General features: G+C 64.4%; 57 protein-coding genes (1 of these 57 only partly in view). 40 read left to right on the top strand and 17 right to left on the bottom strand.

Features of this window, described 5'->3' with window-relative positions:
- The first annotated feature begins 66 nt into the window (after positions 1-66).
- From DW352_RS10575 to DW352_RS10530, 10 genes are read left to right on the top strand one after another with little or no spacing between them, the layout of a single operon-like run.
- On the top strand, positions 67-1,197 hold the full coding sequence (locus tag DW352_RS10575; protein WP_115691019.1) for an LVIVD repeat-containing protein: 1,131 nt from the start codon (positions 67-69) through the stop codon (positions 1,195-1,197).
- 14 nt (positions 1,198-1,211) lie between these two features.
- Positions 1,212-1,595 (top strand): RidA family protein, encoded by a 384-nt coding sequence (locus tag DW352_RS10570; protein WP_115691017.1) that lies wholly within the window; start codon positions 1,212-1,214, stop codon positions 1,593-1,595.
- Positions 1,592-2,449: an ABC transporter ATP-binding protein gene (locus DW352_RS10565; protein WP_245434401.1), complete on the top strand. Its 858-nt coding sequence runs from the start codon at positions 1,592-1,594 to the stop codon at positions 2,447-2,449. Before DW352_RS10570 ends, DW352_RS10565 begins: the two co-directional genes overlap by 4 nt.
- Positions 2,446-3,273, top strand: coding sequence for an ABC transporter permease (locus DW352_RS10560; protein WP_115691015.1), 828 nt, complete (start codon positions 2,446-2,448; stop codon positions 3,271-3,273). Before DW352_RS10565 ends, DW352_RS10560 begins: the two co-directional genes overlap by 4 nt.
- 24 nt (positions 3,274-3,297) lie before the next feature.
- Positions 3,298-4,302, top strand: coding sequence for an ABC transporter substrate-binding protein (locus tag DW352_RS10555; protein WP_115691013.1), 1,005 nt, complete (start codon positions 3,298-3,300; stop codon positions 4,300-4,302).
- 31 nt (positions 4,303-4,333) lie between these two features.
- Positions 4,334-4,963 carry a glutathione S-transferase family protein gene (locus tag DW352_RS10550; protein ID WP_115691011.1) on the top strand — a complete coding sequence of 210 codons (630 nt, stop codon included), beginning with the start codon at positions 4,334-4,336 and terminating at the stop codon, positions 4,961-4,963.
- Between the two features lie 22 nt (positions 4,964-4,985).
- Entirely contained in the window at positions 4,986-5,501 is a 516-nt protein-coding gene (locus tag DW352_RS10545) for a TRAP transporter small permease (protein WP_162826899.1), read from the top strand.
- A complete protein-coding gene (locus DW352_RS10540) occupies positions 5,498-6,769 on the top strand; it encodes a TRAP transporter large permease (protein WP_115691007.1) in 1,272 nt (423 codons plus the stop codon). The genes DW352_RS10545 and DW352_RS10540 overlap by 4 nt, the downstream gene beginning before the upstream one ends.
- 18 nt (positions 6,770-6,787) lie before the next feature.
- The gene (locus DW352_RS10535; protein WP_115691005.1) at positions 6,788-7,798 is read left to right on the top strand and encodes a TRAP transporter substrate-binding protein; all 1,011 of its coding nucleotides are present in this window, start codon (positions 6,788-6,790) and stop codon (positions 7,796-7,798) included.
- Between the two features lie 58 nt (positions 7,799-7,856).
- The gene (locus DW352_RS10530) at positions 7,857-9,464 is read left to right on the top strand and encodes a GMC family oxidoreductase (protein ID WP_115691003.1); all 1,608 of its coding nucleotides are present in this window, start codon (positions 7,857-7,859) and stop codon (positions 9,462-9,464) included.
- A 91-nt stretch (positions 9,465-9,555) separates the two neighbouring features.
- Here DW352_RS10530 and leuD read toward each other — a convergent pair whose 3' ends face one another.
- Genes leuD through leuC form a run of 3 tightly spaced genes read right to left on the bottom strand, consistent with a single transcriptional unit; the run spans position 9,556 to position 12,611 of the window.
- The gene (gene leuD / locus DW352_RS10525) at positions 9,556-10,173 is read right to left on the bottom strand and encodes a 3-isopropylmalate dehydratase small subunit (RefSeq protein WP_115691001.1); all 618 of its coding nucleotides are present in this window, start codon (positions 10,171-10,173) and stop codon (positions 9,556-9,558) included.
- 19 nt (positions 10,174-10,192) lie between these two features.
- Entirely contained in the window at positions 10,193-11,173 is a 981-nt protein-coding gene (locus DW352_RS10520) for a tripartite tricarboxylate transporter substrate binding protein (RefSeq protein ID WP_115690999.1), read from the bottom strand.
- Between the two features lie 25 nt (positions 11,174-11,198).
- Complete coding sequence (gene leuC, locus DW352_RS10515; RefSeq protein WP_115690997.1) at positions 11,199-12,611, bottom strand: 3-isopropylmalate dehydratase large subunit; 1,413 nt, start codon at positions 12,609-12,611, stop codon at positions 11,199-11,201.
- A 144-nt stretch (positions 12,612-12,755) separates the two neighbouring features.
- Between leuC and DW352_RS10510 the strand changes: the two genes are divergently transcribed.
- From DW352_RS10510 to DW352_RS10455, 12 genes are all read left to right on the top strand, one after another.
- On the top strand, positions 12,756-13,601 hold the full coding sequence (locus tag DW352_RS10510) for a GntR family transcriptional regulator (RefSeq protein WP_210209961.1): 846 nt from the start codon (positions 12,756-12,758) through the stop codon (positions 13,599-13,601).
- 17 nt (positions 13,602-13,618) lie between these two features.
- On the top strand, positions 13,619-14,827 hold the full coding sequence (locus DW352_RS10505; protein WP_115690995.1) for an ABC transporter substrate-binding protein: 1,209 nt from the start codon (positions 13,619-13,621) through the stop codon (positions 14,825-14,827).
- A gap of 95 nt (positions 14,828-14,922) precedes the next feature.
- Complete coding sequence (locus DW352_RS10500) at positions 14,923-15,795, top strand: branched-chain amino acid ABC transporter permease (RefSeq protein ID WP_115690993.1); 873 nt, start codon at positions 14,923-14,925, stop codon at positions 15,793-15,795.
- A complete protein-coding gene (locus DW352_RS10495) occupies positions 15,792-16,769 on the top strand; it encodes a branched-chain amino acid ABC transporter permease (RefSeq protein ID WP_115690991.1) in 978 nt (325 codons plus the stop codon). The genes DW352_RS10500 and DW352_RS10495 overlap by 4 nt, the downstream gene beginning before the upstream one ends.
- 4 nt (positions 16,770-16,773) lie before the next feature.
- Entirely contained in the window at positions 16,774-17,508 is a 735-nt protein-coding gene (locus DW352_RS10490; protein ID WP_115694354.1) for an ABC transporter ATP-binding protein, read from the top strand.
- Complete coding sequence (locus DW352_RS10485) at positions 17,505-18,218, top strand: ABC transporter ATP-binding protein (protein WP_115690989.1); 714 nt, start codon at positions 17,505-17,507, stop codon at positions 18,216-18,218. The genes DW352_RS10490 and DW352_RS10485 overlap by 4 nt, the downstream gene beginning before the upstream one ends.
- Before the next feature lie 27 nt (positions 18,219-18,245).
- Positions 18,246-19,130 carry an isocitrate lyase/PEP mutase family protein gene (locus tag DW352_RS10480; protein WP_115690987.1) on the top strand — a complete coding sequence of 295 codons (885 nt, stop codon included), beginning with the start codon at positions 18,246-18,248 and terminating at the stop codon, positions 19,128-19,130.
- Positions 19,130-20,869 (top strand): hydantoinase B/oxoprolinase family protein, encoded by a 1,740-nt coding sequence (locus tag DW352_RS10475; protein WP_115690985.1) that lies wholly within the window; start codon positions 19,130-19,132, stop codon positions 20,867-20,869. The genes DW352_RS10480 and DW352_RS10475 overlap by 1 nt, the downstream gene beginning before the upstream one ends.
- Positions 20,870-20,877: 8 nt before the next feature.
- On the top strand, positions 20,878-22,938 hold the full coding sequence (locus DW352_RS10470) for a hydantoinase/oxoprolinase family protein (protein ID WP_115690983.1): 2,061 nt from the start codon (positions 20,878-20,880) through the stop codon (positions 22,936-22,938).
- The gene (locus DW352_RS10465; RefSeq protein ID WP_115690981.1) at positions 22,935-23,528 is read left to right on the top strand and encodes a cysteine hydrolase family protein; all 594 of its coding nucleotides are present in this window, start codon (positions 22,935-22,937) and stop codon (positions 23,526-23,528) included. Before DW352_RS10470 ends, DW352_RS10465 begins: the two co-directional genes overlap by 4 nt.
- Positions 23,525-24,916, top strand: coding sequence for an FAD-dependent oxidoreductase (locus DW352_RS10460; protein WP_115690980.1), 1,392 nt, complete (start codon positions 23,525-23,527; stop codon positions 24,914-24,916). Before DW352_RS10465 ends, DW352_RS10460 begins: the two co-directional genes overlap by 4 nt.
- A 53-nt stretch (positions 24,917-24,969) precedes the next feature.
- Complete coding sequence (locus DW352_RS10455; protein ID WP_115694353.1) at positions 24,970-25,764, top strand: enoyl-CoA hydratase/isomerase family protein; 795 nt, start codon at positions 24,970-24,972, stop codon at positions 25,762-25,764.
- 103 nt (positions 25,765-25,867) lie between these two features.
- Here the strand turns inward: DW352_RS10455 and DW352_RS10450 are convergent, their stop codons facing one another.
- From DW352_RS10450 to DW352_RS10430, 5 genes are all read right to left on the bottom strand, one after another.
- Positions 25,868-26,554 (bottom strand): GntR family transcriptional regulator, encoded by a 687-nt coding sequence (locus DW352_RS10450; protein ID WP_115690978.1) that lies wholly within the window; start codon positions 26,552-26,554, stop codon positions 25,868-25,870.
- A gap of 28 nt (positions 26,555-26,582) precedes the next feature.
- Positions 26,583-28,325: a dipeptide ABC transporter ATP-binding protein gene (locus DW352_RS10445; RefSeq protein ID WP_115690976.1), complete on the bottom strand. Its 1,743-nt coding sequence runs from the start codon at positions 28,323-28,325 to the stop codon at positions 26,583-26,585.
- 205 nt (positions 28,326-28,530) lie between these two features.
- The gene (locus DW352_RS10440) at positions 28,531-29,424 is read right to left on the bottom strand and encodes an ABC transporter permease (protein WP_115690974.1); all 894 of its coding nucleotides are present in this window, start codon (positions 29,422-29,424) and stop codon (positions 28,531-28,533) included.
- On the bottom strand, positions 29,421-30,434 hold the full coding sequence (locus DW352_RS10435; RefSeq protein WP_115690972.1) for an ABC transporter permease: 1,014 nt from the start codon (positions 30,432-30,434) through the stop codon (positions 29,421-29,423). Before DW352_RS10435 ends, DW352_RS10440 begins: the two co-directional genes overlap by 4 nt.
- A gap of 76 nt (positions 30,435-30,510) precedes the next feature.
- A complete protein-coding gene (locus DW352_RS10430; RefSeq protein WP_115690970.1) occupies positions 30,511-32,130 on the bottom strand; it encodes an ABC transporter substrate-binding protein in 1,620 nt (539 codons plus the stop codon).
- Positions 32,131-32,562: 432 nt separating this feature from the next.
- Between DW352_RS10430 and DW352_RS10425 the strand changes: the two genes are divergently transcribed.
- Both DW352_RS10425 and DW352_RS10420 read left to right on the top strand, forming a co-directional pair.
- The gene (locus tag DW352_RS10425) at positions 32,563-33,918 is read left to right on the top strand and encodes an MFS transporter (protein WP_115690968.1); all 1,356 of its coding nucleotides are present in this window, start codon (positions 32,563-32,565) and stop codon (positions 33,916-33,918) included.
- 75 nt (positions 33,919-33,993) lie between these two features.
- Positions 33,994-34,866 carry a hypothetical protein gene (locus DW352_RS10420; protein ID WP_115690966.1) on the top strand — a complete coding sequence of 291 codons (873 nt, stop codon included), beginning with the start codon at positions 33,994-33,996 and terminating at the stop codon, positions 34,864-34,866.
- Between the two features lie 155 nt (positions 34,867-35,021).
- Here DW352_RS10420 and DW352_RS10415 read toward each other — a convergent pair whose 3' ends face one another.
- Both DW352_RS10415 and DW352_RS10410 read right to left on the bottom strand, forming a co-directional pair.
- Complete coding sequence (locus DW352_RS10415; protein WP_115690964.1) at positions 35,022-36,182, bottom strand: LLM class flavin-dependent oxidoreductase; 1,161 nt, start codon at positions 36,180-36,182, stop codon at positions 35,022-35,024.
- A gap of 281 nt (positions 36,183-36,463) precedes the next feature.
- On the bottom strand, positions 36,464-37,084 hold the full coding sequence (locus tag DW352_RS10410) for a glutathione S-transferase family protein (protein ID WP_210209960.1): 621 nt from the start codon (positions 37,082-37,084) through the stop codon (positions 36,464-36,466).
- Between the two features lie 1,019 nt (positions 37,085-38,103).
- Here DW352_RS10410 and DW352_RS10400 point away from each other — a divergent pair.
- Genes DW352_RS10400 through hpxZ form a run of 3 tightly spaced genes read left to right on the top strand, consistent with a single transcriptional unit; the run spans position 38,104 to position 40,088 of the window.
- Positions 38,104-38,286 (top strand): DUF4089 domain-containing protein, encoded by a 183-nt coding sequence (locus DW352_RS10400; RefSeq protein ID WP_115690960.1) that lies wholly within the window; start codon positions 38,104-38,106, stop codon positions 38,284-38,286.
- Position 38,287: 1 nt separating this feature from the next.
- Positions 38,288-39,676, top strand: a complete 1,389-nt coding sequence (locus tag DW352_RS10395) for an AtzE family amidohydrolase (protein WP_115690958.1) — start codon at positions 38,288-38,290, stop codon at positions 39,674-39,676.
- Between the two features lie 22 nt (positions 39,677-39,698).
- A complete protein-coding gene (gene hpxZ / locus DW352_RS10390) occupies positions 39,699-40,088 on the top strand; it encodes an oxalurate catabolism protein HpxZ (protein WP_115690956.1) in 390 nt (129 codons plus the stop codon).
- Positions 40,089-40,314: 226 nt separating this feature from the next.
- Here hpxZ and DW352_RS10385 read toward each other — a convergent pair whose 3' ends face one another.
- A complete protein-coding gene (locus tag DW352_RS10385) occupies positions 40,315-41,286 on the bottom strand; it encodes a Bug family tripartite tricarboxylate transporter substrate binding protein (RefSeq protein ID WP_115690954.1) in 972 nt (323 codons plus the stop codon).
- 16 nt (positions 41,287-41,302) lie between these two features.
- Entirely contained in the window at positions 41,303-41,626 is a 324-nt protein-coding gene (locus tag DW352_RS26760) for a hypothetical protein (protein WP_162826898.1), read from the bottom strand.
- Positions 41,627-41,646: 20 nt separating this feature from the next.
- Between DW352_RS26760 and DW352_RS10380 the strand changes: the two genes are divergently transcribed.
- Genes DW352_RS10380 through DW352_RS10365 form a run of 5 tightly spaced genes read left to right on the top strand, consistent with a single transcriptional unit; the run spans position 41,647 to position 46,055 of the window.
- Positions 41,647-41,958 carry a sulfurtransferase TusA family protein gene (locus DW352_RS10380; RefSeq protein WP_245434400.1) on the top strand — a complete coding sequence of 104 codons (312 nt, stop codon included), beginning with the start codon at positions 41,647-41,649 and terminating at the stop codon, positions 41,956-41,958.
- 55 nt (positions 41,959-42,013) lie between these two features.
- Positions 42,014-42,376 (top strand): DsrE family protein, encoded by a 363-nt coding sequence (locus DW352_RS10375; protein ID WP_115690952.1) that lies wholly within the window; start codon positions 42,014-42,016, stop codon positions 42,374-42,376.
- A 28-nt stretch (positions 42,377-42,404) separates the two neighbouring features.
- The gene (locus tag DW352_RS27320) at positions 42,405-42,941 is read left to right on the top strand and encodes a hypothetical protein (protein WP_245434399.1); all 537 of its coding nucleotides are present in this window, start codon (positions 42,405-42,407) and stop codon (positions 42,939-42,941) included.
- Positions 42,942-42,955: 14 nt separating this feature from the next.
- Positions 42,956-44,551, top strand: coding sequence for a hypothetical protein (locus DW352_RS10370; RefSeq protein ID WP_245434398.1), 1,596 nt, complete (start codon positions 42,956-42,958; stop codon positions 44,549-44,551).
- 4 nt (positions 44,552-44,555) lie between these two features.
- Entirely contained in the window at positions 44,556-46,055 is a 1,500-nt protein-coding gene (locus DW352_RS10365; RefSeq protein ID WP_115690950.1) for a 5-methyltetrahydropteroyltriglutamate--homocysteine methyltransferase, read from the top strand.
- Positions 46,056-46,196: 141 nt separating this feature from the next.
- Here the strand turns inward: DW352_RS10365 and DW352_RS10360 are convergent, their stop codons facing one another.
- Together DW352_RS10360 and DW352_RS10355 are read right to left on the bottom strand one after the other, a co-directional pair.
- A complete protein-coding gene (locus tag DW352_RS10360; RefSeq protein ID WP_115690948.1) occupies positions 46,197-47,390 on the bottom strand; it encodes a M24 family metallopeptidase in 1,194 nt (397 codons plus the stop codon).
- 21 nt (positions 47,391-47,411) lie between these two features.
- On the bottom strand, positions 47,412-48,320 hold the full coding sequence (locus DW352_RS10355; protein WP_425374655.1) for a D-2-hydroxyacid dehydrogenase: 909 nt from the start codon (positions 48,318-48,320) through the stop codon (positions 47,412-47,414).
- A gap of 166 nt (positions 48,321-48,486) precedes the next feature.
- Between DW352_RS10355 and DW352_RS10350 the strand changes: the two genes are divergently transcribed.
- The 4 genes from DW352_RS10350 to DW352_RS10335 all read left to right on the top strand — a co-directional run bounded on the left by DW352_RS10350 (position 48,487) and on the right by DW352_RS10335 (position 50,655).
- Positions 48,487-48,819, top strand: a complete 333-nt coding sequence (locus tag DW352_RS10350) for a hypothetical protein (protein ID WP_115690944.1) — start codon at positions 48,487-48,489, stop codon at positions 48,817-48,819.
- A 78-nt stretch (positions 48,820-48,897) separates the two neighbouring features.
- A complete protein-coding gene (locus tag DW352_RS10345; protein WP_115690942.1) occupies positions 48,898-49,626 on the top strand; it encodes a CoA transferase subunit A in 729 nt (242 codons plus the stop codon).
- A gap of 1 nt (position 49,627) precedes the next feature.
- Positions 49,628-50,278, top strand: a complete 651-nt coding sequence (locus tag DW352_RS10340) for a CoA transferase subunit B (protein WP_115690940.1) — start codon at positions 49,628-49,630, stop codon at positions 50,276-50,278.
- Between the two features lie 44 nt (positions 50,279-50,322).
- Positions 50,323-50,655, top strand: coding sequence for a GCG_CRPN prefix-to-repeats domain-containing protein (locus DW352_RS10335; protein WP_115690938.1), 333 nt, complete (start codon positions 50,323-50,325; stop codon positions 50,653-50,655).
- Positions 50,656-50,859: 204 nt separating this feature from the next.
- On the opposite strand, the gene DW352_RS10330 is transcribed toward DW352_RS10335, so the two are convergent.
- The 3 genes from DW352_RS10330 to hydA are packed head-to-tail and all read right to left on the bottom strand — an operon-like array spanning position 50,860 to position 52,937.
- Positions 50,860-51,201: a HepT-like ribonuclease domain-containing protein gene (locus DW352_RS10330; protein ID WP_115690936.1), complete on the bottom strand. Its 342-nt coding sequence runs from the start codon at positions 51,199-51,201 to the stop codon at positions 50,860-50,862.
- Complete coding sequence (locus tag DW352_RS10325; protein ID WP_115690935.1) at positions 51,191-51,487, bottom strand: nucleotidyltransferase family protein; 297 nt, start codon at positions 51,485-51,487, stop codon at positions 51,191-51,193. Before DW352_RS10325 ends, DW352_RS10330 begins: the two co-directional genes overlap by 11 nt.
- 43 nt (positions 51,488-51,530) lie before the next feature.
- Positions 51,531-52,937, bottom strand: a complete 1,407-nt coding sequence (hydA, locus tag DW352_RS10320) for a dihydropyrimidinase (RefSeq protein ID WP_115690933.1) — start codon at positions 52,935-52,937, stop codon at positions 51,531-51,533.
- Between the two features lie 156 nt (positions 52,938-53,093).
- Here hydA and hpaH point away from each other — a divergent pair, with 156 nt between their 5' ends.
- The 4 genes from hpaH to DW352_RS10300 all read left to right on the top strand — a co-directional run.
- The gene (hpaH, locus tag DW352_RS10315; protein ID WP_115694350.1) at positions 53,094-53,876 is read left to right on the top strand and encodes a 2-oxo-hept-4-ene-1,7-dioate hydratase; all 783 of its coding nucleotides are present in this window, start codon (positions 53,094-53,096) and stop codon (positions 53,874-53,876) included.
- Between the two features lie 125 nt (positions 53,877-54,001).
- A complete protein-coding gene (locus DW352_RS10310; RefSeq protein WP_115690931.1) occupies positions 54,002-54,769 on the top strand; it encodes an HpcH/HpaI aldolase family protein in 768 nt (255 codons plus the stop codon).
- 104 nt (positions 54,770-54,873) lie between these two features.
- On the top strand, positions 54,874-55,878 hold the full coding sequence (locus DW352_RS10305; RefSeq protein WP_115690929.1) for a VOC family protein: 1,005 nt from the start codon (positions 54,874-54,876) through the stop codon (positions 55,876-55,878).
- Positions 55,879-56,054: 176 nt separating this feature from the next.
- A protein-coding gene (locus tag DW352_RS10300; RefSeq protein WP_115690927.1) for an ABC transporter ATP-binding protein crosses the window boundary here: on the top strand, positions 56,055-56,228 show its 5' end (the start). 585 nt of this gene lie beyond the right edge of the window; 174 of the gene's 759 nt are visible here — the first part of the coding sequence; the start codon lies at positions 56,055-56,057; its stop codon lies off the right edge, out of view.

Below are 56,228 nucleotides of genomic sequence, written 5' to 3'. Positions count from 1 at the left end.
GCTCCGGCGCATGCGTGCGCCGGGGCTGTTTCCTTATTGTCCATGATGCAGCGCTGAGTTCTCGACGTGCCGAGTCAATCGAATACCAAGCTCGTATCCCACATCGATTGCCCGGGCGGCGGCCAGGTCTGGGTGGAGGGCACGACCCTCTATGTCGGGCATCAGCGGCCGACCAGCGGCACGACCATCATCGACATCGCCGATCCGCGCCAGCCGAAGGTCATCGCCAAGATCGACGTGCCGGAAGGCTGGCACTCGCACAAGGTGCGCGTCGCCGGCGACATCATGATCGTGAACTACGAGAAGTTCGGCAAATCGAGCGCGAACGACGTCGGTGGCGGCATCAACATCTACGATGTCGCCAATCCGGCGGCGCCGAAGCTGATCACCGAATGGCGCACCGTCGGCGGCGGTGTGCACCGTTTCGATTTTGACGGCCGCTACGCTTACATTTCGCCGACCGTCGAAGGCTACGTCGGCAACATCGTCATGATCTTGGACCTGGCCAATCCGGCAAAACCGGTCGAGGTCGGTCGTTGGTGGATTCCCGGCCAGTGGACCGCCGGCGGCGAAGAATATCCGTGGGACAATTGGGTGCCGCCGCGTTGTCACCATCCGCTGCGTCGCGGCGACCGGCTCTATGTCAGCTACTGGCATCACGGCTTCTTCATCCTCGATATCGCCGATATGTCGACGCCGAAGCTGGTTTCGCACATGAACACCAGCCCGGTTTATCCGCATCCGACGCACACCTGCCTGGTGATCCCGGAGCTGCTGAAGGGCCGTCAGATCATGGTCGTGGCCGACGAAGACGTCGCCAAGCTGTGGCCGGCGGCGCCGTCCTTCGCTTGGACCTATGACATCACCCAGGAGCAGATGCCGCTGCCGATCTCGACCTTCCAGGTGCCGGGACTCGACAAGGACGGCAGCCCGCAGCCGGCGATGACCGGCTGCCATCAGCCGTCGGAGCGCTTCACCGGCTCCATCGTCCCATTTGCCTGGTTCGCGCAGGGCCTGCGCATCGTCGATTACGCCGATCCTTACGCGCCCAAGGAAGTCGGCCATTACACGCCGGATCCGGCGCCGGGCGCCGATCGTCCTTCGTCCAACGACGTGACCACTGACAGCCGCGGGCTGATCTATCTCGTCGACCGCGTCGCCGGCATCGACGTGATCGAAGCCGCCGCGATGTCCTGAAGCAGGAAAAGAGAATGAGCGAGAAGAAAGACGTCTATCCGATCGGCAAGAAGAATCCGAACCTGCCGTTCCATCCGGCGGTGCGCGCGGGCGACTTCATTTTCGTCTCCGGCCAGGTCGCCAAGGACGCCAACGGCAACATGCTGTCGGGCACCATCGAGGAAGAGACCGCCGGCACGATCGAATCGATCAAGCGTATCCTGGCGGAAGAGGGCGCGACGCTTGCCGATGTGGTGCGGGTGACGACCTATCTCGAGGATACGCGCGACTTCGGCCGCTACAACAAGGTTTTCGCCGAGCACTTCAAGGACGCGGTGCTGGCGCGCACGACCGTCGAGGCGCGCGCGGTGATCAACACCAAGATCGAGATGGACGCCATCGCTTACAAGCCAAAATGAATGTGATCGCCATGAATGTCGCCGCCGCGAAAACTGTTCAGCCGGGTACGGCGTCGCCCGCCGCGGCGCCCGCGCACATCGCGGCGCGCGGCCTCGCGGTGGATTTCACCGTGCAGGGGCGCCGTCAGCGCGTTCTCAACGACATTAACATTGCTGTGCCGAAAGGCAGTTTCGTGTCGCTTATCGGTCCGTCCGGTTGCGGCAAGTCGACGCTGCTCAAGGCCATGGCGGGCCTCGTCACGCCGAGCGAAGGCGAGATGCGCGTCGCCGGGCTCGCCCCGCAGGAGGCGGTGAAGGCGCGGCTGATCGGCCTCGTCTTCCAGGAGGCGACCCTGTTGCCTTGGAAGAACGCCATCGAGAACGCGGCCTTCCTGCTGATGACCGCGGACGAGAAGATGAAGCGCAGCGAAGCCTTCGACCGCGCTGGCAAGATGCTGAAGATGGTCGGCCTCGAAGGCTCCGAAAAGAAGATGCCGTCGCAGTTGTCGGGCGGCATGCGCCAGCGCGTGGCGATCGCCCGCGCGCTCGCGCTCGATCCGGAAGTGCTGCTGATGGACGAGCCGTTCGGCGCGCTCGACGCCATCACCCGCGAAGAGATGAGCGAGTGCCTGCTCGACATCTGGGAGCGCACCAACAAGACGATCGTCCTGGTCACGCATTCGATCGACGAGGCGGTGCTGTTGTCGCGCGAAGTGCATGTGATGGGCACGGGGCCGGCGCGTATCATCGAGACGCTGCCGATCACGGTGCCGCATCCGCGCAACGAGGCAAGCTACGCCGATCCCGCGTTCACCGCAGCCGAGAACCGCTTGCGCAGCCTGTTGATTGAGAGCCACCGACGGGGGCGGAAATGACCGATATGACCGCGGACGCTCCGGCGCTGCCCTGGTACGCGCATCCGTTCTGGCGCGGCGTGTACAACAGCCTGCCGGCGCTGGGGCTTTCCGCTGCCGTGCTGATCGTCTGGGAAGCCGTCATCCGTGTGTTCAAGGTGCCGACCTTCGTGCTGCCGGCACCGACGGCCATCATCGAGTCACTGATTGCCAACTGGCGGGCGCTCGCATTCGCCGCGCAGGCCACCGCACTCGAGGTGCTGTTCGGCTTCGTGCTCTCGGCCATCGTCGGCGTGCTGGTGGCGCTGGTCATCGTGCGCTTCGAGCGCTTCGGCCGCGCGCTGTATCCCTTGATCGTGCTGTTCCAAAACGTGCCGAAGGTGGCGCTGGCGCCGATCTTCATCCTCTGGTTCGGCTACGATCTTTCGCCCAAGATCCTGCTGATCGTAGTCATCGCCTTCTTTCCGGTTGCCATCGACATGCTGGCGGGCCTTCAGTCGGTCGAGCCGTCGTTCGTGTCGCTGATGCGCTCGGTCGGCGCGAGCAAGAGCAAGATCATGTTGCGCGTGCGAATTCCGCATTCGCTGCCGCATCTGATGGCGGGTCTGAAAGTGGCTATCACCTTCAGCGTCATCGGCGCCATCGTTGGCGAGTTCGCCGGAGCCAACCAGGGCCTCGGCTACATGATTCAGTTCGCCTCGACCCAGCTCGACACGCCGCTGATCTTCGCGGCCCTGCTGGTCGTCTCGGTGCTCGGTCTCGCCTTCTACTACGTCGTCGAATACGCCGAGCACGTGCTCGTGCCGTGGGCGCCGAAGTTCGATCCGATTCATTCTGCCGGTTAGCTCGAAAAGCAGGAGTGCTTTGACATGAAGGCCCTATCCCTCGCGGCCGCCTTGGCCGTGCTCGTCAGCACCGCGGCATCCGCCGCGGACAAGGTCACCGTGCAGCTCGACTATGTCGTGCGCGGCAACCACGCGATGTTCTTTGTCGCGAAGAAGAAAGGCTACTTCGAGAAGCAGGGCATCGACGTGACCGCGATCCAGCGCGGCACCGGTTCGCCGAACGCCATGCGACTCGTCGGCAACGGCAATGCCGACTTCGGCTTCGGCGATCTGCCGACGCTCGCGGTGGCCCGCTCGCAGGACGTGCCGGTGGTGGCGCTCTCGGCCGTCAACCAGCACAGCCCGCTCGGCATGCTGGCGCTGTCGAAAAGCCACAAGCTGACCAAGCCGCAGGATCTCAAGGGCCTCAATATCGGCGTGCAGCCGTCCGGCTCGACCTATGTGTTCCTGAAGGCGTTCCTCGCCGTCAACAAGATGACGATGGACGACATCAAACAGAGCACCGTGAACCCGCCCTACGAGAACTACCTGCTGCTCGGCCGCGTCGACGCCGTGCCCGGCTACATCGACGCCGAAGTGCCGGAACTCGAGGCCAAGGCCGGCGGCCCCGGCTCGCTGTCGATCATGCAAGGCTCGGACTTCGGCTATGCCGTCTACGGCTCGGGTCTTTTCACCTCGGAGAAGATGATCGCCGAGAAGAGCGACGTGGTACAGCGCTTCGTCAACGCCTACACGCAGGCCTTCGCCGACGTCATCAAGAGCCCGCAGGAAGCGGCCGACATCATCGTCGAAATGAATCCGGAATACGCCTCGAAGAAGGACGTGCTGGTCAAGCAGATCGAAGCCGACGTCGAGCATACCTTCTTCAGCCCCGACACCAAGGCCAACGGTATCGGCTGGATGACGAAAGACGCTTGGGAGAAGACGACCAAGATCCTGCTCGACCAGGGTGCGATGAAGCAGCCCATCAAGGTCGAGGCCGCGTTCGACGACAAGTACCTCAAAGGCGCGAACGCGCTGAAACGCTAATCCAATCGCTTTCTACCGGGAGACTGTAAATATGATCCGCATTTTGGGCCGCGCCACGTCCGGCAACGTGCAGAAGGTGCTCTTCTTTTTGGAAGAGATCGGCATGAAGTATGTGCGCGAGGACTACGGCCGGCAGTTCAACAACACGAACACCGACGCTTATCGCAAGATGAACCCCAATATGAAGGTGCCGACGCTGGTCGACGGCGACCTCGTGTCGTGGGAATCCAACACCATCCTGCGCTATCTCGCCGCGACCTACGCGCCGCAGCTCACCGGCGCGACGCCGGCCGAGAAGACGCAGGTCGAGCGCTGGATGGACTGGATGCTGGCCTCGCTCAACGCGCCGTATCTGGCGATCTTCAAGGACGCCAAGAAGCCGGCGGCCGAGCGCAGCGCTGACTTCGCCGCGCAGAGCACCGAGCTCGTCGGTTTGCTCAAGGTGCTCGACGGGCACATCGCCGGCAAGGAGTTTTTCGCTCTCGATCGCCTGACGATCGCCGACATCGCGCTGGCCTCCGTGGTGAAGCGCTGCCTTGAGTTCCCGATCGAGCGGCCGGCACTGCCGGAGATCGAGCGCTGGATGAAGGCGATGGATGCGCGCCCAGCCTTCGCGGTGGCGACCGGCGCCAAGCCGAGCACGATCGCCAGCGCGGCCTGATCGACGACGGGGAGGGGGATCGATGCAGGATGAGAGGCCGAAGGGCCTTTTGAACGGTGTCAGCCAGGCGGCACGCACGCTGCTCGGCCTCATCCTTCTGGCAATGGTCCTCCTCAATGTCGTCAATGCCGTCAGCCGCTATGCGTTGAGCTATGTGGTGATCGGCATCGACGAACTGCTGGTTTTCGCCATGATCTGGATGGTGATGATCGGCATGCTGCTGGTCACCGCCGACCGCAGCCATATCGCGCTGGAGATCGTGACTGGCCGCGTCGGACCGCGGACGCGGTCCGGCCTCGCGCTGCTGCACCATGTCGTCATAGCGATCTCTTGCGCCTATGCCGCGTGGCAATCGGTTAAGTTCGTGATGCGCGTGATCGCCATCCAGCAGACCAGTATGGCGCTGGAACTGCCCATGGCGATCCCGCACGCCGCGATCACCGTCGGCCTTGGCGGCACAGCGCTCATCTCCGCGGTTCTCGCCGTTCGCGATGTGCGCGGGGTGGTCAGCCCGCGTCTGGCGGAGCAACCGGCATGACGTTTACGCTGGCCCTGCTGCCGATCGTTCTTCTGTTCCTCGGCATGCCGATCTTCGCGCTGTTCATTTTCGGCGCGGCGCTCAGTTTTGCGTTTTTCCTGTCGGTGCCGCCTGTCGCGATGCACCAGATCATGTTCGGTGGTCTGGAGAATTATGCGCTGCTTGCAGTGCCGTTTTTCATCTTTGCCGGCGAGTTGATGGGTGGCTCCGGCATTGCCCAGCGCCTGATCGTCTGGGTGCTGGCGTTGCTCGGCCGCGTGCCGGGGGGCCTCGGCGTCGCCACCATCGGTGCTTGCACCTTGATCGGCGCTATCTCGGGCGTCAGCACGGCGACGGTGGCCGTAATCGGCAAAGCGCTTTATCCGGGCCTGGTCAAAGAAGGCTATGGCCAACGCTTTTCCGCCGGCCTCGTGTCGTCGAGCGGCTCGATCGACATCGTGATCCCGCCGAGCATCGCCATGATCCTCTATGGCGCCTCGGCCGAGCAATCGATTCCGAAACTGTTCGCCGCCGGCATTTTGCCCGGCATTCTCATCGCTGCGCTGATGGCGGGCTATGTAGTAGTCACCGCCATGCGCGTCGGCGTCGCAACCGGCCGTGGCTTCGATCTCGGCTATTTCCTGCGCACCACTCGCGACGCCGCGCCGGCGCTGCTGATGCCGGTCTTTGTGCTCTCCAGCATCTATCTCGGCCTCGCTTCGCCGACGGAGGCAGGCGGCTTCGCCTGTCTCTACGCCATTCTGGTCGGCCGCTATGTCTATAGGCTGATGAGCTGGGAGGAAGTGCTCGACTGCGCCGTTCGTTCGGCGATGTTGACGACGCAGATCCTCGTTATTGTCGCTTCGGCCGCATTGTTCTCGTGGATCCTCACCGTCAACGGCATCCCGCAGGCGCTCACGGCCTGGCTGCAAAGCCTGGAGCTCCATCCGTGGAGCTTCCTGATGGCGGTAAACATCATCCTCCTGATCGTCGGCTGCTTCCTCGACCCGACCTCCGCGATCCTGGTGCTGACGCCTTTGTTCATCCCGCTGGTGAAGGCGTTCGGCATCGATCCGATCCACTTCGGTATCGTCATGACGGTGAACGTCGCCATCGGCATGTTCACGCCGCCGTTCGGGCTCAACCTCTTCGTGGCGCAGACCGTGCTCGGCGTGCCGCTAGAGACACTTTATCGCGGCGTGCTGCCCTTTGCCGTTGTGCAGATCTTCGCTCTACTGATCATCACGTATTGGCCGGAACTGTCGTTGTTTCTTGCTAACGCTGTTTAAAAAAGGGGGAGTGGATCAATGATCCTGCGACGTTCTTTGCTTGCCGCCATCGCTACTTCGGCTTGTCTGGCGGTCCTGCCTTCGGCTGCTTCCGCGCAAGTCGTCATGAAGCTCGCCAATGCCACGATCAACGACGTGCAGCACGAGTGGCAGAAGCTGTTCGCCGAGGCGCTGAAAAAGCGTGTCGGCGACAAGGTGAAGACCGAGATTTATCCGGCCAGCCAGCTCGGCGCGATCCCACGCATGGCGGAAGGCGTGGCGCTCGGTACGATCGAATCCTTCATCACGCCGACGTCCTTCGTCACCAATATCGATCCTAAATTCCAGATATTCGACGTGCCCGGCCTGTTCGATTCGCCCGAGCATGTTCATGCCGTGATCCACGATCCGGCCTACCGCGATCACCTGGAGACGATGTTCCTGAGTCGCGGCATTCGCGTGATCGGCGCGATCTACAACAGCCCGACCGTGATCCTGACCAAGAAGCCTGCGCCTACGCTCGCGGACCTCAAGGGCGTCAAGGCGCGCACCTTCGCCTCGCCGCTGCAGATCGAGCCGATGAAGGCGATCGGCGTGACGCCGGTGCCACTGGCGCTAACCGAGGTGATCCCACAGCTGCAGTCCGGCGGCATCGACGGCGTGCTTGCCGGCATGCCGATCCTGACCGCGTTCAAGTATTACGACGTCGCCAAATACGTGACCGACCTGAACTTCGCGCACATCGTGTCGGTCAATCTGGTCAACGAGCAGTGGTTCCAGTCGCAGCCGAAGGACATCCAGGAAGCGATTCGTGCCGCCGGCCGCGAGGCCGAGCAGCAGGCCTATCCCTGGGGCGTCGAGAATGTGAAGAAATCGAACGAGCTGTGGAAGGCCAACAAAGGCGAGATCCTGGAGCTGCCGCCCGCGGAAAAGGCCTCGATGATGAAGTCTTTCGTCGAGATCGGCACTAAGATCGTCGAGCAAAACCCGGCGGTTAAGACCGAATTCGTCAAGTTGAAGGCGCTGGTCGACGCCAAGCGTCCGAAGTAAGCTTCCGTTTCATGCAAGAGGCGCCGTCCGCGAGAGCCGCGGGCGGCGTTAACATTCGATGAGCGCTTCGTTCGATTACGTCATTGTCGGTGCCGGCTCGGCCGGCTGCACGCTCGCCAACCGCCTGAGCGCGGACGGAAGGACGCGCGTCCTGCTGCTCGAAGCGGGCGGTTGGGATCGCCATCCGCTCATCAAGCTGCCGCTCGGCTGGGGCAAGGTGCTGCTCGATCGTATGTACGATTGGGGATACGACACCGAGCCGGAAGCGACGATGGGCGGTCGTCGCATCGAGGTGGCGCGCGGCAAGGTGATCGGCGGTTCGTCGTCGATCAACGCTATGGCTTATGTACGGGGCAACCGCGCCGACTATGAGCGTTGGGCTTCACGCGGTCTGCCCGATTGGTCCTATGACAAGGTGCTGCCCTACTTCCGCAAGCAGGAAAGCTGGGAAGGCGGCGCCAGCGAATTTCGCGGTGGCAATGGTCCCTTGGGCACGCGCAAGGCGCGCTACAAGGATCCGCTGGTCGACGCCTACCTCGCCGGCGCGCAGGAGATGGGCTATGCGCTGAACGACGACTACAACGGCGCGACGCAAGATGGCTTCGGCCGCATGCAGATGACCTTGCGCAATGGCCATCGCGAGAGCGCAGCGACAGGCTATTTGCATCCGGTGCTGGACCGCTCGAACCTGACGGTGCGCACCGACAGCCTGGTCACGCGCGTCGTATTCGACGGTACGCGGGCGGTCGGCATCGAATACATCCACAAAGGCGAGAGGCGTTTCGTCGCCGCCGAACGGGAGGTGATCCTCTCTGGCGGGGCGATCAATTCGCCGCAGGTGCTGATGCTGTCCGGCATTGGCGATCCGGACGAACTGGCCGAGCACAACATCGCCGTGAAGGCGGCGCTGCCCGGCGTCGGCAAAAATCTGCAGGATCATCTCGCGGCGCTGTTGATCTATGGCCGCCGTGATGAGAGTCCGCTCTTGCACCACATGCGCTATGATCGGCTGCTGTGGACGCTCGGGCAGGGGATGTTCGCCGGTAAGGGCTTCGCCACTGAACTCCCGGGCGGCATTACCGCCTTCATCAAGACCAGCCCGGACGAGCCGATCCCGGACATCCAGCTTCTGTTCATCGCGGGATCCCTGGCGGCCAAGCCTTATCTGCCGCCGTTCTCGCAGCCTTTCGCCGACAGTTTCGCCTGCCGCATTGTGCTGTTGCGGCCGGAGAGCCGCGGCAGCATCACGTTGGCGTCGGCCAACCCGTCGATGCATCCGAGGATCAAGCAGGGTCTGCTGTCGGTCGATCGCGACTGGCGCAAGCTCTCAGCCGGCATTCGCATCTTCCGCGAACTCGCACAACTGCCGCGCCTCGCGCCTTATGTCGCGCGCGAGATCGGTCCCGGCGCGGACGTCACCAGCGACGATGGTCTTGAAGCCTATGTGCGCAAGACCGGCGTCACCGCGCACCATCCGTGCGGCACCTGCCGTATGGGCACGGACGAGAACGCGGTGGTGGATAGCGAATTGCGCGTGCGCGGCGTCGAGGGCCTGCGCGTCGTCGATGCCTCGGTGTTCCCCGATCTCGTCGGCGGCAATATCAACGGCCCGGTCATCATGGTGGCGGAGAAGGCGGCCGACATGATCATCGCGGCATCGGCGTAGGTGCTGGCACATCTGCCCGTCCCCGCCGAAGCGGGGCCCCAGCGCTGGAGTCCCGCTTGCGCGGGAACTAGCGGCGTTTATGGCCCTTGGTTTAGCTGTGCCCCGGCGTCGCCCACGGGCGCCTGACGTTGTCGCGCGCTTTGAAGGCGTCGATCTCGGCGCGGCGGCTTTCGGTCAGGTCGACGTCGTCCCAGCCGTTAAGGAGCTGGTTGCGGCTGACCGGATCGATGGCGAACGAATAGCTTCTATTGCCGAACACGATCGTCTGCTGCTCGAGATCGACGACGATGTCCTGCGTCGGCTGCGCTTCGATGGCGGCCGCGAGTTCTGCCGCTTCCGCTTCGCGGACCACGGCGGTTAGTAGCCCGTTCTTGACCGAGTTCTGCGCGAAGATGTCGCCGAACGAAGGCGCGACCACGCAGCGGAACCCGTGGTCGTAGACGGCATAGACCGCCGCCTCGCGCGATGAGCCGCCACCAAAATTGCGGGCCGCGACCAGCACCTTGGCGCCTCGATAGGCCGGGTTGTTGAGCGCGAAGTCTGCCACTTCCTTACCGTCTGCGTCGAAGCGCAAATCCTGGAACAGCACGGTGCCGAGGCCCTTCGAACGCGGCCACTTGAGATAGCGCGCCGGTAGGATCTGGTCGGTGTTCAGGTTTGGCAGCGGCAGCGGACAGGCTTTGGCGGTGAGGCGGACGAATTTTTCCATCACGGGCTCTTTGCGGTGGTCAATTTGGAGTGGCGCCGGAGGCTTTCACGATCGGCGCCCAACGTTCGATGTCTTCTTTGACGAAAGCGGCGAACTCGGCCGGGGTGTCGCCGACCGGAACGGCGCCTTCGTTCTGCAGCCGCTCGCGCAAGGTCGGATCGGTAAGTGCGGCAACGATCACGCCGTGCAGTTTGTCGGTCACCGCCTTCGGCAACCGGGCCGGGCCGAAGACGCCGAACCAAGCCGTCGATTCAAATCCGGGCACGACTTCGCCGATCGCGGGGAGATCGGGAAAGGCGGGCAAACGCTTTGCTGTGGTGACGCCATAGGCGCGCAGGTTGCCGGATTTCACCTGCTCGGCGCCGGTAACGTAGCTGATGAACATCAAGTCGACTTGGCCGCCGAGCACATCGGTGAGCGCCGGCGCTGTGCCTTTATAAGGTACGTTGAGAATGCGCGTGCCGGTCATCAGCTTGAACTTCTCGCCGGCCAGATGCACCGACGAGCCGATGCCACCGACGCCGAAGGTGAGCTTGTCTGGCTTCGCTTTCGCGAGTTGGATGAGCTCCTTCAAATCTTTGGCGGGAAGTTTCGGATTGCCGACGAGCAGGCTCGGCACGGTGGCGATCTTGGTGATCGGCGTGAAGTCGGCGACGGGATCGTAAGGCAGCTTGGGATAAAGCGAGGCGTTGATGGTGTGGCTGCTGAAGCTCACCAGTAGCGTGTAACCATCCGCTGCCGATTTCGCGACCTGATCGGCCGCGATGTTGCCGCCGGCGCCGGGACGGTTTTCCACCAGTACCGGCTGCTTGAGCGCTTCGGTCATCGGCCCCGCGATGGCGCGGGCGATGGTGTCGGTCGTGCCGCCGGGAGGCGCGCCGACCAGCAGCTTGATCGGGCGCGACGGAAAGTCATCGGCTTGTGCCGCAGGTGCAAGCAGCAGCGCGGCAATGGCAAGCGCGAGCAAGGTCGGTCCCGCGCGGCAAACCCATTTTTTCATTGGAGCGTTCCTCTATGTTTTATTTTTATGCTTTGCGTCCGGCGAGCAGCGGACGCACGTCGGCGAGATGGCCGGTGACGGCGGCAGCGGCCACCATCGCCGGCGACATCAGATGCGTGCGTGCGCCGGGGCCCTGACGACCGCGGAAATTGCGGTTGGTGGTGGAAGCGCAACGCTCGCCCGATGGCACCAGATCGCCGTTGATGCCGACGCACATCGAGCAGCCCGAGTCAGCCCATTCGAGGCCGGCGTCGCGGAAGATCTTGTCGAGGCCTTCTTCCTCGGCCTGCTTCTTCACCAAAGTCGAGCCGGGGGAGACGAGGCCGGGCACCTTCGCCGTGCGACCGGCGAGCACTGCCGCGGCGGCGCGCAGATCCTCAATGCGTGAGTTGGTGCAGGAGCCGATGAAGATGCGGTCGACCGTGACGTCGGTGAGCTTCTTGCCCGGCGCGAGGCCCATGTAATCGATCGCGTCGCGCAGGTACTGCGCGCGCGCCGGATCGCTCTCGCGATTGGGATCGGGCACGGTGGCATCGATCGGCAGGGCGTCGTCCGGGGTCGTGCCCCAGGTGACGATGGGCGCGATGGCCGCGGCATCGAGCGTCACTTCATGATCGAAGGAGGCGCCGGCGTCGGAGGCGAGCTTCGACCAGTCCTCGACGGCGCGGTCGAAGTCCGCGCCCTTCGGCGCGTAAGGGCGGCCTTTGACATAAGCGAATGTCGTGGCATCGGGCGCCACCATGCCGCAGCGGCCGCCGGCTTCGATCGACATGTTGCACAGGGTGAGGCGGCCTTCGACCGACAAAGCGCGGATGGCGCTGCCGGCGAATTCGATCGCGTGTCCCTGCGCGCCGTCGGCGTGGATGCGCGCGATGATCGCCAGCGCGATATCCTTGGCCGCAACGCCGGGCGTGGTCCTGCCTTCGACGGCGATGCGCATGCGCTTCGGCTTCTTCTGCCAAATCGTCTGCGTCATGAGCACATGCGCGACTTCGGACGCGCCAATGCCAAAGGCATAAGCGCCGAGCGCTCCGTGCGTCGATGTATGGCTGTCGCCGCATACGACAAGGAGACCTGGCAAAGTGAGGCCTTGCTCGGGGCCGACCACGTGGACGATGCCTTGGCGCGGATCGTGCAGTCCGAAGAGCTTGATCGCGTTCTCTTCCGTATTGGTCGAGAGGTTACGTACCATCGCCGCGATTTCAGGATTGGCAATGTCGTGATCGCGCCCGCGCGTCGGCACGTAATGATCGGCGACGCCGAAGGTCAGCGAAGGTTCGGCGGCGTGGCGGCTGCGCGCCTTCATCTGGCTGAAGGCATGAAACGAACCTTCATGGACATAATGACGATCGACCCAGAGGAGCGCGGCACCGTCCTCGCGGCGCGTGATCTCGTGCGCGGCCCACAGTTTGTCGATGAGAGTAAGCGGCTCTGCCATGCGCGGCCCGTTCCTTCTTGCGCATCATCTATGAGCACGGCTGCCGGAAAACGAGGCTTGCCGTGGGTTCCCAATAATGTATGCTAAAAGATACCAAGTAAAGGGCGCCTGTCCGCGGCGCCGCGAGACGAGGGAAAACGGGCGTTGCGCGATTGGCTCGGCGAGGCGAAGGCGAAGCAGGTCTACATGGTCCTGCGTGACCGCATCTTGAGCGGTGCCGTCGGCTTCGGTGCGCGGCTCCCGACCGAAAACGAACTGGCCGAAGCGCATGGCGTGTCGCGCGTCACGGTGCGGCGCGCGCTCGGCGAGCTCGAGCGTGAACGCCTGATCGAACGCCGCCGCAGCGCCGGCACGCGCGTGATCTACCGGCCATCGCCGGCGCCGATGACCGCGGATTTCTCCGGCGTGCTCGCGAACCTCGCCGATATGGGGCGTCGCACGGCGGTCAAGTTGCTTTCTTTCGACTACGTGCCCGCGGAGGGGGCCGTTGCGCAGATGTTGCGCGCCCAATCCGATCAGTTGCTGCAGCGCGCCGTGCGCGTGCGCTCGGTCGACGGCGTGCCATTTTCTTATCTGACGACGCATGTGCCCGAGAGCGTATCGGTCACCTTCACCAAGCAGGAGTTGGCTTCGCGTCCGCTCCTCGAACTGCTGGAGCGCGCCGGCGTCAAGGCCGAACAGGCGCGGCAGCGTCTCAGTGCCGTGCTGGCGACGCCGGACGTCGCCGAAGCGCTCGATGTGCGTACTGGCTCGCCGCTCATTGAGCTTGTTCGCGTGGTTTATGGGCAGGATGGCCGCGGCGTGGAACACCTGCACGCTTTGTATCGGCCCGACCGTTATGCTTTCGAGATCGAACTCGTGCGTTCCGGCGCTGACGAGAGGCGGGCGTGGGAGCCGGTGCTCCGCACCCACGGCCAGCCGACAGACGAAGGCAGCCGCGACAAGCCGGCGGGTAAAGCCAAGCCATCGCGTCTGAAATCATTGTCTTAAACGAGAGGGGAAGGAACATGTCGATATTGCCATTCAGCCGCCGCAGCTTTCTCGCCAGCACCGCGCTCGGCGCAGCCACGCTGGCGATGCCGGCGGTTCTGCGCGCGCAAGGGGCCGGCGTTAAGCTCGGCATCCTGCATCCGGTGAGCGGCGCGCTGTCTTACTCCGGTACGCAAGGCCGCCTGGGTGCGACTCTCGCCATCGAAGAACTCAACGCGGCCGGCGGCATCAAGGGCCTCGGCAAGATCGACCCGATCCTGGGGGACGCGCTGTCGACGCCCGAAGGCGGCACTGCCGAAGTCGAGAAGATGAACGCGGCCGGCGTCGCGGCCATCGTCGGCGGCTACGCTTCGGCCATCTGCCTTGCGGTCAGCCAGGCGGCCGCGCGCTACGATCTGCCTTACGTCGTCGACGTCGGCGTCGCCGACTCGATCGTCACCCGCGGTCTCAAGAACACGTTCCGCTTCGGTCCTGGTTTCGGCGCGATCGCCAAGACGGCGATCGAGAACCTCGCCGCCATCAACGACGCCGCCGGCAAGCCGGCCAAGACGGTGATGATCGTGCACGAGGACTCGCTGTTCGGCGCGGGCCTCGCCAAGCTCCTGAACACCGAGCTGCCCGGCCGAGGTTTCCAGATCCTCGAGACCATCGCACACCCGACGCCGACGCGCGATTTCAACAACGTCGTGCTGAAGATGCGCGCGCAAAACCCGGATCTCGTGATTCCGGCGAACTACTACAACGAATACGTTCTGCTGGCGCGTACGATGCAGCAGCAGAAGGTGAAGCCGAAGGGCATCTACTCGGTGCTCGGCGGCGCGGCGTCGTCCTACAAGTTCGTCAAGGAATTCCCCGAGGCGGCCAAATACATCATGGACTGCAACCACTGGTTCGATCCGAAGAATCCGAAGGCCCTCGAGCTGAAAAAGAAGGTCGAGGATAAGGGGCAGTTCTACACCTACGAAGTCTACATGAACTATTCCGCCGTTCTGCTCGCCGCGGACGCCATCGCGCGCGCCGGCACCGCCGACCGCGCCAAGGTGACGGAAGCTTTGGCCGCCTCGACCTTTGCCGGCCACGTCATGCCTTACGGCCCGACCAAGTTCGTCAACGGTCAAAACCAGGGCGCGGCGCCGGTGAACACGCAGGTGCTCGATAACGACATCAAGGTCGTGCTGCCCGAGAAGTTCGCGCAGACTAAGCCTGTCTTCCCGATGCCGGCCTGATCGGTGTCGTCCATCAAGGTTGTGCGGGCGGCGTCATCGGCGCCGTCCGCTCAAGCTTTTCCGAGTGATGAATCTATCTGAGTGAAACGCGTCTCGTGCTGTCGCCTGTCATCCTGATCCCGGCCATTCTCAACGGTCTTCTGACCGGGGCGGTCTATGCGCTCGTCGCGCTCGGGCTGACGCTGATCTACGGCGTGCTGCACATCATCAATTTCGCGCATGGCGCGCTGCTCAGCGCGGCCATGTTCGCCGCCTTCTTCGCCTTCAAGGTGCTCGGGCTCGACCCATATCTCGCCGTGTTCATCGTGGCTCCGGCGTTCTTCGTGCTCGGCTATGGCCTGCAGCGATTCGTCATAGGCCCGACCTCGCGCGGCGATGACCGCAACATGCTCCTGGTGACGCTCGGTCTGTCGGTGGTCATCGAGAATGTGCTGCTCTACGCGTTTCGTGCCGACACCCGCACCATCGACGTGCCTTACGCCTTCGAGACCCTCGATCTCGGCTTCACCTTCCTGCCGATCCCGCGTCTGATCGGCTTTGGCGTCGTCTTCGTCGTCGCGTTGGCACTGTGGTTGTTGATGCGCTTCACCGATGTCGGCAAGGCGATCCGCGCCGTGGCCAAGGAGAAGCTCGGGGCGCAACTGTCCGGCATCGACGTCGCGCACGTCTACGCCATGACCTTCGGGCTCGGCACCGCCTGCGTCGCCATCGCCGCCTGCCTCTTGATGCCGACCTATTACGTGAATCCGACCGTCGGCAACGCCTTCGTCCTCATTGCCTTCACTATCGTCGTGCTCGGCGGCATGGGTTCGGTGCCTGGCGCGCTGGTCGGTGGCTTCGTCATCGGCGTGGTCGAAAGCCTGTCTGGTCTGTTTCTCGGTGAATCGCTCGGCCAGATCGGCATCTTCCTGATCTTCATCGCGGTGCTGCTGGTGCGGCCGACCGGTTTGTTCGGAGCCAAGGCATGAAGCGCCTCGGCGCCATCATCCTCGTCATTGCCGCACTGGCGGCCGTGCCGCTGGTCGTGCAGTCGAACACGACGCTCAACTTCCTCGTCGTCACACTGCTGGTCGCGCTGGCGGGGCAGGGCTGGAACATTCTCGGCGGCTACGGCGGACAGTATTCGTTTGGCCACGCGGCGTTCTTCGGCACGGGCGCCTACACGACCGCGATCCTCCAAGTCCGGTACGGCGTCAATGCCTGGCCAGCCTTTGCGGCCGGCATTGCGCTGGGAGCGGCCGTCGGCGGCGTGATCGGCGCCTTGACGTTCCGCGCCGGCCTGCGTGGGTCCTACTTCGCACTGGTCACGCTGGCCTTCGCCGAGGTGCTGCGCATCATTGCCAGCGTCGCGCCGATCACCGGCGCCGGGGTCGGCACTTTGGTGAAACTCGACCTGCGCGTCGAGGTGCTGCAGTTCCAAAGCCGTGCCGCCTTCTACTGGTTCATCCTGGCACTGGTCGCCCTTTCGCTCTTGATCGCCTATGCGATCGAACGCTCACGCTTCGGCGCCTACCTGATCGCCGTGCGCGAGAACGAAGACGCGGCCAAAGCGCTCGGCGTAAACACGACGCGCGTCAAGCTCGGCGCCATGATCATCTCCGCTGCCATCACCGCGGCGTCCGGCTGCTTCTACACGCAGTACTTTCTCTTCGTGGACTCCGGCATCGCTTATGGCGCACGCATGTCGATCGAGGCGCTGCTGACGCCGATCATCGGCGGCGTCGGCACGGTGTTCGGTCCGCTGCTCGGCGCGCTGGTGGTGCAGGGGCTCGGCGAGGCGGCAAAGCACGTCGCCGGCGATGCGCCCGGTCTCAGCCTGATTGTTTACGGCTGCGTGCTGGTGCTGGTCATCGGCTTTACGCCGCGCGGGCTGATCGGCCTTGTCGACACAGCGCGCCGTTATTTCGTACGCCCGGCAAAGCGGGAGGCCGTCAATGGCTGAGCCGCTGCTGTCGGTCGAGCGCGTGTCCTGCCGCTTCGGCGGCCTGTTGGCGGTGAATGCCGCTTCGCTGAATGCGGAGCCCGGCTGCATTACCGGCTTGATCGGCCCGAACGGCGCCGGCAAGACCACGCTCTTCTCGATCATTTCTGGTTTCCAGAAGCCGACCGACGGCCTCGTGCGCTACAAAGGTGAGGCGATCACCGGGCTGCCGCCACACGAACTGGCGCGGCGCGGCATCGCGCGCACCTTTCAGATCGTGCAGCCTTTCGCCGGTCTGTCGGTGCGTGAGAACATTTTGGTCGGCGCGCATCTGCGCCATCCCAAGCGCGGGGACGCGCTCGCCGCCGCCGACAAAGTTGGCCGCGAGCTCGGCCTTGGCGATATGCTCGACCGGCCGGCCGACACGCTCACCGTCGCCGGCCGCAAGCGGCTCGAGCTGGCGAAAGCGCTGGCGACGGAGCCGCAGTTCCTCTTGCTTGATGAAGTGCTGGCCGGACTTAACCCGTCCGAGATCCGCGATATGGTGCCGGTGATCCGCGCGCTGTGCGACCGCGGCATCACCATTCTGATGATCGAACACGTGATGCAGGCGGTGATGAGCCTGTCGCGGCATATGTTCGTGCTCGCCGAGGGCAGCATCATCGCGCAAGGCGCGCCGAGCGAAGTCGCTTCCGACCGCCGCGTGATCGAGGCCTATCTCGGCCATGGCGCCGCCAAGAAGCTGGGGGTGGTGTCATGACCGACGCGCTCCTCGAGGTGCGCGGCCTGCGCGCCGGTTACGGCGAGACGAAGGTCTTGTGCGGCGTCGACCTCACGGTGGCACCGGGCGAGATCGTTGCGGTGCTCGGCTCCAACGGCGTTGGCAAGTCGACGCTCAACCGAACGCTCTCGGGTATCGTGCGTGCGCGCGACGGCTCGATCCGTTTCGACGGCGCTTCGATCGAGAAGGAGAAGCCGCCGGCTATCGTCGAACGTGGACTGATCCACGTGCCGGAAGGCCGCCGCATTTTTCCGAATATGACGGTGAGCGACAATCTCGATCTCGGCAGCTATCGCCGCGCCACCGCGCGCCGCGCGCAGAACCGCGAGCGCGTGTTCTCCATCTTCCCACGCCTGCGTGAGCGCACCTCGCAATATGCCGGTACGCTTTCCGGCGGCGAGCAGCAGATGCTGGCGATTGGCCGCGGCCTGATGGCCGAGCCGAAGTTGATCATCCTCGACGAGCCATCACTCGGCCTGTCGCCTTTGCTGGTCGAGGAACTGTTCACGCTGATCGGGCGTATCCGCGCCGACGGCGTTGCTATCCTTTTGGTCGAGCAGAACGTGGTGCAGAGCCTGGAAGTGGCCGACCGCGCTTACATCCTGGCGGAAGGCGTCTTCGTGATGTCCGGTGCCGCCGCGGCGATTGCCGCCGACCCTGAACTCAAACGCGCTTACTTGGGCCTTTAATTCGGACTTTAGCCGGGACTAAAACGAATGACCGAAAAAACGCTGCGCGCGCGTCTCGCGCGTCCGTCCATTCTCGTCGCGCCGGGCGTCTACGACCCGCTCACCGCGCTTATCGCGGAGCAGGCGGGCTTCGAGGCGATGTACGTTTCGGGGGCGGCGATCGCCTACACCAAGCTCGGCCGGCCCGACATCGGCCTCGTCAGCTTGAGCGAAGTCGTCGATACGGTGACGCTCATCCGCGATCGTGTCGGCTCTTATCTCGTCGTCGATGCCGACACCGGCTACGGCAATGCGCTCAATGTCGAACGTACTGTGCGCCTTTTGGAGCGGGCGGGGGCCAACGCCATCCAGCTCGAAGATCAGGATTTCCCGAAGCGTTGCGGTCATCTCGACGATAAGGCGCTAATCCCGGCGCTTGAAATGGCCGGCAAGATCAAAGCCGCTGTCGATGCGCGCCACTCGCGCGAGACCTTGATCATCGCGCGGACCGATGCCGTGGCGGTGGAAGGGCTCGACAGTGCCATCGCCCGCATCGCGGCCTATCGCGAAGCCGGCGCCGACATGCTGTTCGTTGAAGCGCCGCGTGAGCGCACGGAACTCGCCCGCGTCGTCGAACGCGTCGGCACAGGCCTGCCGCTGATGGCCAACATGGTGGAGGGCGGCAAGACACCGATCGTACCCGCGCACGATCTGGAAAAGCTTGGCTTCTCCTTTGTCATCTTCCCTGGCGGCATCGTGCGCGCCATCGCCAAGGCGGCGCAGGACTTCTACGCGACGCTCAAGGCCGACGGCACGACCGACGCCTTCCGCCAGAAGATGTTCGACTTCAACGCGCTCAACGGTCTCATCGGGACGCCTGAGACTTTGGAGCGCGGCAAATGGTACGCGGACTACAAGCCGGGCAAGAACTGATGCGCACGCTCGATCCCGTTACGCTCGCCGTGCTCAACGGCCGTCTCGTTCAGATCGCCGACGAGATGGACGCGACGCTCTACCGCTCGGCCTTCAACCCGATCATCGCCGAGGCGCATGACGCCTGTCACGGCCTCTATCACGCCGAGACCGGCGCCACCTTGGTGCAGGGCACGTCCGGGCTGCCGATCTTCGTCGGCGCCATGGCGTTTGCCGTGAAGGCGGTGATCGACAAGGCCAAGGCGCAAGGTGACCTGAAGGAGGGCGACACCTATCTCTTCAACGACCCTTACGACGGCGGCACGCATCTCAACGACTTCCGCCTGGTGCGGCCGGTTATGCGTGGCGGAAAGGTGTTCGCCTGGCTCGCCTCGGTCGGCCACTGGCTCGACGTTGGCGGCAATGTGCCCGGCAATTTCAATGCGAAGGCGACCGAGAGCTTCCAGGAAGGCTTCCGCATTCCGCCGGTGAAGATCGTGCGCGACGGCGTGTTCCAGGAGGATGTCGCCGATATCCTCGCGGCCAATTCGCGCGTGCCGCAATCGAACTGGGGCGATCTCAACGGCCAGCTCAACGCACTGCACCTCGGCGAACAGCGCGTGCATGCGCTGCTCGACGAATACGGCGACGATACCGTCGCCGCGGCGCTGCAGGCTTTGTCGCAGCGCGCCGAGGCGCTGATGCGTGCCAACATCGCGGCGCTGCCGGACGGCACCTATTCGTATGACGATTTCCTCGACAACGACGGCATCAGCGACGAGCCGCTGCGCATCGCACTCGCCCTGACCATCGCCGGCGACCGTATGACGCTCGACTTCTCGCGCTCGGCGCCGCCGTGCCGCGGCCCGCTGAACATCGCGCGCTCGACCGCGGTCGCCTGCTGCTATGTGGCGCTCAAGCATCTGTTCACCGATGTGCCGGCCAATGCCGGGTGTCTCGCGCCGATCGACTTCGTCATCCCCGATACGACATTGCTCGGCGTGTCGGCGCCGAAGCCGGTCGGCGGCTATACCGAGACCATCTTGCGCGTCATCGACACCGTGTTCGGCGCCTTCGCCAAGGCGGCGCCGGAGCGCGCCAATGGCAGCCCTTACGCCACCATCAATGCGCTGTCGCTCGCCGGTTGGCGGGCGGATCACAAGCGCTGGGTGATGTTCTGCTTCTTCGGCGGCGGCCTCGGTGGTAACCCGGAAGGCGACGGCCTCAACCACGGCAATAACCCGATCTCGACGGCGACCATTCCGCCGGCGGAGATCCTGGAGTCGCTTTATCCGATCATGTTCACGCAGTGGGCTTTGCGCCCGGATTCGGCCGGCCCCGGGTTTAACCGCGGCGGCTGCGGCGCGATCTACGAGATCGAGGCGCTGAACGAGGGCGACACCGACGTATTCCTGCTCGGGGAGCGCGGCAAGTTTCCGCCCTTCGGCGTCAATGGCGGCAAGAGCGCCGCGCTCAACCGCTTCTTCTTTGAAGCCGAGAGCGGCGAGCGCTCGCCGGATCTCGTGTCCAAGATCACCGATGTGCGCATCAAGCGCGGCCAACGTGTGCGGCTGGAAACGCCGGGCGGCGGCGGCTTCGGCGATCCGATGACGCGCGAACCGGGCCGCGTCGCGCGCGACGTCGTGCTCGGCTACGTGTCGCGCGAGAAGGCGGCGAGCGATTACGGCGTGGCCGTCAACGCCGACGGCACGGTCGACGACGGTGCAACCGCGAAGCTGCGCGGAGGGGCCCGCGCGTGAGTGAGAAGATGAGCGAAAAGAAAGCCATCGTCGGCGTCGATGTCGGCGGCACGTTCACCGATCTGTTCCTGTTCGATGAGGCTGCGCGCACGTTCCGCACCGCCAAGGTACCGTCGAACCGTGGCAACGAAGCCGCCGGTTTCATGCAGGGCCTCGAAGCGCTCGGCAAAGTCGAGAATTTCGGCTCAATCGTGCATGGCACGACGGTCGGCACCAATATGCTGCTGGAGCGCAAGGGCACGCGCGTCGGCGTCATCACCACGCGCGGCTTCCGCGACGTGCTGGAGATGCGCCGCCGCGATCGGCGCCAGACCTGGGGCCTGTGGGGCGACTTCACGCCTATCGCCGATCGCGACCTGCGCCTCGAAGTCGACGAACGCACCTTGTCGGATGGATCGATCCGCACGCCGGTCGATGTCGATGCCGTGCGCAAGGCGGCGGAAGCGCTGAAAGCGAAGGGTGCGCAGGCGCTCGCCATTATCTTCATCAACGCTTATGCCAACGCAGAGAACGAGAGACGCGCCTTCGAAGCGGCGCAGGCGGTGTGGCACAACGAGCATGTCTCGGCGTCGCACCAGGTGCTGCCGGAGATCCGCGAATTCGAGCGTGCCTCGACCACGGGTCTCAACGCCTATCTGCAGCCCGGCGTCGCGGCCTATCTGGCGCGTCTCGAAAATGCGCTCGCCGACAACAGCTTCAAAGGCACCTTCCACATCGTGCAGTCGAACGGCGGCGTGATGTCGACCAGGACCGCGCGCCGCCTGCCCGTGCGCACGGCCCTGTCGGGGCCGGCGGCGGGGGTCATCGCCGCGGCGGCGATTGCCCGCGCGGCCGGGCACGAGAACATCATCACCGGCGATCTTGGCGGCACCTCGTTCGACGTGTCGCTGGTTGCCGGCGGCAAGCCGTCGCTGGCGGCGCAGACCACCATCGACTTCGGCATGGTCATTCGCACGCCGATGATCGAGATCACCACCATCGGCGCCGGCGGTGGCTCCATCGCCTGGGTCGATCGCGGCGGTCTGTTGCAGGTCGGCCCGGAAAGCGCCGGCTCGGTGCCGGGCCCGGTTTGTTACGGGCAGGGTAATGACCGCCCGACGCTCACTGACGCCCATGTCGTGCTCGGCCGCATTAATGCGGCGCGGCCGATCGGGGGCAAGCTCGCCTCGCTCGACGTCGAGGCGGCCAAGCGCGCCATCGCCACGCATGTCGCGCAACCGTTGAACATCGACGTGATGGCGGCGGCCGAAGCCATCGTCCGGGTCGCCGATGCGCGCATGGCCGGCGCGATCCGGCTCGTCTCGATCGAGCGCGGGCACGATCCGGCGAAGTTCGTCGCTATGCCGTTCGGCGGCGGCGGCGCACTGCATGTCAGCGCACTGGTGAAGGAGATCGGACTGAAGGGCGCGCTGGTGCCGCGCTTCCCCGGCGTCACCTCGGCGCTGGGCTGCGTCATCGCCGACCTGCGCCACGATCAGGTGCAGACCGTCAATCTCATGGTGGACGGCCTCGACATCGCCGCGCTCGACAAGCGCATGGTGACGGCCGGCAAGGAAGCGAAGGCGGTGGTGGACTCCGCCGGCATCGCCGTCGAGCGCATCGATGTGCTGTTCGAACTCGACATGCACTATCTTGGGCAGACGCATACGGTGGCGGTGCCGCTGCCGGTGACGTTCGGTGACAACGGCACCGGTGTCACCGAAACAACGATCCGCGCGGCGTTCGATAAGACCTACGAAGCCGCCTTCGGCCGGCTGCTGCCAGGCATTCCGACGCGCATCGTCTCGCTGCGCACGGCGGCGATCGGTCGTCGTCCAGCCTTTGACCTGTCGGCTTTCTCGCCGGGGGCGGATGCGTCTCTGGACAAAGCGGCAAAGGGCGCGCGCCAAGTGTTCCACGGTGGCCAGTGGCATGAGACGAAAGTGTGGTCGCGGCTCGATCTGCCAGCCGGCAGCGTGATCGAAGGGCCGGCGGTGCTGGAGCAGCCCGACGCCACCATCTTCATCGATCCCGATCTTGCCGGCCGCGTCGATGCGCTGGGCAATCTGGTCGTGGAGCGCAAGTCATGAACTTAGCGACAACGGCGCTGCTGCTGGTCGATCTGCAGAACGACTTCATTCATCCGAACGGCGCGTATGCGCGCGGCGGCGCCGTCAGCGCCGAGGCGGCCGCCTTGCCGGCAAAGCTCAAGCCGCTGGCCGATGCGCTGCGTGCCAAAGGCGGCGTGGTCGGCGGCACCCTGTTCACCTTGGTGCCGGGCCGCGGCGGCGAACCGATGATCTCACCGCATCTGAAGAAGCTGCGGCCGTTCCTGCGCAAGGGCGATTTCCTGCCCGGCTCGTGGGGCCAACAGGTGGTCGATGAGCTGCAGCCGCTCGACTTCACGGTCGAGAAGCTCGCTTACTCGGCTTTCTATATGAGCCGTCTCGAATGGCTCCTACGCAAGTTCGGTATTGAGCGGCTGATCGTCGGCGGCATCGTCACCAATGGCGGCGTCGCTTCCACCGTGCGCGATGCGCATGTGCGCGACATCGAGGTCACCGTGCTGGAAGATGGCTGCGCCGCGCCGACGCCGGCCATGCATAAGGCCGCGATCGAAGGTTTGCGCCCGGTCGCCGATATCGCCGCCATTGCCGAGGTGCTCAAGAGCATCGGATGAGCCGCGTCCTGCCGCCGCCGGAAAGTTTTGAGGCCCAGGTGGCGCTGGTCATCGTCGGCGCTGGCGCGGCCGGTTTGTGTGCGGCTTTGGCGGCGAAAGAGGCGGGCGCCGATCCGATCTTGATCGAGCGCGACGCCGTGCCGGCCGGGTCGACGGCGCTATCGGCGGGTTTGATCCCTGCGGCGGGCACACGCTTCCAGCGCGCCAAGGGCATTGCGGACAGCCCTGTGCTGTTCGCTGATGACATTCAGCGCAAGGCGCATCATGAGAACGACACTGCGCTGGTCGAGGTGGTGGCAAGAGAATCCGGGCCGACGGTCGAATGGCTCGCGGAGACTTACGGCCTGCCGTTCGATGTCATCGACCACTTCACTTATCCAGGCCATTCGGCGATGCGAATGCATGGCCTGCCGACACGCTCCGGCGCCGAGCTGATCGACCGCCTGCGCAGCGCCGCGGAAGCCGCCGACGTCACAATCCTCACCGAAAGCCGCGTCGAAACTCTGTTTGCGGATGAGCAATGCCGCATTCGCGGCGTCGAGCTGACGCGCGCGGATGGCGGGCGTGAAAGGGTCGGCTGCGACGCGGTTGTTCTGGCTTGCAACGGCTATGGCGGCAATGCCGCGCTGGTGCGCGAACTCATTCCGGAGATGGCGGACGCGCTCTATTTCGGCCATCCCGGCAATCAGGGCGAGGCGGTGCTGTGGGGCCGCGCGCTCGCGGCGCAGCTCGCGCATCTCTCCGCCTATCAGGGCCACGGTTCAGTGGCGACGCCGCACAACATCCTCATCACCTGGGCGGTCGTCGCCGAGGGCGGCTTCCAGGTGAACGCGCAAGGCCGTCGTTTCAGCGACGAGACGCATGGCTATTCCGAACAGGCCGCGGAGGTGCTGCGCCAGCCCGGCGAGATCGCGTGGGACGTGTTCGACGCGCGCATTGCCGAGATCGCGCGGCAGTTCGAGGATTTCCGTGCGGCGGAGAAGGGCGGGGCGCTGATCACTGCCGACACGCTGGCAGAGCTCGCCGCGCGCATGCGCGTGCCGTTCGCGTCGTTTGCCGCCGACTGTAAAGAAGTGGAGGCGCTGAAGGCGCGCGGCGGCGCCGACCGCTTCGGCCGCGTGTTCAAGCCGGCACAGGTGCTGACGCCGCCCTATCACGCGGTGAAGGTGACCGGCGCGCTGTTCCACACGCAGGGAGGACTTGCCGTCGACGCCCAGGCGCGCGTGAAACGTCAGGACGGCGGCCTGTTTCCCAATCTGTTTGCGGCCGGCGGCGCGGCGGCCGGCGTGTCGGGCGAAACCGCGGCGGGCTATCTCTCCGGCAACGGCCTTTTGACGGCGACCGTGCTGGGGCGTCTCGCGGGCAAAGCGGCCGCCGCCCTCGCTTGAGTATCGGCGCTGCCGGTCTCACAATGTCTGGCGTTCACATGAGCCAGGGCACCATGGATCAAACGACAGCAAACGAAGACCTCCTGTTCGAGGTGAGGAACGGCATTGGCTGGGCAACGTTCAACCGGCCGCAGGCACGTAATGCTTTCACCTTCGCGATGTACGAGCGTCTCGCGGCGATTTGCGAGAAGGCCAACGAGGATCGCTCCATCAAGGTCATCGTCTTTCAAGGCGCCGGCGACAAGGCCTTCGCCTCGGGCACCGACATCAATCAGTTTCGTGCCTTCAAAACCCCGCAGGACGCGTTGGAGTATGAAGGCCGGATTGACCGCGTTCTCACGACGATGGAGCAGTGTCGCGTGCCGACCATCGCCGCCATCTCCGGCGCCTGCACCGGCGGCGGCGCTGGTATCGCCGCCTGTTGCGACATGCGCATCGGCACCAAGACCACGCGGATCGGCTTTCCCATCGCGCGCACGCTGGGCAATTGCCTGTCGATGTCCAACTTGAGCCGCTTCGCCGCGCTGGTCGGGCCGGCGCGGGTGAAGGACCTGATCTTCACCGCGCGTCTGGTCGGTGCCGAGGAGGCGGCTGCCGTTGGGCTGCTCAATGAGGTTGTCGAGGATCACGCCGCGCTCCAACACCGCGCGAATGAACTCGCGACATTGATCGCCGGCCATGCGCCGCTCACCTTGGCCGCGACCAAACAGGCGTTGGCGCGCCTCACGCGGCGGCTGTCGCGCGAGGAGGGCGAGGACCTGATCCTGAGCTGCTATATGAGCCAGGACTTCCGCGAGGGCATGGACGCGTTTCTCAACAAGCGTCCGCCGCAGTGGAAGGGGGCGTGAATCTTCTTGCTGTCATGCCCCGCGCAAGCGGGGCATCAAGTACATGATGGGGAGGGTGGTGGTTACTGGATCGTCCGCTTTCGCGGACGATGACGGCAGTCTCTCAAATCGACTCCGAATAATCGCTATACGCGTCGCGCACGATGACGATATGCGCCCGCATGGCGTTGGCGGCGTTGAGGCGCTCGCCGCGCAGGATCGCTTCGACGACGCGGTCGTGCTCGACATGCGATTGCGCGAGGCGGCCTAGATTGCGGAACTGCGCGCGACGGAACGGCTGCACGCGCGCCCGCGTCATCACCGTTGTTTCCATCAGGTAGCTGTTATGGCTGCCGTTGTAGATCGTCGTGTGAAATATCTCGTTGAGCTCGTGATAGCGCTGTGGATCGCCGGCCTGGATCAAGACGCGCAGCCGCTCGTGGATGTCCTCCAGCGCCCGCCGTTCGCCAATCGTCATGCGCTCGGCGGCAAAGCCCGCGCAGAGGGCTTCTAGTTCGGCCATGGTTTCGAACATGCCGGCGAGTTGGTCTTCGCTCGGCTGCGCGACCAAAGCGGCGCGATGCGGGCGGACTTCGACCAGGCCGCTCGCCGAGAGGAGCCGGATGGCCTCGCGGACAGGCGTGCGCGACACGCCGAACCGGCGGGCAATGGTGATTTCATCCAGCGGCGTGCCGGGCAGGATGCTGCCATTCACGATCTCGTCGGCAAGCTGGAGCCGCAATTCTTCCGACCGCGTTTTGCGCGGCAAGGTTTCGGCGCGGCTTTGGGCCGCGGATACGGGCATGCTCATGCGAGATATTGCCTCCGGCAACGGCGGGTCACACCGGCGGGTGTGGGATCGCCGTCAGCAGGTCGCGGGTATAGTCCGCTTCCGGGGCCACCAGGACTCGCTCCGTCGGGCCCTGTTCGACGATCTGTCCGCCCCGCATAACAATGACACGATCGCAGAGGAGTCGCACCACGTTGAGATCATGGGACACGAAAAGATAGCTCATGCCTAACGAATCTTTCAGATCTTGCAAGAGGTTAAGCACGACGGCCTGGACGGAGACGTCCAGTGCCGCAGTCGGTTCGTCGAGGATCACGAGATCGGGCTTGAGCGCGATGGCGCGAGCGATGCCAACGCGCGCCTTCTGGCCGCCGGAAAGCTGATGCGGGAACCGGTCGAGAAGGTCGAGCGGCAGCCCAACCTGTTCGGCCAGTTCCTCGCACCGGGCCCGCACCGCGCCGCGGCCGGTGAGGTTACCCAGCCGGAGGATCGGATCGGCGATGGCGCGTGCCGCGGTGAAGCGGGGGTTGAGACTGTCCGTCGGGTCCTGAAACACCATTTGAATGCGCTTGCGCAGCGGCAGCTTGGCGAATTGCCGCGCGGGGATTTCGCCAATGTCCTCCCCGTCGAACTGGATCAGGCCCGAGGTCTTGTCGATGAGCCGCATCAGCATCATCGACGTCGTCGACTTGCCGCAGCCGGACTCGCCGACCAAGCCGACGCTCTCGCCACGGCCGATGGTGAAGCTGATGCCGTCGACAGCCTTGAACGATTCGGGCTGCGGCGTGGGCTTCGGCCCGAACAACTTGGAGAAGGCCGAGGGGCCGCCCTTGCGCGGATATTCCTTCACCAGCTTCTCGACGACGAGCAATGGTTTCGCATCGGCGTTGACCGGCGTACCGAGGGCGGCAGCTGCCGGCCGCGCGCTCTCGCCCTCCGGTAACAGGCCGCGCAGGCTCACGCCGGGACGCGGCGTCGCGCGCATCAGCTTGCGCGTATAATCGTGCGCCGGCTGCTTGAAGATCGTCGCAGAGGCGGCGGTCTCGACCACCTTGCCTTTCTCCATCACCACCACCTTGTCGCAATAGGCGGCGGCAAGGCCGAGGTCGTGGGTGATGAGGATGGTGGACATTCCCCGCGCGCGCGTCAGCTCCATCACCAGGTCCATCACCGCCTTCTGCGTGGTGACGTCGAGGCCGGTGGTCGGCTCGTCGGCGATGAGCAGTTGCGGCCGGCAGGCAAGCGCGAGGGCGATCACCACACGCTGGCACATGCCGCCTGAGAGTTCGAACGGATAGGCGTGATAGCGCTCGCGCGGCCGGGCGATACGCACTTGCTCCAGCGCCTCGATCGCCTTGTCAGCGGCGGTCTCGTTGCCGACCTGCGCGTGCTGCAGCAGCACGTCTTCGATCTGCTTGCCGATCTTGCGGATTGGGTTGAGGGCCGCGCGCGGATTCTGGAAAATCATCGACATCTCGCGGCCGCGCAGATCGCGCATGTCGCCTTCGGAGGCGGTGCGCAAATCGAGGCCGGAGAACATGACGCTCCCGTCGGCGATCTTGCCGGCGCGATCGAGGATGCGCATGACGGCGTAGGAAGTCACCGATTTGCCTGAGCCGGACTCGCCGACGATGCCGAGCGTCTCGCCTTTGGCGACGGAGATGTCGACATGCTGCACGGCGCGCACGGTGCCGCGCCGCGTGGCGAATTCGACGGTGAGGTCGCGCACGTCGAGCAGCGGCAGCTTGGGATCGGTGGTCAGGTCGGCTTCGGGGTAGGTCTGCGCGTCCATGGTCGCCACTCACTTCGCTTGTTCGGTCGGATGCGAATGCAGCCGGCACGGCGGGCTCCCTCTCCCCGTTGGGGAGAGGGTTGGGGTGAGGGGGTAACGATCTATCGATAGGCCATAACCCCTCACCCGGCGCACTTCGTGCGCCGACCTCTCCCTATGGGAGAGGTGAAGCGGAGCAAGCGGCACCGTCCGTAACATCGTTGCCTCACGTGCGCCGTTGCGGGTCGACGAGATCGCGCAGGCCATCGCCGAGCAGGTTGAAGCAGAACACCGCCAGCATCAGCGCGAGGCCGGGGAACAGCGCCACCCACCATTCGCCGGAGATGATGTTGGCGGCACCTTCGGCCACCATGATGCCCCATTCCGGCGTCGGCGGGCGCACGCCGAGGCCGATGAAGGACAGGCCGGCAGCATTGAGGATGGCGTAGCCCATGGTGAGCGAGACCTGCACCATCATGATCGGCATAATGTTCGGCAGGATATGCATCAGGAGGATGCGAAACTCGCCGTTGCCCGACAGGCGCGCGGCCTGCACGAAGCCGGCGTCGCGCCGCACGTTCGCTTCGGCGCGCGCGACGCGCACATAGAGCGGAAAGTTGATGATGGCGGTGGCGATGACGATGTTGGTGACGGTATTGCCGAGCGCGGCGACAATACCCATGGCGAGCACGAACAGCGGGAAGGCCATGATGGTGTCGGAGATGCGGCCGATGATGCGATCGGTCCAGCTACCGAAGAATCCGGCGGCGACGCCCGCGATTCCGCCCAGGACGAAGACCAGGGCCACCGAACTCAGGGCGATGATGAAGTCGAGCCGTGTGGCGACCAGCACGCGGCTGAAGATATCACGGCCGAGCAGATCGGTGCCGAACCAGTGGGCGAGCGAAGGCGGCTGCAATGTCGCCGTGGTGTCGCTCGCCAGCGGGTCGTAGGGCGCCACATACGGGCCGAAGACGGCGCAGAGCGCGATGAAAAGAAACAGCGCGAAGGCGAAGCCGGTGACCGGATTGTCCGCCATCACGTAACGGGCATGGCGCAAAAGTGAGTTACTCGGCGCTTTCGCCGCGGGCGTGCCGAGCGGGACGGTGGTGTCGGTCATCCTTCCAGCCTCACGCGCGGGTCGATCAGACCGTAGAGAATGTCGATGACGAGATTCAGCGCCACATAGAGGATCGCCATCGCCAGCACGAAGCCTTGGACCGGCGCGAAGTCCGAGGCGATCAGCGCCTCGACCGCATAGGAGCCGATACCCGGCCAGGCGAACACCTTCTCGACCAGCACATTGGCGCCGAGCAGGAACGAGAACACCATGCCGAGCGTGGTGATGACCGGCAGCATGGCGTTGCGGAAGGCATAAGTGAGGATGACGGTGCTGTTGGCGAGGCCGGAGGCGCGTGCGGTGCGTACGAAGTCGGAAGCGAGCACGGCGAGCATCGATGCACGCGTCATGCGCGCGATCGGCGCCAGCGAGAAGATGGCGAGCGTCGCCCCAGGCAGCAACAACTGGCCGAACGCGGCGCGGAAGGTCTCAAAGTCGCCGGTGACGAGGCTGTCGATGACATAAAAGCCTGTGATCGTCGGTGGCGCGCTGGCGAAGGCGTCGAGCCGTCCGATCGGCGCCGGCGACCAGCCGAGGCGAAAATAGAAGACATAGACGAGCAGTAGGCCGGTGAAGAAAACCGGCAGCGACACGCCGGCGGTGGCGACCACGCGACATGTGTGATCGATCCAGGAGCCTTGCTTGATCGCGGCGAGGATGCCGAGCGGCACGGCGATGACGAGCGACAGGATCAGGCCGAACAAAGTCAGCTCGGCCGAAGCGGGCAGGCGGCTTCTGATTTCGGCAACGACCGGCTGGCCGGTTGACAGCGAGTTGCCGAGATTGCCGTGGGCGAGATCGCTGATATAGCGGCCGAACTGCTCGGGCAGCGGCCGGTCGAGACCGAGCGATTTGCGCACCTCGGCGATCGAGTCCGGCGTCGCCGCGGGACCCGCGAAGTAGACGGCGGGATCGCCCGGCAGGACGCGTGTGAGAAGGAAGGTGACGATCACCACACCGATGAGCGTCGGGACTACGGTCACAAGCCGCTTGGCGATGGTTGTGATCATCCCTGTCTATCCCTTTGTCGTCGCGATCGTCCGCGGGCACGGCGCCGACGCGGCGCACCCGCGGACGGATGTCGCATCAGGCCTTCACCAGAGAGCGGTAATCGACCTGCCGGTGGAACCAATAGCAGTAGCCCGAGATGTTCTTCTGCGTGGCGAGGTTGAGCATCGGCTGGAACAGCGGAACGCGCGGCACGTCGTTGTAGGCTTTGGAGATGAAGCCGATGACGTCCTTCTCGTACTTTGCCTTGTCGCCGGTCGCCGCCGCAGCGCGGGCGCCGTCGATGAAGGCGTCCATCTCCTTGTCCTGGTAGCTCGGCGTGTTGAAGATCGCGTTCTGTCCGGAGTAGCACCAGAAAAAGAAGTACTCTGGATAATCCAGCCAGCCGGAGAAGAAGTTGATCATCAGCGGCATCGACTTCTTCGCCATCTCACTGCGCCAGTTCGAGCCCGGCACCTTGTTGATGGTGGTCTTGATGCCGATCTGGGCGAGGCTTTCCTGCACCAGCACGGCGATCGGTTCGCAGATATCGGCGGTGCCGAGGTCGAAGGAGAGCGTGGTCTCGAAGCCGTTGGCGGCTCCCGCTTCCGCCATCAGAGCCTTGGCCTTGGCGATGTCGGTGGTGTAGCCGGTCTTGGCCGGCCAGTCGGTATTGGTGACGGTGTTCGAGGCGCCGCCGAACAGCGGAATAGCGAGGCCGAACATGGCCGCGTCCATGATCTTCTGATAGGGCAGCGCGTAAGCGACGGCCTGGCGGACTTTCTCGTTATTGAACGGCGGATTCTTGACGTTCAGTTCGACCGAATACATCCCGTTGGTGATCGGGTTGGCGATGATCGCGAGTTTGCCTTCCTTCTTCATCTCCGCCGTGTCTTTGCTCGGCAAATCGAAGGAGATGTCGGCGTCGCCGCGTTCCATCAGTGCGCGGCGGTTGCCCGAGGAGGGAACGATGCGCCAGATGATCTTCTTGAGCGACGGCAACGGACCGCTGACCCAGGCGTCGTTGCGCTCGTAGATAACCTCCGTGCCGGGCTTCCAACTTGTCACCTTGAAGGCGCCGCCGCCGGCGGTGTTGTTCTTGGTGTATTCGAGCGCCCAGGGATCTTTCTCGGTCGCATGCTTCTTGAGCAGCCCGGAATTGTAGATGCTCGGCACAATGGTGGCGATGTCGGGGATCGTCAGCCGGTCTTTGTTCAGGAAGTCGACGCGGAATGTGTAGTCGTCGACCGCGACGAACTGCTCGGGCTTGACCATCGACCCGGCTTTCATCTGCACGGTCGGGAAGCCGCCGGCGCCGACCGCGCGGTCGAACGACCATTTCACGTCCTTGGCCGTGATCGGCGTGCCGTCGTGAAACTTGGCATTCTTCTTCAGCTTGAAGGTGACGTTCATGTCGCCGGTGACCATGTCGTCGGCGAGCTCGAGCTTGAACTTGTCGCGGTCGTAAGAGAGGGTGCCGTCCGCCAGCTTCTTCTTGTCGTTGACAATCAGGCGGTCATAGCAGTTCCATGACACCTCATAGCCCGGACGGTTGGTGCCGACGCCATGGATGTCGAGGTTGTTGGGCCCGTTCTCGCTGACCAGCAGCAGCGTCTCCTTGCGCGATTGAGCTTTGGCAGGAGAGAAAACGGCCGGGGCGGAGACGGCCGATGCGGCCGCCACGGCGCCCGCCGATTGCAAAAAATCACGACGCTTCATAAGGGACCCTCCGAGATGGACAGGGTCTCTCCGCAAAGGCCGTGCCAATTGCGGCCGCGGGGAAAGCGTCGTCTATCATGCTGGCGGTGCGATAGAATTCGTCGTTGCGGCTAAGACCCGGCCAGCGCAGTCGCGTCGCATTGCATACAGTTAAAAATAAATGCACAAAAAATAAGCACGCGCACTGTGCGTTGCTTGTCGCGCTATGAGGCCCGTCACGGCGCAGACCGGCCTGTATGGCCGCCGCAAAAAATACAGCGCTCAAGTTGCTTGGCCATGCGCGGGGGCGTGGGCGAGCCTGGGGCCTTGCCCGCTCCCGCGTGACGCTGTGCATGCCGCTATCGCGCCATTTTAATCGAGAATTCGGTCAGTTAGGCTGTGCGTGACGGCCGCATTCCAAGCAACAAAAACGGCCGCATCGGGAGGTTGACGATGACTGATCAAACGGTCGTCCCGGTATCGCGCCTGCTCGACGAGCGCGGCCTGGGCTCGTTCCAGATCACCCTTATCATTTGGTCGCTCTTACTTGTGCTGATCGATGGCTACGATATCGCGGCCATCGCCTTCGCGGCGCCGCATCTGGTGCGGGAATGGGGCGTGTCGCCCAAGGCGCTTGGGCCGGTGCTGATCGCAAGCCTTGTCGGCATCCTCTTCGGCTCGGCTCTGTTCGGCTTCATCGGCGATCGCTACGGCCGCAAGATCGCGCTCATCGCCGCCAATCTCGTGTTCGGCGTCTTCACACTCGCAGCGGCGTGGTCGACCAACCTCGAGCAGATGTTCTGGTTGCGGCTGTTGGCGGGCTTCGGCATCGGCGGCGTCATCCCCAACGTCGTCGCCATCAATGCCGAAAGCGCGCCACGCCGCCTGCGCGCGACGCTCGCCATTATCGCCGTCGGCTTCGTGCCGCTCGGCGGCGCCATACCCGGCTTCGTCACGGCCTCGCTCGTGCCGCAACACGGCTGGCAGATCATCTTCCAGATCGGCGGCATCATGCCGATCGTGCTCGCCCTCGCGGCGATCGTCGGCCTGCCGGAGTCGGTCAAATACATGGCGCTGCATGAGGGCCATCGCGGCCGGATGGAGCGGCTCGTGAGGTCGATCTGCCCCGGCACGGTGGTGCCTCCCAACGCGCGCTTCGTCATCGAGGATGAGCAGCAGCAGTTTTCGGGCTTCAATCCAAAATATCTGTTCGGGCAGGGGCTCGCTTACATCACGCCGCTGCTCTGGGTTTTGTTCGCGCTCAATCTGATGGGCTATTTCTTCCTCATCAGTTGGACGCCAACCTTGCTCACCGCCGCCAAGCTGCCGCCGACGACGGCGGCGCTCGCCGGCGCCAGCCTGCAGATCGGGGGCACCATCGGCGCGCTGGCGCTTTGCTGGTGGCTGCAGAAGCACCGCTTCATGGCGGTCGCGATCATGTTTGTGTTGGCGGTGCCGGTGGTCGGCTATATCGGTTTTGCCGGTCTCAAGTCGCAGTCGACGCTGCTCGTCGCGACGTTCATCGCGGGCTTCCTCGTGCTCGGCATCCAGTCCGGCATCAACGTCATCGGCGCACTCGTCTATCCGACTTCGCTGCGCTGTAACGGGTCGGGCTGGCAACTCGGCATCGGCCGCATCGGCTCGATTGCCGGCCCGCTCGTCGGCGCGTTGTTCGTCGGCATGCCGGTCGAGCAGCTCTATATGTGGTCGGCGCTGCCCTTCGCGCTCGGCGCGGTGGTCTGCTTCGTCATCCACCAATTGAACGTGGAGAGGCTGGAGAAGCATCCCGAACTGCGCGACGCGCAGTAAGGCCGGTCGACAGGGGCGACACTCGCGCCCTAGACAATACTGCGCGCCGGTTCGGGCGCGCAGTATGGGGGCTTCATGCGTCTGACATCGCTTGTCCCGCTGGTCATCGCGATGGCCGTTTCAACGCCGGCCGTGGCGGCCGACACGCTCGCCGATGTAGCCGCCAAAGCCGCGGGTGTGGATGGCTGGCGCATCGAAACGGTGGGCGGCGGCAGCCGTGTCGCTCTCGGCATTGCCACCGTCGCAGGAGCACGGCACGCCGTGGTGGTCGGCTGCAGCGACAGCAAGCGGCCGATGCTGGCGCTCTCCAAGGGCGATCGCGCGCTGATCGTCGATAGTGACGTCGGTACATGGGCCTTTGCGAACGGCAAAGCCGCCGACGCACTCGTCGCAGGGCTCATCGCGCCGGAGGACAAGACGTTCAAGCTCAGTATCGACGACGCGCCGTTTCCGGCTGGAGCCGCTGCGGCGAAAGCCCTCGACGCGGCGGGCAAGGACTGCGCGAGCAAGATCGGCTGGGATTATGGCCTCGACGACGAACAGCAGTTGGTGTGGATCTATCAAGCCGCCAAAGGTGAGCCGCCGCAGTTGATTTTCGGCAAGCCGTCGGCCGGTTGGCTGCAGGCGTCATTGACCTGCGATGCCGCCGGCAAGAACCTGATCGTCAAGACCGCAGTGCTGCCGGAGAAGGTCAAGAATGGCCAGACCCTGCCGCTGACATTCACAAGCGGCTCCCAGAGTTACACCGCGTCCGGTCGCGTCGAATTGTTCGACGGCGGCGACGTCGCCGGCTTCCTGACCGGGCGTTTTGCCGAGCCGCGCAAACTCATCAGCGCGCTAAGCGGTGCCGACACGTTGACGCTGAAAGCGCGTGACACAGCCGTCACGTTGCCGAGCGACGGCGCCGTTGCGCTGGCGTCCCGCTTCACGCGCGATTGCAAGTTCTAGAGCAGTGTGTGGTCAGGTTGAAACATTCCCCGTTCATTCCCGCGAAAGCGGGAATCCAGCGCGGCATTTGAAATATTTGTGCTGTTGGCCCCTGGGCCCCCGCTTTCGCGGGGGCGAGCGGAGTGTGAGGCGATTCCAGCTAAGCGCAATGCACGCTAGAACGGCTCGTAATCGCGCAGCGCCGGGATCACCTTCTCGCCGAACAGCCTGATCGAGCGCATCAGGTCCTCCGCCGGCAAGTCGGAGAAATTGAATTCGCCGAGGAACACGTTGTAGACGCCGGCCTCGGCTGTCGCGCGGATCTTCTCGGCCACCGTTTTCGGCGATCCGATGAAGACCAGATCGTGCTTCATCAGGTAGTCCGGGTTGAATACATTGGCCATGATCTCGGAGGCGCCCGGCTCGCCACGGCCGATGAACTTCTTGGCGTGCTCGCGCACGCGCTCGTCGAAGGTCTCGCCGGGCTTCGGCGGCGGCAGGAAGCCTTCATAGGCGCGGGAGGCGCGCGTCAGCGCGACGTCGAGTGCCTTCTCGTCCGTCTCATCGACATAGACGACGGTGCAGTAGGCGATGTTCGGCTTGCGCGGCCAGCCGGCCTTCTTCCAGTTCTCCAGGAACACGCGATAGCGCGGCGCCGCGTCCGCCCGCGGATAGACCAGGAAGTAGCCCGGATTGACGCCCTTCTCGGCGCAGAACTCGAGCGTGCGCGGATCGCGGCTCATCATCCACAAAGGCGGATGCGGCTTCTGCACCGGCATCACCGAGACCTGGGCTTTGTCGGTGTGGAAGTTCTCGCCGTGCCAGGAGAACGGCTGCGTCTCGCCATAGGCCGCGCGCATGTAATCGACGAATTCGAGCGTCGGCGTCTTGCGCAGATCGTAGTCCACGCCGAAGGGACGGAAATAGTCGGCGTTGATGCCGGGGACCAGGCCGCATTCCATGCGTCCCCCCAGCATCTGGTCGACGATGGCGATCTCTTCGGCCAGCCGCAGCGGATGGTAAAGCGGCGCGATGAAGCCCATCGGCCCGAGGCGCATGCGCTTGGTGCGGGCGCCGGCGCCGACCGTGTAGAGCGCGGGCGAGGACATCCAGCTTTCGTCGGGACGAAAATGATGTTCGACGCAAAATCCGTAATCGAAGCCGAGTTCGTCGCACAGTTCGAGCTCGCGCCACAGCTCTTCATAGCGCTGGTGCGGCGTCTGGCCTGGTTTGTTCCAGATGTGCGTAAAATGCGCGAACTTCACCTCGGCCTCCCGATCGTTTCTTATCGTCGCACGTGGCGCTTGCGACGTGCGCGACAGTTCATGCTGGAACATCGCAAATGTCCAGCCTGCGAGCCTGTTATGAAACGCAGAAATCGCGCGGTGCTATGGGCCGCGGCCCACGCCAGCATGGACTGTCGTCCCCGCGCGCGGACATCGGGTTTACCCGATGTCCGCCGTTAAAGTGCGCAAGTCGGCTATAGCCGACTTGCGATGGGGACCCAGTACGCCGCAGCAAGATTGAAAAGGCACGGCGTACTGGATCCCGGGTCTCGCTTCGCTAACGCTCGCTCGCCCGGGATGACAGTAATGCGGCGGCGCAGAACGAAGCTGCCTCAGCCCGGCGCCTTGGTCGCGTTGAAGGCTGGCTCGTGCGCGGCGAAGGCATCGAGCCATTGCACCAGCCGCGGATGATTCTCGCGCCAGGCGACCGGCTTGCGCCAATCGAGATAACCAAGCGCGCAGGAAAGCGCGATCGCGACGACGTCGGTCGGCGCCACCGGCGGCGGCGCCGCCTCGAATGCGGCGAGCGCACGCGCGACCTTGCCACGCTGATGCGCGAGCCAACGGTCGGAATGCGTGCCGGGCTCGCGGAATCGCCCTTCGTAGACCATCAGCAAAGCCGCATCGGCAATGCCGTCGGCGAGCACGGCCCTGGTCAGCGCTGTGTAGCGCGCGATGCCATAGGCCGGGATCAGCAATGCGCCCGCGGACAGCTCCTGCAGGAATTCGATGATGGTGCGGCTGTCGTAGAGCGCGGTGCCGTCCGGCAGCAGCAGGCACGGCATCTTGCCGAGCGGGTTCTGTTCACGCAGCGTGTCGGTCTCGTTCAGCGTATCCGCCGGGTGAAGTGTGAGCCGCTCGCTGACGCCGAGCACCAGCGCGGCCATTCGTGTTTTGCGTCCGAACGGGGAGGTGAGGGTCGAGCGCAGAGTCAGTTGACCGGAGACGGTCATTGGTATTCCTCGGCTTGATCGGCGAGAGAGAATGAAAGCATCACTTGGTGGCGCGGTTGCCATAGCATTGCCCGCGGCGTCGCGGGAGGGCGGTCGGCCTCGGCGAGGGCTACGATCGCCGGCCAGGGCGCGCTCAGATAAATATTCCTATTTCTGCTTGCCCCATATTCCAATGTGGACTATAGTCCTTTTCATCCCGCCCCACTGCGAGGGGTGTCTGATCAGCGTCTCCAGACGCGGGGCGGGGAGCGGTGGCCGGACTGGAAGCGTCGGAGATGCGGCGCGAGTTTCCCTCCGGCGGTCCAAACCGCAGCGTCCCGATGCGCTTGCCGTGCATCACGGGGCCTGGCCCAGGGTGGCCGTCGTCGCCAGAATTGGGAACGTGACGACGGCCGCGCGGGCCCATAGCGGTGGATAGGCGCCCAAGCCCGGAAGGGAGGGCGCCTGAAACGGGTAGTCCACCGGGGGCGCTGCGGAGCAAACCGATTAAACACCGCGCGCGGGACGCCACGGGACTGGCGGACTTGCGGCTTAACTCACCTCGACAAGCCTCGATGTCGCGAGGCATCGAGGTCCGTGGGTCCGTCGGACCCAGTGGCGTCCCGCGCGCCCTCCATTTTTTCCAGAGAGAGCCGCGGAGCGAAGACCTTGCAATGCAAGGCGCACCCGGCGCCTTTTCAAAGAACACGGGCGGCGGAGCTATGGCTGTCGTCCGGCCACGACAAGCAAGCTTACTGGATGCCCGCTTTCGCGGGCATGACGGCGATCGTAGCCCGGATGAGCCAACGGGTCGGCGCGAAGCGCCGCCCGACGACAGGCTCCGCGAAATCCGGGTCCGACCGTGCGGCATCTTCCCTCCCGCATGTCGCTTTCGCTTACGCGGGCTACGACGCTGCGGCGTACCTGTCGCCGGTCGTCTCGACTATCATCGCGACTCTTATCTCGACTCTTATCTCGACTCTTGGCCGCAAATTTGCATGCTGCGGGCCAAAGAAGTGGGCCGAAGAAGGATGACACCGATGGCCAACGATCCCCTCGACGACTTCATCACCGCCGCCGCGGCGGCGCTGAACCTGCCGCTCGATCCGGCATGGCGACCGGCTGTGAAGGCGAATTTGGCCGTGACGCTGCAACACGCCGCTTCGGTGGCTGAATTTCCGCTCGCCGACGAGGCGGAGCCCGCGCCGGTGTTCAAGGCCTGACATGAGCAAAGATTTCTCCTGGGACAGCGCGGCGGAGATCGCGCAGGCGGTTGCAAGCGGGCAGGCGAGCGCCGCCGCGGTCGTCGACGACGCGCTCGCGCGCATCGGAAAGCTCAATCCACAGCTCAACGCGTTCACCGCGGTGACCGCCGATCGTGCCCGCGCCAAGGCGAAGGCCATCGACGCTTCGCCCGATAAGAAGGCGCTGCCCCTCGCGGGCGTGCCTTTCGCGGTCAAGAACCTGTTCGACGTGTCGGGCTTGCCGACGGTCGCCGGTTCCAAGATCAACCGCACGCATCCGGCCGCGACGCAGGATCAACCGCTGATCGCCCGGCTGGAAGCGGCCGGCGCCGTGCTGGTCGGCGCGCTCAACATGGGCGAATACGCCTATGACTTCACCGGCGAGAATGTGCACGACGGTCCCTCGCGCAACCCACATGATCTGACACGCATGACCGGCGGCTCATCAGGCGGGTCGGGAAGTGCGGTGGGCGGCGGTCTCGTGCAAATCGCGCTCGGCTCCGACACCAATGGTTCAATCCGCGTTCCGTCATCGCTTTGCGGCATCTTCGGTCTCAAGCCGACCTATGGCCGTCTCACGCGCGCGCGATCGTTTCCCTTCGTCGCCAGCCTCGATCATCTCGGACCGTTCGCGCGCTCGGCGCGCGATCTCGCGTTGGCTTACGATGTGATGCAGGGACCTGACGCGGAAGACCCGGTTTGCGCGCAGCGCGCGGCCGAGCCGACGTTGCCGCTGCTCGAACGCGGGCTCGACGGTTTGCGCATTGCGACGGCCGGCGGTTACTTCCGCAAGGGCGCGTCCCCCGAGGCGCTGGAAGCGCTCGACCGCATCGCCAAGGCAGCCGGCGCTCGCGCCGAGATCGAGATTCCGGAAGCGGCGCGCGCCCGCGCCGCCGCTTACGTGATCACGACGGTGGAGGGCGCGGCGTTGCATATCGGCCGCTTGCGCAAGCAGGGCAACGACTTCGACCCGGCCGTGCGCGACCGCTTCATTGCCGGCGCCATGGTGCCGGGCACGCTCGTGGTGCAGGCGCAGAAATTCCGCCGCTGGTATCGCGAGCAGGTGCTGAAGCTGTTCGAGCGCTACGATGCGATCCTGGTGCCGGCAACACCGTGCACCGCGCCCAAGCTCGGCCAGGTCAACTTCACGCTCGACGGCGTCGATATGCCGGTGCGCGCCAATATGGGCCTCTACACGCAGCCGATCTCGTTCATCGGTCTGCCGGTGGCAACCGTGCCGGTGCCGCTCTCACCTTTGCCGATCGGCGTGCAGGTGATCGCCGCGCCGTGGCGCGAAGACGTCGCATTGCGCATCGCGCACGCGCTCGAGCGGATGGGCGCCGCCACCGCGCCCCGCCCCAATCTTTGATCTGAAATCAGGAGAGACGATGATGGAAATCGACCTGCCGGAGGTCGTGGCCGAGGTTAAGGCCGCTTTCGATAGCTATGAGAAGGCGCTGGTGACGAACGACGTCGATACGCTCGACGCGTCGTTCCGCAAGGACGCGCGCACGATCCGCTACGGCGCGACGGAGAACCTCTACGGTTATGCGGAGATCGCCGCCTTCCGCGCCGCCCGCTCGCCGGTCGCACTCGGCCGCACATTGTCCAAGACGGTGATCACGACCTATGGCCGTGATTTCGCCGTGGCGTCGACGCTCTACGAGCGCCCTTCGGCGCCCGGCCGCATCGGCCGGCAGATGCAGACCTGGGTGAAATTCCCCGAAGGCTGGCGGGTCGTCGCGGCCCACGTCAGCCTGATGGAAGAGCCGAAGAAGTAAGGCCTGCCTCTATGAGCCGTCACCCTCGGGTGCGAGCCGCATGAGCGGCAAGCCCCGAAGGGCGACGGCGGGCTTGTCATAGTGTGCGCATATCCTCCCCGTCGTCCTTCGAGGCTCGGCCACGCAAGTCGGCTATAGCCGACTTGCGCATCAAGAATGCCGATCTCGGGTAAACCCGAGATCGGTGGCCGAGCACCTCAGGATGACGGGGAGGGCCACAGCCTGCCTAATCGATCTGCACACCGCTCGCTTTGATCGGCGCGGCCCATTTCTCGATTTCGTTCTTCACGAACGAGCCGAGATAAGCGGGGCTGCGGCGATCGGGTGCGACCACCATCGCGCCGAGCCCTTGCAGGCGTTCTTTCACCGCCGGCATGTCCATCGCCTTCACCGTCGCTTCGTTCAGCTTTTTAACGACGTCGGCCGGAGCGCCCTTCGGCAGGAACAGCGCGTTCCAGGTGTAGGCCTGTACGTCCAATCCTTGTTCGATCGCAGTCGGCAAGTTCGGCAGCACGGGCGAGCGATCCTTGGTCATGATCGCGAGTGCGCGCACGCTGCCGCCGTCGATCTGCGGCTTGGCCGTCGAGATGATCTCGCACATGTAGTCGATGCGTCCCGAGATCAGATCCTGCATCGCCGGCCCCGTGCCCTTATAGGGGACGTGGGTGATGTTGGTGCCCATCGCGGTATTGAGCACGACGCAACCGAGATGCGTGGCCGAGCCGGCACCGGCCGAGCCGAACTGCATCTTGCTTTGGTTGGCCTTGGCGTAGGCGACGAACTCCTTGAGATCCTTCGCCGGCAGGTCCTTGCGCACGAGCAGCGCGATCGGAACGTCGGCGATCAAGGCGACAGGCGTGAAGTCGGTAACGGCGTTGTAGAGCGGGCGCTTATAAAGCGTTTGCCCCTGCGCTTGCGTGCCCACGGTGCCGAGCAGCATGGAATAGCCGTCGGGCGCGGCGTCGGCGACGCGCTTGCCGCCGGTCATGCCGCCGGCGCCGCCGACGTTTTCGACCACGACGGTCTGGCCGAGCGTTTCGCCCATGGCCTGCGCCATGATGCGGCCGAGCACGTCGGTCGGTCCGCCCGCCGCGAACGGGATGACCATCGTGACAGGACGCGACGGATAGGTCTGGGCGTTGGCCGAACCGGCCAGCGTCACGAGGGCTGCAACGGCCCCGTAGAAAAGTGTGCGCATTATTTATCCTCCCTTATTACTTGGTACCGAAATCCTTGTTCGGTTGTCGGGATGCGTCAAGACGCCAATTGGTTGGGTTGTGGCGGGGCCGCCGCGCCGAAATGCCATGGAATGAAAATGGCGGGCCTGAAATCGCGCTCTGGCAAAAGCGCTGAGTAAGTTTCTTGACCCGCGCGCTGTCGAGCCATAGTCTTTTACCCGCGAGTTCTTTTTTGGAAGCGCCATGCTCCGTGTGAGCTAGATCGCCGTTCCTCGGCAGCGCTGCACCAAAGAACTCGTTGACCTCAATTACATCAGCCTCGATGGCGGATGCGATTTGCCGCAATGTGGCAATTTGCATCGCATCGCTGTGGCTTTGACATGCTGACGTTCCGCGCAATCGCGCCGGAGGACGAGGGGTTATCCGTGCAATCTTCCCTGCGGCCTGATGAAGCACCTGACGTGGGATGTGATGCCGTCTGGGATGCAGGCGATCTCGGCTGTGGCGAACTGGTGCTCGATTTGCGCAAGCGCCTGCGGGCAATGCCTGGCGGCGTCATGAAAGTGATCTCGCTCGATGCCGGTGCGCCGGAAGATTTGCCGGCCTGGTGCCGGCTGACCCGTAACGAACTGCTGCATTACGACCCTCCCACAAAGAGTTTCTGGATCCGATCCCGCTTGGACTGGAGCTGACCACCGGCATCTGCCGCATCGGCGCCGCCCGCAAAACCACAAGGAGCAAAAAACCATGCCTGGGAAATTCGTTGTGAGCCTGACCTGCGCCAAGAACGACACCGACAAGGCGACGGTCGCTTTCGTCGTCGCCAATGCCGCCGTTGCATCCGACAAGAAGACGCTGGTCTTCCTCTCGATCGAAGGTACGCGGCTGTCGCAGAAGGGCTACGCCGATGACATCCACGAGGAGGGGTTCGCGCCGCTCAAGGATTTGATGAAGAGCTTTGTCGAGGCCGGTGGCGAGATCTATGTCTGCTCTCCGTGCTTCAAAAAGCGCAAGCTGGACGAGAACAATCTCGTACCCGGCGCGGTGATCGTCGGCGGCGCCAAGCTGGTCGAGTTCATGGGCGAGGGCGCGCCGAGCGTCAGCTACTGAAAATGTCGTTCACGACGGGAGGGCGCCGATGATCCCCTATCGCCTGATGCTCGCTTTGTTCGTCGCCGCGGCGCTCGCTTACGTCGCCGTCAGCTTCGCCGTGTTCGAGATGCCGGCGACGGCGGCCGACGCCGAAAACTGCGGCTTCCTGCCGGACGAGTTCGTGTCGTCCGGCAAGCTCACTTACGAACGTTCGGAGGCGTGGTGGGTGAGCTTCAAGCGGAAGGACGAGATCTGGACCACGGCATCGGTCGGCATGGCGGTGGCCTTCATGGGCTTCGCCTTGTCAACGGCGCGGCGCAATGGCGGCCGGGCGGCCGGTAGCGCCGCGCTCGGTGGCGGTGTGCTCGCCTTGTCGGCGCTGTGCGTGAGTTGTCTTGCGCCGGTTTTGTCGGTGGTGGGGTTGGGCCTTGCCGGCACGCTGCTCGCTGGCGTGCCGAAATGGCTGATCGCGCTCAACACGTTGATGCTGACCGGCTGGGGGACGCTCTATCTCAGCCGGCGCAGCGCGGCGTGTCCGGTGCCGCCGACTCGTCTGCAAGCGACGGGGCCGAAGACAATTTAACGGGGGAGGAAGCGATGCCTTATCGCGTTGGACTGAAGCTCGTCACCGCGGCGACTTTGCTGGCTGCGGCCGCCTCAGCGGCATCGGCGACCGACTATGCGACAGTGCTGACGCCGGCCAAGCCCGGCCTGCCGCTCGCGCATCCGATCGCCGCCAAGGACATTGCGCCGCCGCCGTTTTCCGAAGTCGCCGACCGTCCGGTGAAGCCGGCTTACGTGCCGGGTTTGCCAGGGCTGCCGCAGGGCCGTGCGATGAAGGACGATTTTGGCGTGCCGCGGCCGCCGAAATTCGACGGTGTGTTCATCCGCAAGAGCCGCGTCGAGAACGGCGAGGTCGTCATCCCCCCGGGCGGTCTGTTCTATCTGGAAGACACGATGGGCGGCGAAGTCGCGCTGCGCGGCGAGGGCATGCCGGTGCTCGGCCGCATGCCGACTTATATCGACTACGACATGAGCATCGTGGTGAAGGAGAACGTCACCATTCCCGCCGGCAAGAGTGTTGTCGTCGGCGGGCAGGTCTATCAGTACTACGCGACGGTCGGCCACGAGAAGATGGCCAACCACGCGCTGCATGTGAAGACCATCGCCGGCACCGACTGGGAATGGGCGTTCGGTTCGCCGGTATTGTCGCAGACCGAGCCGAACTGGTGGGGCACGCGCTTCACCCAGCTCTACAACCAAGGTCAGGCGCGCGAGGTTACGTCGCAGAAGATGGTGTTCGACTGGATCTCCGGCGTGCGCATGGATCGTCTGTTGCTCGCCGATGAGAAGCTGTTCTCGGGCCTCGCCGCGGTCGGGGACGAATGGAAATCGGGCGATCGCACCGTCCGCGTCGCCGGCATCGACAGCGCCGCCGGCACCGTGCGCATCGAAGTTGTCGAAAATGGCAATGTCGTTCTCGACCGTACGCTTGGGCCGGTGAACAGCGATCTGCTGATCGAGGATACAGGCGCGCGCAAGGCACTGGTGTTCGAGCACGGCGATCTCGCCGGCTTTCTGTCGCCGTGGCCGGAGCCGTTCAAGGACGGCAAGGCCAACCTGAAGATTTATGCGAAGGCCTTCAGCCTCAACTACGGCGACGACTATGCCGGCGATAAGCGTTACGCCGTCTATCCGGTCGGTTGCCCGACCGGGCACAATTTCGGGTTCATGCTGGTCAACAAAGAGGAAATCAGGCTCAAGCCGGGCAACGCCGCGACCGGCCCCGAGGGCTATTTCAAGATCGTGGTCGATCGGGTCGAAGGCGACAACGTGCTCGGCTGGCATGTCGAAGACAGGCAGGGCAACAAGTCGGTCAATCTCGGTGGACCCGATGTGACCAATGTTGATCTCGTACTGGGGCAGGGGCGTGTCGCCGGCCAGGCCATCCTCAAGGACGTCGGCCGGGCGATGCTGGCGCGGACCTATCAGGCGATCGGCCGCAGCGAAGGCCACGCCGAGGCGGCCACGACCAGTGCCGCCACGTCCGCGCAACCGGCCGGCGCGCATGCGCCTGCCGCGCAGGCCACCTACGTCGCCGGTCTGTCGCCCGGCATGCTGGCCGCCCTCGCGGTGCTGCTCATCGGCTGCGCGGCGGTTGGCTACGAGATGGGACGGCGAAGGGCAACGTAGACGCATGCAACCGGTCGACCAGCATGGCGCGTCGCCCGACGTCTCGTTCGACGGCGGCGATCTCGACTGTGGCAACGGTTTGTTGCTGCTGATCCGCAAGCACATCGATCCGATGGCACGCGGACAGCTCTTGGAAATTCTTTCGACCGAGATTTCGGTCGACGAGGATCTGCCCGCCTGGTGCCGGCTCACCGGCAACGACTTGGTGTCGTGGACCAAGGCCGGCAAGCAGCGCAGCTTCCTTATCTGCAAAGGCAAGATCGAGGAGCGTGCCGAAGCGCCGGCGCCACCGCTGCAGCCCGCGATAGTCGCGGCCATTGCACCCGCGCAGCCCGTCACACAGCGGCCCTTCAAGCCAATCCCGCCGCTCGCCGTCACCGGCATTGGCAGTTGGCCGCGGCCGCGCTGGATGACGCAGGCGATGCACGCCTATGTCGAGGGCAAGCTCGACGAAGCGGCCTTCCACGAGACGGCGGACGACGCTGTGCGTCTCGTCGCCGCGGCGCAAGAGCGCGCCGGCGTCGATGTCATGACCGACGGCGAGCAGCGTCGCGACAGCTATGCGAGCTTCGTCGCGACGCGGCTCGACAACTGTCAGCTCATCCCGCTCACCGATTTGCTGCCGCTGGTCGATGATCCGGAGGAGTTCGAGCGCGAATTGCGTGCGCTCGACGTGCCGGCCGCCGACGTGCGCCACCCGGCTATCTTCGGCCGTATCGGACGCAGCCGCGGGCTGGCCTTGCACGAACTGGATTTCCTGCACGGCGTCAGCGACAAGCCGATCAAAATCGCGCTGCCGGGGCCGTATCTTTTGACGCGCACGATGTGGATGGAGTGTCTCCAGGAACGGGCCTATGAGAGCCGCGAGGAACTGGCCGCCGATATCGTCGCGGCGTTGCGCGCCGAGCTTGCGGACCTGATGGCGGCGGGCGCCTCGCTTGTTCAGTTCGACGAGCCGGTCCTGTCCGAGGTCGTGTTCAGCGGCCCCAAGAGCAGGCCGAGCTTCATGTGCGGCGCTTTGTCGGAGTCGCAAGGGCCGGACTACGAACTGACTTTCGCGCGCGATCTGATGAATGCCGTGCTCGATGGCGCGCCGCGCGAGCGCACCGCAGTGCATGTCTGTCGCGGCAATTGGACGCCGGACGAAAGTGTGGCGCTCAGCGGGAGCTACGCGCCGCTGCTCGATACGCTCGCGGCGATGAAGGTCGGCGGCTATCTCCTGGAGATGTGCACGCCGCGCGCCGGCGAGATGGAACTGTTGCGCGCGTTGCCGGATGACGCGCGCATCGGCGTCGGCGTGGTCAACCAGAAATGCAGCCACACCGAGGCGGCCGAGGACATCGAAGCGCGCGTGCGCCGCGCCGTCGATCTGTTCGGCGCCGAGCGTCTCTTACTGCATCCGGACTGCGGCTTCGCGACCTTTGCCGACAATCCGATCTGCGGCTCCGGCTCCGCCGAGGAAAAGCTCGCGGCCATTGCCAAGGTCGCGGCGGCTTTGCGCTAGGTAAGTCCGTCATTCCGGGCCGCGCGTGAAACGCGCGGACCCGGAATCCAGCCCGGTCGAATGAGTTTGTCGCTGGATTCCGGGTTCGCTCGCAAGTGCCCGCGCCCCGGAATGACCCGACTGTAAAGCCGCGCCGGCCTTTTAGCCGACCTCAACGACCTCTTCGGGGAACTGGTGCAGCCGGTCGCCTGGGCCGTTGCCGCCGATCAGGTAGTTGTCGCACAGCCAGTTGAGATAGCCGGCGTGCAGATAGGTCGGGTGGACGACGATGTTCATGTCGACTTCGATCGTCCACGGCTCATCGTTGCGGATCAGCGGCCGCTCGACGAGATCATAGCCCTGGCCGTGGCAATAGAGACGCGATTCCGGCGGGCGTCCGTTCTTGCGCATGAAATCGTTGTAGGCGTCCCAGATGTCCTTGCACGGCGTTCCGGGCTTCAATAGGTCGAGCGTGAACTTGCGCGACTGCTTGCAGAACTCCAATTCGTCCTTCATCGCCTGCGGCACTTTGCCGACGACGCAGGAGCGGCCGAGTTCGGTGTACATGCCGCCCGGGCCTGAATCCTCGACCAGGAGCGCGATCTGGTCGCCTTCCTGAATGACCCGGTTCTGCAGATGTCGGGGACCGAACGGCGACGGCTTGCCGATCGGCATCGAGGCGCACAGATAAATACCGTTCTCGCTGCCGTGCGACACGCTGTACTGCTGCGCGATCGCCGCGACTTCGATGTCGCGCATGCCGGGCTTCACCGCCGCGAATGCCGCGCGCATGGCGCCGTCCTGCATTGACGCCGCACGCTTGACGAGCTCCATTTCCTCCGGGCTCTTGATCACCTTGATCTTGTCGACCATTTCGGTCGCATCGACGAAACGCGCGTTCGGAAAGGCGCGCTTGACGGAGTCGAGCAGCGCATATGACATCTGATAGGTGCCGACATAACCGATCGTCCCTTTGGCGTAAGGGGCGAGGGCCTTCGCCGCCAATGCGGGGTCGTAGTCCTTGGTGTAATGGGCCGAGGCGTAGCTCGGCGTTGAGTACACCTTCTTAACGCCGCGCCAAGTCTGCGGATCTTGCGGTGGCACCGTCTCGGCGCCGAACGGCCCCTGGCAGACCACCGACATCTCGTCGTCGCGCGGGAAGACCACAGTCTGCGGATAGCCGTTGACCGCCGGCATGTCCGTGAACCAGCGCACATAGCCGCCCATGTGATCGTTATTGTTCTGCATCAGCAGGACGTCGATCTTGTCGCGTTCCATGGCGGCGCGTACGGCGCGCCAGCGACGCTCGAGCTCGGCGGTGGAGATCGGCGTATTCAGACGTTCCGATAGGGCCATATTCGCTCCTCCCGAGCGCTATTATTGCCAAGACGCAGGCGAACGCACGATGTTGATCATGTTCTTGAGATCGCCCGCGAGATACTTCGCCATGTTGCCGGCCAAAGTCGGCATGGCGCGCGTTTCGTAGCCTTCCGAATAGCCGCCGAGATGCGGGAAGAGGGTGATGCCCTTCGTCTTCCAGAGCGAGCTTTCGGTCGGCAGCGGCTCTTGCGAGAACACGTCGAGCGCCGCGCCGGCGATCTCGCCGCTCTCCAATGCCTTCACCAGCGCTTCCTCATCGACCACGCCGCCGCGCGCGACATTGACGAGATAGGCGGTGGGCTTCATCGCCGTGAAAACTTTCGCCCCGACGATGTTGTGCGTCTCCGCGCTCATCGGGATCAGCGCCACCAGGAAGTCGAGTTCCGGCGCGACCGCGATGAGGTCTTCGCGCTTGACCATCCGGTCGAAGCCCGGCGTCGGTCGCGGACTGCCGGTGATGCCGACCACTGTCATGCCGAACGCCTTGCACAACGGCGCCAGATACTCCGCGATCAGCCCAACCCCGAGAATGCCGACTGTCTTGCCGGCGAGCAGCTGCGCGGGCCGGCGCTCCCAGGCGCTGCGATCCTGCGCATGCACCGAACGCGGTAGATCGCGGGCGAGCGACAGCATGTAGGCGATGGTGGCTTCCGATACCGGCGCGCCATGAATGCCGCGTACGTTGGTGACCACCACCTCTTTGCCGAGCGAAGGCAGATCGACGATGTTGTCGACGCCGGTGCCGAGCGCTTGGATCCACTTGAGTTTTGGCGCGTCGCGCACCACGTGATCCGCCATGGGCGGCGAGAAGCACATCAAAACGTCAATGTCGGCGATATAAGGTTCGACCTTGGTGTGGTGGCCCACCACATTGATGGTGAGTTGCGGAAACCTTTCCAGCAGCATCTGCTTGTAACGCTGCTGCATCGCTTCTTGAATTTCAGTGAGAATGAGCACGTTTGTCATGGCGCCGCAGGTATAGTCTCAAATGAGTTGTTGGGAAATAAGCGGCTGACTGTGACCCGCATCGCGGGCCTGCTAGTATGTCCGTCTATTGCAAAGGAGGCTCTCCGTGCCGATCGATCTGTCTGCCATCGATCTCGCCACCGTCGACTGGGTCTATGTCGGGGTTCTGGCGGTCCTCGTGTTCCTCGCCACCTTGATCGCGAATGTGCTGACCTTCGGCCATCGCGGCATGGCGGCGTTCCTTTCGGCAGTCCTCTTTGCCGCCTTCTTCGTGGGCTGGACCTATTACCCGCACGGGCTGCCTTTGCCCACGCGGCTCGCGGCGCCGGCGCCTGTTGCGGCCCCCGCGCCGCCGCCGCCAGCACCGGCCGCGCCGGTCCAGCCGCAGCGACCGCAAAATCCGGTCACCGACATCACCCCGCCGGCACCCGCGCGATAGGCTTGCATCGGACCGGTGATTTGATGTTTTCTCCCCGCAGAACGGGGAGGCTGCCATCAGGGCGGATGAGAAAATAGTATGAAGAAAGTCTATCCAGACGCGAAGGCGGCCCTCGCCGACGTGCTCAGAGACGGCATGTTGATCTGCTGCGGCGGCTTCGGCGTCTGCGGCGTGCCGGAAATCCTGATTCACGCCATCCGCGATTCCGGCGTGAAAAACCTCACTTTCGTCTCGAATAACGCGGGCGTCGACGGCGGCGGCCTCGGCCTCCTGCTCGAGACCCGCCAGATCAGCAAGATGATCTCCTCCTACGTGGGTGAGAACAAGCTGTTCGCCAAACAGTACCTCGCCGGCGAGCTGGAGATCGAGTTCAACCCGCAGGGCACGCTCGCCGAGCGCATCCGCGCCGGCGGCGCGGGCATTCCGGCCTTCTTCACCCGCACGGGCGCCGGCACGGACATCGCCAAAGGCAAGGAAGAGCGCATCTTCGACGGCGAGCGCTACATCATGGAGCGCGGCATCGTCGCCGACCTGTCGATCGTGCACGCCTGGATGGGCGACACCGAAGGCAACCTCGTCTACCGGAAGACGGCGCGTAACTTCAATCCGATGATGGCGACGGCCGGCAAGGTCACGGTGGCCCAGGTCGAGCACCTGGTGCAGCCGGGCGAGCTCAACCCGGATGCCATCATCACCCCTGGCGTCTACGTGCAGCGCATCGTGCAACTGCATAACTACGTGAAGCCCATCGAGAACCGCACCGTCCGTAAGCGTCCGGCGGCGGCCGGCACCGGAGAGGAGGTTTAATATGCCCTGGACCCGCGATCAGATGGCCGAACGCGCCGCCAAGGAGTTGCGCGACGGTTTCTACGTCAATCTCGGCATCGGCATCCCGACCCTGGTGTCGAACTACATCCCGAAGGGCGTCAGCGTTCAGCTCCAGAGCGAGAACGGCATGCTCGGCTTCGGGCCTTTCCCTTACGAAGGGGAAGAGGATCCGGACCTCATCAACGCCGGCAAGCAGACGGTCACCGAACTGCCGACCACCAGCTTCTTCTCCTCGGCCGACAGCTTCGCGATGATCCGCGGCGGCCACATCGATCTGGCGCTGCTTGGCGCGATGCAGGTGGCGGAGAACGGCGATCTCGCCAACTGGATGATCCCCGGCAAGATGGTGAAGGGCATGGGTGGCGCCATGGACCTCGTCGCCGGCGTCAAGAAGGTGGTCGTGATCATGGAACACACCGCCAAGGACGAGCCCAAGCTGCTGCACCGCTGCACGCTGCCGCTCACGGGCGCCGGCGTCGTCGATATGGTGATCACCGACCTTGGCGTCTTCTCGATCGACAAGAAGGCCGGCGGCATGACCTTGATCGAGCTCGCGCCCGGCGTGACGCTCGACGAGATCACCAAGAAGACCGAAGCGAAGTTCGCGGTCGATGCGAAGCTGAAGCACTAAAGGATCCGAAGATGGGGCGCGGATTTTGGAGTTGCGGAATCGGATTGGCCGTCGGGGTCGCCGCGCTGGCGGGCTCGACGGTCGCGGAGGCGCGTGACGGTTGCGGCCGCGGCTACTACTACGACGGCTATGCCTGCCGGCCGGAGCGGCACTATCGGCCGCCGCCGCCCGGCTACTATCCGCCGCCGGACCGCTACGGCCCGCCGCCGCGTTATTACGAGCCGGCGCCGGCACCCGGGTTCCAGTTCAACTTTGGCGGCGGCGGTGATGATCGCCGCTATGCCCGGCCGGTACGGGGCCGCGATGGCCGCCCGACCTGCGCGCAGCGCGGCTACACGATTCAAGATGGGCTGTGTAAGCCGTATCGCGGGTATTGATCGGCGTCAGCAACGACTACTTGCTATCAAGAAAAGAAATGGCCGGGCTTGTCCCGGCCATAACGTTTAGAGAGGCACGGCGCCGTCCTAAGCGAGGTCGCTGGAACAAGTCCGGGGACAAATCACCATAAAATCTCGGCGAGCGATACGAAGTCGGAGGGCGCATGGCCGCTAGGTCGAAATGTCGTGGGGGCGATAAGCAGCTCAATCGCGTGCGAGCTCTTGTTCGACGGCTTTGCGTAACGGTGGCAGATGCTCGCGGAGCGTATTCCAGACGCGTTGCGAAGTAATCCCACCGTAATCGTGTCGATAGAAATTTCCCGCCGCGGCCATGTCGGGCCAAGGGATGTCGACGTGCCGGGCTTTCAGGTCATCCGGAAGGCGCCGGGACGCTTCAGAAACAATCTCGAGGCATCGTATGACGGCGAGAAGCGTTCGCTCGTCTTGGCAAAATTGTTCGTAGCCGAGGCCTGTCGTGAAGCGCTCGGCGAGTTCGATATGGCGAAGCATGTCCTCGAGATAGCCACGAGTTTTTTCAGAATGCATAGATCGAATCACGGGCGGAGGGTGCGCGCAAATGCGGCTTGAGGCCGGCGCGATCAATGACGTCGACTGGACCTTCAAACAGACCTGCGACGAATTCCTTGAGCGCAACGTAGTCGTAGATCGTGCCTTCTCGTCCGGGCTCGAACTCCACCAGAATGTCGATATCGCTATCCGGCCGCTCCTCACCACGTGCCACAGAGCCGAACACGGCCGCGCGCTTGATTCCGCGCGCCCGCAGAGCGGGCTCGGCTTCCTTCAGGCGGGCAAGGACCTCGTCACGGCGCATCTTAACATCATAGCAAAAAGTGGCGTTTTGTTCCACCTGTCGGTTACGGCACCGCCAGCTTCGACTTCTCACGGCTCACATAGTCGCCGCCGCCGAGCTTGCCGACGAGCTTGCCGTCGCGCACCACGAACTTGCCGCGCACCATGGTCGACACCGGCCAGCCGGTGACTTCGATGCCTTCGTAGGGCGTGTAGTCGGTGTTGCCGTGCATCAGCGATTGCGAGATCGTTTCCTTGCGGTTCGGATCCCAGATGGCGATGTCCGCGTCCGTGCCGACGGCGATGGTGCCCTTCTTTGGATAGAGCCCGTAGGTCTTGGCGTGGTTGGTCGCGGTCAGCGCCACGAACTCGTTCAATGAAATGCGGCCCTTGCCGACTCCTTCGGAGAACAAGATCGGCAGGCGTGTCTCCACGCCGGGAATGCCGTTCGGCACCCAGCGGAAACTCGTGCGGCCCTTCGGATTGAGCTTGCCCTGCGGATCGTCGTAGCGGAACGGGCAGTGGTCGGACGAGAACAACGAGAAGATGCCCTGCTGCAGGCCTTCCCAGCAGGCGACCTGGCTTTCCTTGTCGCGCGGCGGCGGCGAGCACACATATTTGGCGCCCTCCATGTTGAGGCCGTCCATGTCCTTTTCGGTCAGCACGAGATATTGCGGGCAGGTCTCGCCGTAGATCTTGAGGCCGCGCCGTCGCGCGCGCGCGATCTCCTCCATCGCCTGGCGGTTGGAGACGTGCACGATCATGATCGGCACGTCGATGATCTCGGCCAGCGAAATGGCGCGGTGCGTCGCCTCGCGCTCGACCGCGATCGGCCGCGACGTGCCGTGGTATTTGGTCTCGGTCTTGCCGGCGCGCTCGAGCCGGTCGGTGAGGAAGCGGATCGCGTCGTAGTTCTCCGCGTGCACCATCACCAGCGCGCCGGTCTCGCGCGCGACGGTCATGACGTTGAGCATTTCCATGTCGGAGAGGGCGAGGCCCTCATAGGTCATGAACACCTTGAACGAGGTGTAGCCGTCGTTGACGAGGGCCGGCAGTTCCTGACCGAGCACCCGCTCGCTGGCGTCGGCAATGATGAGGTGGAAGGAGACGTCGACGTAGCACTGGCCGTCCGCTTTCTTGTGATAGTCCTTCACCACCTCGCGCAGGCTCTCGCCCTTCTGCTGCATGGCGAAGGGCAAAACCATCGTGTTGCCGCCGAAAGCGGCCGAACGGGTCGCCGAGGCGAAGTCGTCGGCCATGACGATGCCGGGGCCGGACGGCTGCGAGATATGCACGTGGCTGTCGATACCGCCCGGCAGCACCAGCATGCCGGTAGCGTCCACGATCTCGGCGGCTTCGCCGAGGTCGGCGCCCAGGGCGGCGATCTTGCCGGTCTTGATGCCCACGTCGCAGGAAAAGGTGTCGGAAGCGGTCGCGACGGTACCGCCGCGGATGATGGTGTCGAAGGTCATTCAGTCACTCCTGGCGCCGGCTTGCCTCCGGGCAACGGACTATAGCAACCCCCGTGCCATGCGGTGAAACGCCGGGCGGCCGGCCCTTGGGGGCGGTCATTTGATTTTCCGGCGGGAGCCGTTACAGATCGCCCCGATCTAGAACGAGGGATGACCATGCTTTCCGAAGCCGACCGTAAAAAGTGCGCCGATATCCTGGTGAATGCCCAGAAGGAGCGTAAACAGGCCACGCCGTTTTCGCAGACTTTCCCGGGCATCGAGATCGAGGATTCCTACGCGATCTCGGCCGAGGTCTGCCAGCGCAAGATCGCGGCCGGCGCCAAGCTGATCGGCCACAAGGTCGGCCTAACCTCCAAGGCCATGCAGCGCTCCTCGATGATCGACGAGCCGGACTACGGCTACATCCTCGACGACCAGATGATCGGCGACGGCGCCAAGGTGAAGCACGCCGACTATTGCAAGCCGCGCGTCGAGGTCGAACTCGCCTTCGTCATGGGCAAGCGGCTCGAGGGTCCGAATGTCGGCCTCGCCGAGGTGCTCCGCGCGACCGAGTATGTGATCCCGGCGATCGAGATCGTCGACGCCCGCATCGCCGATCCGCGCAAGATCGTCGACACGGTAGCCGACAACGGCGCCGCCGCCGGCATCGCCCTTGGCGGCCGCCCGGTCGGTCCGATGGACGTCGATCTGCGCTGGGTCGGCGGCATCATGTATCGCAATTCCGAGATTGAGGAGACCGGCCTCGCCGCCGGCGTGCTCGGCCATCCGGCGCTCGGCGTCGCCTGGCTCGCCAACAAGATCTGCACCTACGGCCACGCGCTCGAGCCGGGGCACATTGTGCTCGCCGGTTCGTTCACCCGCGTGGTGTTTGCGCAGAAGGGCGACACGTTGCACGCGGACTTCGGGCCGCTCGGCGGCATCGCCATCCAGTTCGTATAATCGTTTGGCTGTCATCCCCGCGAAAGCGGGGCATCCAGTATTCACAAGCGCCGCTGCCTGAAGCGAGAGCCAGCGAGTACTGGATCGCCCGCCTGCGCGGGCGATGACGGCGGAGGGAAGACAACATGCCCGAATTCCAGAAGAACACCTTCAAGCACGCGCTGGCTGAAGGCAAATTGCAGATCGGCCTGTGGTCGAGCCTGTGCAACAGCATCGCGGCCGAGATCGTTTCGGATTCCGGTTTCGACTGGCTCCTGCTCGACACCGAGCATTCGCCGAACGAAATCCCGGACTTGATGCAGCAACTGCAGGCCGTGCAGCGCGGCACCGCGACGCCGATCGTGCGCCCGGCCTGGAACGACGCGGTGCTGGCCAAGCGCTGCCTCGACATCGGCGCGCAGTCGCTGCTGTTTCCTTATGTGCAGAATGCGGACGAAGCCCGCAGCGCCGTCACCTCGACGCGCTATCCGCCGCACGGCATCCGCGGCGTGGCCTCCGCATCGCGCGCCAGCCGTTATGGACGCGTGCCCGGATATCTCTCCAAGGCCAACGACGAGATCTGCGTGCTCGTGCAGGTCGAGACGCGCGAGGCGCTGAAGGAGCTCGAAGCCATCGCCAAGGTCGATGGCGTCGACGGCGTCTTCATTGGTCCCTCGGATCTGGCCGCGTCGCTTGGTCACATCGGCAATCCGGCCCACCCGGACGTGCAGGCGGCCATCAAGGACGCCGTCACCCGTCTGAAGGCCGTCGGCAAGCCGGCCGGGATCCTGACCGGCAACGAGGACGAAGCCCGCCGCTATATCGAGTGGGGCTATCTGTTCGTGGCGGTGGGGTCGGATATTGGCCTGCTCGCCAAGAATGCCGATACCCTCGCCAAGAAGTTCAAGGGCTGAGAACAACCGCCTCCGGCGTTCGCCGGGGCGGTAAAAATTGCGCTAGATCAAAGCCTCTTGGGACCCCGCGCTTGATAGTTGCGCGGGGAACCAAGGAGACTTTCATGGCGGCGCAGGCTGAACCTATCCACGACATCGCACATCTCGGCAGCGTCGAGCTGTTCACGCCCAAGCCGGAAGAAAGTCTGTGGTACTTCCGCGAACTCCTGGGGATGGAGGTTGTCCATCGCGCCAAGGAGAGCGTCCACCTGCGCGGTTACGGCGATTACGCCACCTCGACATTGAAGCTGACGGCCTCCCGCAATGCCGGTGTCGGTTGCGTCGCGTGGCGCGCCGCCAGTCCGCAGGCGTTGGAACGCCGCGCGAAGGCGCTGGCCGATGCCGGCCTTGGCATTGGCTGGACCAACGGCGATTTCGGCCGCGGCCGTTCCTATCGCTTCCGCGATCCCGACGGTCACACGATGGAGATATACTTCGAGGAACAGAAATTCGTCGCGCCGCCGGAACTGCATTCCAATCTGAAGAACCTGCCGCAGAAATATACGGGCCGTGGCGTCGGCGTGCGCCGGATCGATCATCTCGCGCTGCTCGCCAGCGACGTAGAGGCCAATCGCAAGTTCGCGACCGATCTGTTGGGCTTCCAACTGCGTGAGCAGGTCCGTTATGACAATGGCAAGACAGAGATCGGCTCATGGATGAGCCCGACCGCCATCCACCATCAGCTTGCTTACGTGGTGGATGTGAAGGGCGCGCACGGGCGCCTGCACCATTTCTCACTTTGGGTCGATAACCGCGACGACGTGCTGCGCGCCGCCGACATCCTAACGGAGAACGGCGTCTTCATCGAGGCTGGCCCGTCCAAGCACAATAATTCGCAGGGCTTCTATCTTTACACCTACGAGCCCGGTGGCAATCGCGTCGAAATCTATTCCGGCAGCTTCCTGGTGACGGCGCCCGACTGGGAGCCGGTGACCTGGAATGAAGAGGAACGTGGCACCGGCACGTATTGGGGTGCAACCCTACCGGACAGCTTCATTCAATACGCGACACCGGATGTCGAAGGTAAAGGCGAACTCGCCAAAACCCCGGAGTTCCCGGTTTTCTTCTAATCCCCCCAGCCGCTCGCGCATAAAAAAACTCCCTGTGCCCAGCGCTTGGTCTGCCTCTTTTGACGGCAGACCGGCGCTGGTCCGTTTTTTGGTTCGAACGCCAAAAAGCGGGCCATTAGTAGGACTTGCGCTGCGTGAAAAGATGCAGACAATGCCGGGCGAGGGGAACGCTCATAATGAAAAACAATGACATCATCCTCAGTACTGAGGATTTAACCAAGGATTTTGCCGGCTTCGTCGCCGTCAACGGGGTAGACCTGCAGGTCAAACGCGGCACCATCCATGCCCTGATCGGGCCGAATGGAGCGGGCAAGACAACCTGTTTCAACCTGCTCACCAAATTCCTGAGC

It is taken from the genome of Pseudolabrys taiwanensis (assembly GCF_003367395.1).
Classification (GTDB): domain Bacteria; phylum Pseudomonadota; class Alphaproteobacteria; order Rhizobiales; family Xanthobacteraceae; genus Pseudolabrys; species Pseudolabrys taiwanensis.
Note: the sequence above shows the minus strand (reverse complement) of the source record. Positions and strands in the feature narration are given on the sequence as shown.

Coding starts and splice junctions, on each gene's coding strand:
- DW352_RS10460 (WP_115690980.1), top strand. CDS start 23,525: ATGAGCCGCGTCCTGCCGCCGCCGGAAAGTTTTGAGGCCCAGGTGGCG.
- DW352_RS10540 (WP_115691007.1), top strand. CDS start 5,498: ATGACGTTTACGCTGGCCCTGCTGCCGATCGTTCTTCTGTTCCTCGGC.
- DW352_RS10360 (WP_115690948.1), bottom strand. CDS start 47,390: ATGGCCCTATCGGAACGTCTGAATACGCCGATCTCCACCGCCGAGCTC.
- DW352_RS10485 (WP_115690989.1), top strand. CDS start 17,505: ATGACCGACGCGCTCCTCGAGGTGCGCGGCCTGCGCGCCGGTTACGGC.
- hydA (WP_115690933.1), bottom strand. CDS start 52,937: ATGACCTTCGACACCATCATCCGCGGCGGTACCGTCGCGACCGCTTCC.
- DW352_RS27320 (WP_245434399.1), top strand. CDS start 42,405: ATGATCCCCTATCGCCTGATGCTCGCTTTGTTCGTCGCCGCGGCGCTC.
- DW352_RS10560 (WP_115691015.1), top strand. CDS start 2,446: ATGACCGATATGACCGCGGACGCTCCGGCGCTGCCCTGGTACGCGCAT.
- DW352_RS10480 (WP_115690987.1), top strand. CDS start 18,246: ATGACCGAAAAAACGCTGCGCGCGCGTCTCGCGCGTCCGTCCATTCTC.
- DW352_RS10395 (WP_115690958.1), top strand. CDS start 38,288: ATGAGCAAAGATTTCTCCTGGGACAGCGCGGCGGAGATCGCGCAGGCG.
- leuC (WP_115690997.1), bottom strand. CDS start 12,611: ATGGCAGAGCCGCTTACTCTCATCGACAAACTGTGGGCCGCGCACGAG.
- DW352_RS10370 (WP_245434398.1), top strand. CDS start 42,956: ATGCCTTATCGCGTTGGACTGAAGCTCGTCACCGCGGCGACTTTGCTG.
- DW352_RS10365 (WP_115690950.1), top strand. CDS start 44,556: ATGCAACCGGTCGACCAGCATGGCGCGTCGCCCGACGTCTCGTTCGAC.
- DW352_RS10550 (WP_115691011.1), top strand. CDS start 4,334: ATGATCCGCATTTTGGGCCGCGCCACGTCCGGCAACGTGCAGAAGGTG.
- leuD (WP_115691001.1), bottom strand. CDS start 10,173: ATGGAAAAATTCGTCCGCCTCACCGCCAAAGCCTGTCCGCTGCCGCTG.
- DW352_RS10445 (WP_115690976.1), bottom strand. CDS start 28,325: ATGGACGCGCAGACCTACCCCGAAGCCGACCTGACCACCGATCCCAAG.
- DW352_RS10355 (WP_425374655.1), bottom strand. CDS start 48,320: ATGCTGCTGGAAAGGTTTCCGCAACTCACCATCAATGTGGTGGGCCAC.
- DW352_RS10345 (WP_115690942.1), top strand. CDS start 48,898: ATGAAGAAAGTCTATCCAGACGCGAAGGCGGCCCTCGCCGACGTGCTC.
- hpaH (WP_115694350.1), top strand. CDS start 53,094: ATGCTTTCCGAAGCCGACCGTAAAAAGTGCGCCGATATCCTGGTGAAT.
- hpxZ (WP_115690956.1), top strand. CDS start 39,699: ATGGAAATCGACCTGCCGGAGGTCGTGGCCGAGGTTAAGGCCGCTTTC.
- DW352_RS10325 (WP_115690935.1), bottom strand. CDS start 51,487: ATGCGCCGTGACGAGGTCCTTGCCCGCCTGAAGGAAGCCGAGCCCGCT.
- DW352_RS10340 (WP_115690940.1), top strand. CDS start 49,628: ATGCCCTGGACCCGCGATCAGATGGCCGAACGCGCCGCCAAGGAGTTG.
- DW352_RS10430 (WP_115690970.1), bottom strand. CDS start 32,130: ATGAAGCGTCGTGATTTTTTGCAATCGGCGGGCGCCGTGGCGGCCGCA.
- DW352_RS10330 (WP_115690936.1), bottom strand. CDS start 51,201: ATGCATTCTGAAAAAACTCGTGGCTATCTCGAGGACATGCTTCGCCAT.
- DW352_RS10495 (WP_115690991.1), top strand. CDS start 15,792: ATGAAGCGCCTCGGCGCCATCATCCTCGTCATTGCCGCACTGGCGGCC.
- DW352_RS10310 (WP_115690931.1), top strand. CDS start 54,002: ATGCCCGAATTCCAGAAGAACACCTTCAAGCACGCGCTGGCTGAAGGC.
- DW352_RS10530 (WP_115691003.1), top strand. CDS start 7,857: ATGAGCGCTTCGTTCGATTACGTCATTGTCGGTGCCGGCTCGGCCGGC.
- DW352_RS10505 (WP_115690995.1), top strand. CDS start 13,619: ATGTCGATATTGCCATTCAGCCGCCGCAGCTTTCTCGCCAGCACCGCG.
- DW352_RS10570 (WP_115691017.1), top strand. CDS start 1,212: ATGAGCGAGAAGAAAGACGTCTATCCGATCGGCAAGAAGAATCCGAAC.
- DW352_RS10470 (WP_115690983.1), top strand. CDS start 20,878: ATGAGCGAAAAGAAAGCCATCGTCGGCGTCGATGTCGGCGGCACGTTC.
- DW352_RS10375 (WP_115690952.1), top strand. CDS start 42,014: ATGCCTGGGAAATTCGTTGTGAGCCTGACCTGCGCCAAGAACGACACC.
- DW352_RS10420 (WP_115690966.1), top strand. CDS start 33,994: ATGCGTCTGACATCGCTTGTCCCGCTGGTCATCGCGATGGCCGTTTCA.
- DW352_RS10520 (WP_115690999.1), bottom strand. CDS start 11,173: ATGAAAAAATGGGTTTGCCGCGCGGGACCGACCTTGCTCGCGCTTGCC.
- DW352_RS10425 (WP_115690968.1), top strand. CDS start 32,563: ATGACTGATCAAACGGTCGTCCCGGTATCGCGCCTGCTCGACGAGCGC.
- DW352_RS26760 (WP_162826898.1), bottom strand. CDS start 41,626: ATGCAAATTGCCACATTGCGGCAAATCGCATCCGCCATCGAGGCTGAT.
- DW352_RS10555 (WP_115691013.1), top strand. CDS start 3,298: ATGAAGGCCCTATCCCTCGCGGCCGCCTTGGCCGTGCTCGTCAGCACC.
- DW352_RS10440 (WP_115690974.1), bottom strand. CDS start 29,424: ATGACCGACACCACCGTCCCGCTCGGCACGCCCGCGGCGAAAGCGCCG.
- DW352_RS10305 (WP_115690929.1), top strand. CDS start 54,874: ATGGCGGCGCAGGCTGAACCTATCCACGACATCGCACATCTCGGCAGC.
- DW352_RS10435 (WP_115690972.1), bottom strand. CDS start 30,434: ATGATCACAACCATCGCCAAGCGGCTTGTGACCGTAGTCCCGACGCTC.
- DW352_RS10535 (WP_115691005.1), top strand. CDS start 6,788: ATGATCCTGCGACGTTCTTTGCTTGCCGCCATCGCTACTTCGGCTTGT.
- DW352_RS10465 (WP_115690981.1), top strand. CDS start 22,935: ATGAACTTAGCGACAACGGCGCTGCTGCTGGTCGATCTGCAGAACGAC.
- DW352_RS10565 (WP_245434401.1), top strand. CDS start 1,592: ATGAATGTGATCGCCATGAATGTCGCCGCCGCGAAAACTGTTCAGCCG.
- DW352_RS10410 (WP_210209960.1), bottom strand. CDS start 37,084: ATGACCGTCTCCGGTCAACTGACTCTGCGCTCGACCCTCACCTCCCCG.
- DW352_RS10385 (WP_115690954.1), bottom strand. CDS start 41,286: ATGCGCACACTTTTCTACGGGGCCGTTGCAGCCCTCGTGACGCTGGCC.
- DW352_RS10450 (WP_115690978.1), bottom strand. CDS start 26,554: ATGAGCATGCCCGTATCCGCGGCCCAAAGCCGCGCCGAAACCTTGCCG.
- DW352_RS10415 (WP_115690964.1), bottom strand. CDS start 36,182: ATGTTCCAGCATGAACTGTCGCGCACGTCGCAAGCGCCACGTGCGACG.
- DW352_RS10455 (WP_115694353.1), top strand. CDS start 24,970: ATGGATCAAACGACAGCAAACGAAGACCTCCTGTTCGAGGTGAGGAAC.
- DW352_RS10380 (WP_245434400.1), top strand. CDS start 41,647: ATGCTGACGTTCCGCGCAATCGCGCCGGAGGACGAGGGGTTATCCGTG.
- DW352_RS10545 (WP_162826899.1), top strand. CDS start 4,986: ATGCAGGATGAGAGGCCGAAGGGCCTTTTGAACGGTGTCAGCCAGGCG.
- DW352_RS10475 (WP_115690985.1), top strand. CDS start 19,130: ATGCGCACGCTCGATCCCGTTACGCTCGCCGTGCTCAACGGCCGTCTC.
- DW352_RS10400 (WP_115690960.1), top strand. CDS start 38,104: ATGGCCAACGATCCCCTCGACGACTTCATCACCGCCGCCGCGGCGGCG.